Source organism: Paenibacillus sp. MMO-58, assembly GCF_037146255.1.
Classification (GTDB): domain Bacteria; phylum Bacillota; class Bacilli; order Paenibacillales; family Paenibacillaceae; genus Pristimantibacillus.
On sequence record NZ_JBBCVY010000011.1, the window covers coordinates 115,344 to 172,889 of the forward strand.

Consider the following 57,546-nt stretch of genomic DNA (forward strand, 5'->3'; position numbering starts at 1 on the left):
GCAGGCTCGGAAACGCTGCTGATATTCGCCAGCTCCCCAAGCTTTTGATCAAGCGGAAGGTCCTTGCCGTTGGTCTTCACGAGCACCTGTACCTTCGCCAGACTTCCTTTGGAGAAGTGGTCGCCGATTAAATCGAAGCCTTCGCGGGAAGGCATATCCTTCGGGAAGGAGGACAGCGTGTCGTACGTAAATTTGATTTGAGTCGAAAAAGCTGCCGTTATGCCAAGCACGATCAATGTGGAAATCGCGATTGTCTTCGGACGTTTCACAATAGCTTCGCCCAGCCGGATGCCAAAGCTTGTTTTGGTCTTCGGCGCGGGCAGCGGCTTGTTTTTGCGCGCGGCGCGGGCAGCCTGCATTTCCGGCGTACGCGGTACAAACGGGTAGAAGGAAACGCGGCCGAGAATGGCAAGCAATGCCGGTACAAGCGTCAGGCTTGCGACCATCATAATGAGGATGGACAAGCTGAACGGCACCGCGAACCGGTGAATCGCGCCGTATTCCGCCAGCAGCAGCGCGAGCAGCGACATCACTACGGTCAAGCCACTCATCGTAATGGCGCCGCCGGAATCGCCTAATGCTTTGAGCAGGGCTTGTTTTTTATTGGACTCCTCCGTCAGCACTCTGCGGAAGCGGGCAATGAGGAAGAGGCAGTAGTCCGTTCCTGCGCCGAAGAGCAGCACGGTCATGATCGATAAACCCTGCGAATCATAAGTGATCCAGCCTTCGTCTGCCATCCAGCCGAGAATCGGACCGGTCAAGCCGTAAGCGAAGCCAACCGCAACCAGCGGGATGAGCGCTAGAATAGGCGAGCGGTAAATGAATAAAAGAATAACGAGCACAAGCAGCGTTGTTGCGATCAACAGGGACACGTCCGCGTCCTTGAAAAGCGAGGTGGCGTCCACGCCGATACCGGCGGGTCCGGTAATCCGGCCGACAAGGCCTTCCTCGTTCAGGGCGGCGTCAAACGGCTTGGATGGAAAAATGCCATTCGCATCGGCCTGCAGCTGCTCCAGGCTGATCTTCAGATCGTCGGAGGAAGCGTTCTTGTCGAATACAACGGTCTGCAGGAAGGTCGTACCGTCTTCCGACACCATTGCTTTTAACGCTGGAAGCGGCATTTCGTGAAGCGGCGGCAGCTCCGTCTGCTGCGGCAGCGGTTCATCCGCCAGCTTCTTGGATAAAGCCTGGATCTGGCCAAGATCCTCGTCGGTGAGACCGGCGTCTCTGTGCCAGGCGATAATAGCCGGAATGCCGTTATGCTCGTTTAAGGCATCGGCCTGCACGGACGGGGCGCTGCTCACAAGATTGGATGCGGCATCGTCTTTATGATCGCTCGACGACGGCAGAAAGGCATTGGCAAGACCTACAATAACAATCCACAGCACCAAAGTGATCCATCGTCCCCGTTTGCCGCTCACGGCATCCGCTATACGTTTCAATCCGTTCATCATTTCTCATCTCCCTATCAATAAACATAAACCTTATATCTTATCTTCTCTTCCTTGATCGGAGGCAAGCCCATACAGCAAAATATCGACGGTTCGCGTGGCCCGTGCTTCCGCCGGTATGGGCACGCTTGCGCCTCCGCGCGGCTTGCGTTGAACCATGCTTAGCAGCGTAAAGGCTGAAGGAATGGGATCCAGTCCGAGCTGCTCCGCTCCTTTTAAATGGCCTTTCTGCTGTCCTTCCTCGAACAAGGAGGCAATGGGGATCAAATAGCATTCCTGCCACCATTGATTGATGAGCTGCCGGTTTTCCGGTCGGAGCTCCTGGCGGATGTCCCGTTCCATCTGGCTCAGATCATCGGGCATGTTGTTCAAAATATAAACGACGAGCTTGATGAGTCGCTCTCTTACCGAGCCTTCGCTTGCGACAAGCTCGTTCATCGCGATTTTCGTCTCTTCCGTAACGGCTCGAAGCACCTCGGTATAGAGCGCTTCTTTATCCGCGAAATAATGGTACATGGCGGGCTGCGTGAGGCCGCAGGCTTCCGCGATCTGGCGAGTCGTAACCGACCGGTAGCCATGCTCCATGAACAGGTCATGCGCGGTATGGATAATCATCGTGCGGGTTGCTTCGTCAAGGGGTTGTTTTTTTCGGCGTGCCATCGTTTAAATACTCCTTCTGTTTGAAATACGGTTTCCTCCTTTTATTTTATCACATGATAAATAAACTGATTCGAAAATTATTTTATCGCTTGATAAATTAATTGGCAAGATAAAAACAAGCCAGACGAACCTTTTTTGGTTCGTCTGGCTTGTTTTGTTCAAAACCCGTTCACAAATGATTAGAAATCGAAGTTGTCCGGGTCTGGTCCAACACGGCGGTCTTCGTTGAGAGCGTCGATTGCGGCCATATCGTCGGAGGACAGCTCGAAATCAAACACGTGGGCGTTCTCGATGATGCGGGATTCCTTGATCGACTTCGGAATCGTCACGACGCCGTTTTGCAAATCCCAGCGCAGAATGACTTGGGCTACCGACTTGCCGTGTTTGGCTGCGATGTCGCCCAGTACCGGGTGATCAAGCAACTGGCCTTGCATCAGCGGGGACCATGCTTCCAATTGAATGTTGTGCTCGCGGGTGAAGGCACGAAGCTCATTCTGGGCAAGCATCGGATGGTATTCGACTTGGTCAACCATCGGCATAATCTCGGCATCTTTCATTAAATCCTGCAGATGATGCACGTGGAAGTTGCTCACGCCAATCGCCTTCACGCGGCCTTGCTTGTAGAGCGTCTCTAGAGCGCGCCATGCATCTTTGTATTTGCCTTCAACCGGCCAGTGAATCAGGTACAGATCCAGATAGTCCAGGCCAAGCTTGTTCAGGCTTGTCTCGAAAGCCGCAAGCGTCGATTCGTAACCGAGATCGGCGTTCCATACCTTCGAAGTGATAAACAGATCTTCTCTTTCAATGCCATGCTCGGCCATCGATTCGCGGACAGCTTGGCCAACGCCGGTTTCATTATCGTAGATGGCCGCCGTATCGATGCTGCGGTAGCCGTTTTTAATCGCGTCTTTCACGGATTGAATCACGACGCTGCCGTCCTCTACTTTGAATACGCCAAGGCCAAGCCAAGGCATAGCTACGCCGTTTTGCAGAATGACTTTATCGTTTAAATGTTTTGCTGTTGTCATGTTGGGAATCCTCCTAAAATGAATTATCACCCAAATGGCCTTAAATAAAGGCCATTTGTGATGATTCATGCTTCGAAAGCATGGACCTAATGTTTGGTTACACTGATAAGTTCTTGCTTAAGCCGAAGCTTTCAGTTCTTTGCCTTTTGTATCCTTGTTTTCCAGGGAGCGGCTCCATGCCGTCAGAGCAACGGCGCCAAGCACCATAATCGCGCCAATCCAAGGGGTATGAATCAAACCAAGCTTGTCGGTAATAATGCCGCCGACGTAAGCGCCAATGGCGATACCGGCATTAAAGGCCGAAATGTTCAAGGCCGAGACGACATCAATGGATTTTGGCATATACCGTTCCCCGAGCAGAACGACATACATTTGAAGACCAGGGACGTTCATGAAGGCCAACAGGCCCATCAAGGTTATCGTCACTAATGCGGCGGCAGCGTAAGGCGCCGTGAACGTCAGTATCAGCAGGATAACCGCCTGCAGAATAAACATCACAAGCAGAGCCGACAAAGGCTTTTTGTTAGCCGCTTTGCCGCCGATGATATTGCCTACCGCAATCGCGACACCGTACAGAACCAGAATGCCCGCAATCGTACTCTCTTTAAACCCGGTGATATCGTGAAGCAGCGGGGACAGGTAGGTAAAGACGACAAACGTACCGCCGTACCCAAGCATCGTGATGGCAAAAGCGAGAAGCAGCCGGCCGTTCTTCAGTACTTTGAAAGGCTCGCTCAGCTTCGTCCGGTTACCCTTGCGCAGAGTATTCGGGATTAGCAGCAGGTTAGAAATAAGCGCAATGACGCCAATCACGGCAATGGCTATAAAGGCCGTGCGCCAGCCCATATGCTGTCCAAGCAGCGTGCCAAGCGGCACTCCGGTCACGGTAGCGATCGTAAGGCCCGAGAACATCATCGCAATCGCGCTTGCCCTGCGATCTTCGGGGACAAGGTCCGCGGCGATCGTTGAGCCGATCGACATAAACACGCCATGCGAGAAGGCCGAAATCACGCGGGCGATGAGCAGCATTGCGATACTGCCCGCGCTTGCCGCGAGACTGTTGCCGAGAATAAAGATGATCATAATCGCAAGCAGCAACGTTTTGCGCGGCACCCTGGAGGTCAGGGCGGTAAGCAGCGGCGCCCCTACGGTAACGCCAACCGCATATAAAGTAACGGATAAACCCGCTGTCGTAACGGATATGTCCAGATCTTCCGAGATTAAAGGCAGGAGTCCAACACTGATGAACTCCGTCGTTCCGATGGCAAAAGAGCTGATGGCAAGCGCGAGCAGCGCCAGCGCCGAGCGGCTCTGTTTGGTAACCATATCGTTGCACTCTCCGTTTCGTAAGGTTGTATTGTTCGGCCGGTAAGTGCTATTATGGAGGCAATCAGTCGATGTGACTAGTACGCACTATTTTGTAATATAGATACTAAAAAGTAATATAGGCACTAAAAAGTACCTATGGAACAGGAGGAGCAGCAATGGAAACAACAGTGGCACCGCCGAAGAAATACAACATCTCCGTGGAAGCAACGCTTGAAGTCATCGGGGGCAAGTGGAAATGCGTGATTTTGTGCCATCTGACGCATGGCAAGAAAAGAACAAGCGACTTCAAGCGGCTTATGCCTTCCATCACGCAAAAGATGCTGACCCAGCAGTTAAGGGAGCTGGAGGACGACGGAATCGTGAACCGGATTGTATACAATCAGGTGCCTCCGAAGGTGGAATACGAGCTCACGCCATACGGTGATAGTCTGCGCCCGATCCTTGATTCCTTATGCAATTGGGGAGAGCGGCATATTATTAAGGAATACGGCAGCAAAGCAGCGGTGCTTGAAGATAACGGTCTTAATAATTTAGACGATTAATGAACGAAAAGCCCTTCCGTCTAGCTTGACGGAGGGGCTTTTGGGTTGTTATCCGTTTGACGCCTGCGAGACGGATACCGTATAATTGGATCACTAATTTAGTAATTTAGTAAATATTAATGGTATAAATCACTTTTTTCATAAACGGAGGAGCTTCCCATGAAAATCCCTACAACGTTAAAGCATAAACCGGTGATCGTCTCTGAAAATTACGAGCAGGTGGATGGACGTTACGCCGAGCATACGGATGCCAAAGGACTGTCGCTTGGGCTTGCCCAATGGAACGACAGAGGAAAGGTGGAAATCTCGGCGAAGGTATGGCGTTACACCGGCGAGAAATGGTCGCGCCAATCCGAGGAGCTGCCGCTTCACCGCGTGCTGGATCTGGCGATCCTAATCACCCGGTCGATGCAGCATTTCCGCGAGGATTCTTACCGGTACGCTGATCTGTACGATCCGGAGAAACCGGTCATTGACCGCATTGGCCTGCAGGGAGATGCGATGACCGTCGAGGTATGCACCGACAACGAGAAAATCAATCAGGATATCAAGCTGTTCAGCCAGGCGCTGAGCGACGACGATGAGCTGAACGGGGAACGTCTGCGCACGTTATCCCGCATTTTGAAGGAGCTTGGCTATTAAGATTTGTGTTCGTCCTTCTGACAGCCGGCGTTAATCTTCCTCCCCGCAATGGTAGTCATGGGGCGGTATGCCGTTTCATAGAATAAGGCATACCTTAAAAGGAAGTGAAGCCATGAGGAGTTATCAGTGGATCAAGTGGCGTAGATTCCTCCTCAGGCTAGTAGTCCTCGTCATCATCGTATCGCTTATCTGGTCAGGAGGACCAACGGCTTGGAATGCTGCGCTTGTTGTTTCCAGCTATTTGTTTCAGCTGCTGTTCGCCATCTTGTTCATGATTATTCAGTTTGCCGCCTTGTTCTGGTTCCTGTCCAGGGGGCGGACTTACTGGGTATTGCCGGGGGAGACGGGCGCCGCTTGGGATGATTACCGGGGCAACCCGGAAATCGTGGAGAACGCCAAGCGGATCGTCAGCCTGCTGAAAGGTGTGAAGGACTTCAAGAAGATGGGCGGCGAGGCCATACGGGGTCTGCTGCTGTGCGGACCGCCGGGAACAGGCAAGTCCTATCTGGCCCAAGTCATTGCCAACGAAGCGCAAGTGCCGTTTGCGTATGCCTCCGCTCCAAGCTTCCAGAACATGTTTTTTGGCGTCGGCAATCTGAGGGTGATGCGAATCTACAAAAAAGCCCGGAAGCTGGCGCGCATGTACGGAGCCTGCATTATTTTCATCGACGAAGTAGATGCCATTGGCATGTCGAGACAAAGCGGCGGCGGCGGGGGCGGCATGTTCGGCATGGGCGGCGGCACCGGGCTTCTGAACGAGCTGCTCCTGCAGATGGATCCTCCGAACCTCGACAGCTCGAGGTTTAAGAAATTCCTGCGCCAGCTTGGTCTGCTGCGGAAGAAAGCGGAACGCCCGCCCGTGCTGACCATTGCCGCAACCAACCTGCCGGATGTGCTGGACCAGGCTTTGCTCCGCCCTGGGCGGTTCGACCGCCAGCTATGGGTAGACTCGCCGGATTATGACGGACGCGTTGACGTGTTCGGGTACTATCTACAGAAGATAAAAACCGACTCGACGCTTACGCCGGAGAAGGCCGCGATGGATACAATCGGATACAGCCCGGCCCAAATCAAGCATATCGTCAACGAAGCCGTCGTTATCGCGCATCAGCGGGGTGCGCAGGAAGCGGGATACGAGGACTTCCGCGCCGCGATGGAGACGTATGAATGGGGCCTGAAGCAGCCTCTACGTTCCATGAAGGACGACGAGAAGAGGAATGTGGCGTATCACGAAGCAGGGCACGCGGTTGCGCAATTCCTGCTCAAGCCGCATGAACGGGTATGGAAGGTGACCATTATCCGGCGCGGCGGATCGCTTGGCCTTGCGGCTACGAAGCCGACGCATGAGCGGTATAACCGGAGCGACAGCGAGATACTGGCTCATATCCAGGTCTGTCTCGCTGCCCGCGCCGTCGAGGAAGAATTCCTCGGCAAGAAGCTGAACGGCGTAACCTCCGACCTGCGCCAGGCAACGGAAAGCGCAGGCGCTTATCTGGGCATGGTCGGGATGGGCGACGAGCTTTACAGCTTCCTGGCCGCCGGATCCCGAATGGATGCCCTGAAGTCTCTGCGTCCTCAGATTAACGAACTTCTGAAGGATCAGATGCAGCAGGTCAAAAAGCTTGTCCGCGATCATGCCGACTTCGTGCATAAGATTGCGGAGGAGCTGCTCCTGCACGGTGATCTTACCGGCGAGGAAATCGAGAGGATCTATCAGGATCTCTATGGCAGGCCGCGTCCGGAGCCGTCCGAGGTGAAAGTGACCGTTACGCCTGCTGCACCGGCACCGGTCAAGGCGCCGGTGCAGCCTGAGGCGGAACCGATCGAGGAAGCGGCGGAGCCGGAAGATCATAAAGAAACGGAATCCGATCCCGATCGCGGGGAACCGGAATCCTGAAGTGAGAAGGCCTGGCCGTTATGGCTGGGTCTTTTATCGTTCCGGTGGTACAATAAAAAGCATAGCAAGAGAGGAGCGGTCATCTTAAAGCATGGCACAAGAGAAAAGCATGGAGAAAAAAGGCGTCTTTTTTGACGTAGACGATACGCTGTACGATCATTTATCCCCTTTCCGTCAGGCGGTTATCGCCATTGTTGGCGACCGGGAAGGCTTTCCTTACGAAGGGGCCTATCATCGGATGCGTTACTATAGCGATATGCTGTCGCTGGAGATGGGCGGGGCAGGAGCAATGGAGAACGGTTCGAGCACGGAGCTGATGCGCCGGCGGCGGTTCGAGCTGGCCCTTGCGGAGTTTGGCATCACGCTCAGCGAAGAACAGGCTTCGGCCATGCAGGCTGCTTATATTGGCTGCCAGTTCAACATTACGATGTTCGAAGGTGCCAAGGAGCTGATCGAACAGCTGGTTAAAGCCGGTTATGTCGTTGGTCTGCTGACGAATGGCGCCGAGAATCATCAGCTCCGGAAAATCCGGGCGATGGAGCTTGATCATCTCATTCCTCCGGAACGGCAGTTCGTCTCCGGCAGGATTGGCTGGGACAAGCCGGATATACGCGTATTTAATCATGTGAACGAAGCAACCGGGACTAGTCCGGAGAACAGCGTTTATATCGGCGATTCCTGGCGCAATGACGTCATTGGAGCACTCGAGGCGGGCTGGTCGGTGATCTGGTTCAACCATCGGGAGGCAAGCCCGGAATCGGGCGAGCATACGCCGAATCATACGGCAGTAAACTATGAGCAATTGGCCAAGCTGCTGTTATAGCAAAGAAGACCCGGGTTAGAATGCTGTGGTTTATGCCGCAATTACAGAAGAAGGAAGGAACCAATGATGAATCAACGTCGACCAAAGCTTGTCGTTATCGGCAGCTTGAATATGGATATCGTGGTGGAGACGAGCGCGTACCCGCAGGTAGGAGAGACGATAACCGGCCAGCGCGTCCGCTTTATTCCTGGCGGCAAAGGGGCTAATCAGGCAGTAGCCGGAGCGCGCCTTGGCGCCGATACGGTGATGATCGGCGCGGTAGGCGACGATGCCTTTGGCGAGGAACTGCTCGGCAGCCTTCAGAAGGACGGCGTGGATATTGCCGGCGTGAAGCGGGTAGAAGGAACGGCGTCCGGTATTGCCTCCATCTATGTCGCGGAAGGAGACAACAGCATTGTTGTGGTTCCGGGGGCTAACGGACTTGTTGAACCGGCGGATATCGACCGCTGCGAGGACAAGCTGAAGGAAGCGGATCTCGTGCTGCTGCAGCTCGAGATTCCGGTAGAGACCGTGCTGTATGCCGCCCGCAAAGCAAAGGCGCTCGGCAAGCTGATCGTGCTGAACCCTGCCCCTGCGCAGCAGCTGCCGGAGGAGCTGTTTGGGCTCGTGGACTATTTTACGCCGAACCGGACGGAGCTAAGCGGCTATACGGAGATGAGCGCGGACGTAGATTTCCTGGAGCCGGCTATACGCCGGATGATGGAGCTTGGAGCCGCTCATGTGGTAACGACGCTGGGCGCCAGCGGTTCGGCTTATTTGGATGAAGAAGGCAAGCTTGTGCGGATCAACGGTTATAAAATGCCGGTTGTCGATACGACGGGAGCCGGTGACTGCTACAACGCGGCACTGGCCGTGGCGCTTGCATCCGGACGGGATTTACGCCACGCGGTGGATTACGCCTCGATGGCTTCCGCGCTGGCGGTTACCAAGTTTGGAGCGCAAACCGGCATGCCTACGGAAGAAGAAGTAGCAAGGTTTGCGAAGGAACAAGGGAAGGATTTCGCCGGTTAGGGATATGGCGGGGGAATTGCGGAATAATACCTATGATGCCATCCAGGGAGGAGTAACTTCATAGGTATGAAACGATTCGTATTGGGTGTAACGGTCACGGCGCTTTTATGCGGTTTTTCAGCGCCAGTGGCAACCAAGGATAGAGCCTATTATGAAAAACGCGGCGAGATCATTTGGGAAGTACCGGGCGAGAACAAGAGAATCGCGTTAACGTTTGATGACGGGCCTTATCCGAAGACAACGGAACCGATCCTGGACCTGTTGAAGGAATATCATGCGAAGGCGACCTTTTTCGTTGTGGGCAATCGCGTCGAGAGCTTCCCGGAAACGATTAAGCGGGAAATTGCGGAAGGGCATGAGGTTGCGAACCATACGTTTAACCACTATTTCCTGCAGAAAAAGAACTACACGACGGTGCAGAACGAGATCATGAAGACAGAGCAGGCTTTAGAGAAGGTGACCGGCAAAAAGCCCTTATTGTTCCGCCCGCCGGGCGGCTTTTATAACGATCAGATGCTTGCAATCGCCAAGAAAAACGGCTACACCACCGTCTTATGGTCCTGGCATCAGGATACGAATGACTGGCGCAGCCCCGGCGTACAAAAGATTGTGAACAAGGTGCTGAACAATGCCCGCAACGGGGACATCATTCTGCTTCACGATTACGTGCCGCGTTCGGTTCAGACGGTAGAAGCGCTCAAGATCATCCTGCCGGAGCTTCAGCGGAGAGGCTACGAGATGGTGACGGTCTCCGATCTGATCAACAACCGCGACAGTGTATTAAATCCGTATTAAAGAAGCAGAAGGGAAAGGGGAGACGGATGTCGAACCTTTCCCTTTACCTATGTACGCGGCCCCTCATTTTTGAGGGGCTCGGATAAAGGTGTGCTCATTCTTCTCTGCTCTGCTTGAACCATTCTGCTAGTAGTGGAATAGTTTGAACGGGGAGCCATACAATATTGTAAGCGCTATCAACGTATTGGGAGGCCAATTTACACGAGAAGGTGGTATTGCGATGGGAACTCGTCTTTGGTGGGAGCAGGCAGTCAGACAACGTTTTCCGCATATTCGATATGTCACCATTCGCAGCTGTGGACATCATAAGGCGACGATCTATGCATGGGACGACCAGCTTCAGTTGTCCGAAGCGGATGCAGCCAAGCTGCACCGTTATGCGATGGAATGGATGTCACCGGATATTTGCGTATCGGTGAAGCCGTACAATGAAGCAGCTGCGGATCAGGTATCATGCGCAAAGCCTGACGAGGAGCTTGCGAAGACGGCGCTGCGCGGCAGACTGGACCAGTCGGCCGTGTTTGCGGTGCTGAACAATTTGTTTGCCGGTGTTGTTGTCTCCTTCAACCGGTACGATGTCCGTACCGGAACGGTCCATCTGGCCGCGTACAGCCATTCCCCCTTCACAGAGACGGCCAAGAGCAAAATCCGCCACTACGCCGAGGAACTGATGCCGATTGGTTCGACGGTGAACGTTACTTACTACGGCTAATGCATTGTAAATCAGAGGATCAGCGGTACTTCGGCTACGACGGAATGAGCAGGCTGCGAAGAGACCCCATGGCAGAGGCCTGCCGGGGCAGCAGATGCTTAAAATAAACGTCTAGTTCGGACCGCCCGCTGGTCCTTTTTTTGTCGCCGAACCCTTCCATATCCTGTATAATCATTAGTACAAGCTGGCGATGTGGAATCCAGGCAAAAGGGGATCTGAGTGCGGGATGAGACTGAAACGATGGCGAAGTACGAAATACGCGGCCACTGTGGCCTATCTGGTACTAATTGTTCTAGGCGTGACGGGAATGATCCCGAGCCGGTTATCGACAAGCCTGGTTGTTATTTTGCTGGGCGTTGTCCTGTTTATACAAAGCTACGAAGACGCGAGGCGGGGAAGAACGGCCAGCATGCTGTTCTCGGCTATCGGCGGCATTATTTGCATATCGGCGCTGACGCTGATCCTGATCCTGACGGAGTTCAGCTAGGCGATAGGGAATGTGGGTATGATGGACAAGCCTTAACGATGTATGGCATCGTTAGGGCTTTTTGTATTTGCGGGAAGCGGATGTGCAACGATGAGAGCGAGCGTCGGCCGACGGGGCGTATCAACCTGCCGCCATGGAGGCGTTAAGGTCCCTAAGGGACCTTAACCTCCTAACTAGTTGCTACTTTCACTGGCTTAAGGGTCCTAAGGGACCTTAACTACCTCGAAGCCGCCCAGTCTGCTCACTAATCCCGCTACTTTTGATGCGTTAAGGTCCATAGGAGACCTTAACTGCCTAACTACTTGCTACTTTCACCAGCTTAAGGTCCCTTATGGGCCTTAAGCTCGGCGCTGTTAGAGCTGGCATAAAAAAACGTAATCAAATCCCTCCGTGAGCGACATCCATCCCCTTTTAATAAAAATTAGGACTTTACTTGTATACAAGAATACAAGTAAAGTAGAGATTAGAGACAAACGTGGAAGGAGGAACGCAGATGAGCTTCATTTCTTCACTGCAGCCGCAGCAGCGCAAAACGCTAGGCGATCAGATCTATGAGACGATCCGAGAGAGTATCGTTTCGTTCAAACTGCCGCCGGGTACGATGATTTACGAGAATGAGCTGGCCGAGACGATGAAAGTGAGCCGGACCCCGATAAGGGAAGCCATCCGGCTGCTTGTCAGCGAACAGCTGCTGGAGGTGCTCCCGCAGCGGGGCACGAGAATCGCCCTTATCTCGGCGCGCAAGGTGAGCGAGGCCCGTTTTATCCGCGAGCAGCTTGAGCTTGGCGCGTTCCGTCTGGCAGCTGCCAAATGGGGCGAGCGTGACCGCTCTGCTGAAAGCGCTGCATTCGAAGCACTGTTGGAGCAGCAGCGTGCCGCAGCCGAAGCGAAAGACATTGCGCTGTTCATGCAGCTCGACGAGGCTTTTCACCGCTCGGTCCTGGAGATTGCCGGCAACGAAACGCTGATGCAGATGATTTATTACATGCGTGCGCATCTTAACCGCGCCCGTTACCTGGCTATTGACCAGTTCGGCCATATGAACCGCGTCATAGAAGAACACCGCCAGCTATTCGAGGCGATACGAGGCGGGGACGAGCAGCTTGCCGCGGCGCGGCTGGAGCAGCATATCCGCAAGCTGGACCAGGAGCTTCCGCAGCTGCGAGAAGCGAATCCGGATTATTTTACCACATAGACATAAACGCGGTTGCTCATCTTCGAGAGGCCTCGATAGAGGTTTTCTCATAGATCACATTCAAATTTCCTTGGGAGAGGACAACTATCATGAGAATGACTTTTCGTTGGTACGGGGAAGGCAATGATTCGGTAAGCCTGAAGCAGATCAAGCAAATTCCGGGGGTAGAGGGCCTCGTCTGGGCGCTGCATGACGTTCCGGCGGGCGAAGAATGGCCGATGGACAAAATCATGGAATACAAGCGTCTGGCCGACGAGCATGGCTTCCATCTGGAAGTGGTAGAAAGCGTAAACGTGCACGACGATATCAAGCTGGGCCTGCCTTCGCGCGACCGTTACATCGAGAACTACAAGCGAACGATCGAAAAGCTGGCAACGGTAGGCGTAAAAGTCATCTGCTATAACTTCATGCCGATCTTCGACTGGATGCGTACAGATCTGTTCAAAGAGATGGAAGACGGCTCAACCGCGCTGTTCTTCGACAAAGCCAAAATCCAAAGCATGAGCGCGGAAGAGCTGGTAGCCAACATCGCGGGCAATTCCTCTTACTCGATGCCGGGCTGGGAGCCGGAGCGCCTGAAACGTCTTGCTCCACTGTTCGAAGCATACAAGGACGTGACGGAAGAGAATCTATTTAATAACCTGAAATATTTCCTTGAGCAGATCATCCCGGTCTGCGAAAAGCATGACATCAAGATGGCCATCCATCCGGACGACCCTCCATACTCGGTATTCGGCCTGCCGCGGATCGTGACCAGCCGCGATAACCTGGCACGATTGCTGAAGCTGGTAGACAGCCCGTACAACGGACTGACGCTGTGCAGCGGCTCGCTTGGGGCTAACCCGGACAACGATATTCCGGCGATGGTAAGGGAATTCGCGGACCGGATTCCTTTTGCCCATATCCGCAACGTACGCGTGTACGAGAATGGCGATTTCATAGAGACTTCACACAAATCGAGCGACGGCACGGTAGATATTGCGGAGGTTGTCCGCGCGTACCACGAGAGCGGGTTTACGGGATATGCGCGTCCTGACCACGGCCGCCATATTTGGGATGAGGAATGCCGTCCGGGGTACGGTCTGTATGACCGCGCGCTTGGCATCATGTATCTGTGGGGCGTTTGGGACGGACTTGAGCGAATTCGAAAGGGGAATGCATAAAAATGGTACCGAATCATGAGAATTTAGCAGGCAAGGTTGCCGTTATTACCGGAGGAAGCGGCGTGCTGTGCGCAGAGATGGCGAGAGAGCTGGGACGTCAGGGCGTAAAGGTGGCGATTCTGAACCGCACGGCGGAAAAAGGTGAGGCCGTGGCGCGTGAAATCCGCGAAGCAGGCGGCGTGGCTATCGCGGTTGCGTGCAATGTGGTGGATGCGGAGAGCGTGAAGGAAGCTAGCGCGGTTGTGCTGGAGCAGCTTGGCAGCTGCGATATTTTGATCAACGGTGCCGGCGGCAACCATCCGGACGGCATCACGACGAAAGAGACCTTCCACCCGGACGATCTGGCGAACCCTGACGTGACGAGCTTTTTTGATCTGAAAAAAGAAGGCTTTAGCTTCGTGTTCGACCTGAACCTTCTCGGCACTCTTATTCCGACGCAAGTATTCGCGCAGCAAATGATCAACAAACCGGGGGCAACGGTCATTAATATGTCTTCGATGAGCGCTCCGAGTCCGATGACGAAGGTGCCTGTGTATAGCGCGGCCAAGGCTGCGATCAACAACTTCACGCAATGGCTGGCCGTTCATATGGCGGATGTCGGCATTCGCGTAAATGCGATTGCGCCGGGCTTTTTCCTGACCGAGCAGAACCGTAAGCTTCTTACGAACGAAGACGGCTCCTTGACCGAGCGTTCGAACAAAATCATTACCCACACGCCGATGCGCCGCTTCGGCAAACCGGAGGATCTGCTGGGGACTCTCGTATGGCTGGCGGATGACAGCGTATCCGGCTTCGTAACCGGTATTACCGTTCCGGTCGACGGCGGCTTTATGGCTTACTCCGGCGTATAGGACTAGGCGAGAAGAGAACCGCTGAGTTGAGCCTTCCGTAACTCGAAACTTGCAAACCTAATATGGTAGTATAAGGATGCAGTTTAGTTCGTGAAAATCGGAAGGAGTGGCGATTGTGAAATACCGGAGACTCGGAAGTACGGATCTTAACGTATCGGTCATTGGGATCGGAACGTGGCAGTTCGGAGGAGAATGGGGCCGCGAGTATACGCAAGACGAGGCGGATGCGATTCTCGACAAAGGGCATGAGCTTGGCATCAATCTGATTGATACCGCGGAATGCTACGGCGATCATCTGTCTGAATCGCTTATTGGCGATTATATCAGCCGCCGCAATCGCGAGGACTGGATTATCGCAACGAAATTCGGCCATCACTTCCATGAGCGGTTCACGCGTACGGATTCTTTTGATCCGGCAGGTGTAATCAAGCAGCTGGATGCATCTTTAAAGGCATTAAAAGTTGACTACATTGATCTTTATCAGTTCCATTCCGGACCTGACCAAGTATTTGATAACGATGACTTGTGGACGGCGCTGGACAAGCAGGTGCAGGCGGGCAAAATCCGTTTCCTTGGCACTTCGATCGGCAGCAACGCCAACATTCATCAAACGGAAGCTTCGACAAAAGTAGGCTCCCGTGCGATCCAAGTCGTGTACAACCGTCTGGACCGCGTGCCGGAGGAGCAGGTCTTCCCGTCCTGTCAGCGGCAGGACCTCGGCGTGCTTGCGCGCGTACCGCTAGCGAGCGGATACCTCAGCGGCAAGTACAAGCCGGGAGCCGTGTTCAGCAGCACGGATGTGCGCCATCGTCATGATGCGGAAAGCACATTGGAAAAACTGAAGGAAGTCGAGCGCATTCAGCGCGAGGAAGTGCCGCAGGGCGTGGACATGGCCAGTTGGGCGCTCGCATGGTGCCTCAAGCATCCGGCCGTAACGGCTGTAATTCCGGGCTGCAAGGATCCGGAGCAAGTGGCATCCAATGCGCTTGCCGCGCAGCTTGCGAGCGAGCCTCATCCGCAGGACGTGAAGCTTTCGAAGGAATAGGGATGCATGGAAAGGGCCGACCCATTCAAGGGGCTGGCTCTTTTCTATTTATTTTGGTGGACGGGAAGGCGGTTGGATGGTGCTTAGGGGAGCTGCGGGTTGTTGTATTGGTGAAGGACAAGGTGCAGGAAGAAACGCGGGCAGTCAACGATATGGTGGCAGCAATGGCTGGCCGCTTCACGCCGGTTATCTACGATGTGAATGCGGAAGAAGGAAAGAATGGCGGAGCGGGTGGGTGATACCAATCAAACGCCAATAGGACCTAACCCGGCCTCACTCGGATGCGGGGGACGCGGGAGTGGAGGGAGCTAGGCCCTGCGATGAGATGGCGTTTAGAAGAAAAAGAACGAGCGCAGGCCGCGTTTCTTGCGTTTGCCTTCGTTCTCGGCGGCGGCTTTGGCGCTTTCTCCGAAAGCAAGCAGCTCTTGCTGCGGCGTGCGAAGGGCTTCAATGGTTGCGGCAAGCTCGGTCAGCGATCTGCGGAGCTCCTCAAGCTCTTTGCGATGATGGAGCAGCTGGACGGTTACGACTTCATCGGCCTTCTGGGACAGGGCAGCTTCTATGGCATTTAGACGTTCGAGCATCGGATCGAGTTCGTCGGTTACGGAGAATGAAGAATGGACAGGGGCAGAAGGGACGATGACTTGCGAAGCTTCGGACGGTTGGGAAGCAGATTCCGCAGGCGATTGAGCTGCCGGGCTCATCCGATCACCGGTCGCCACCTCTACGGCTGCCGCAGCATGCTGGAGGCCGGTTGTAATTTCAGCCGACGCTTCGGCTCCTTGAGCTCCGGTTTCACCGCCTGCCGCGTATACGTTACCGGCACTATCCACCACCAGCGCGCCAACTCTGCTTCTGCCAATAGGAATAGCTCCGGCGCTCATGGAAGAGCTGCCGCCAACCGTATGAAGGTTGCCTGCATTGTCCACTACGCCGCCAGCTCGGCCTACACCTGCTGTTGCACCAACCAAGCCATCTGCCGCATGAACATTCCCCTTGGCATCAACTACCAGCTTAGCGGAATCATCTGACTTGCTTGCCGGGCGTTCCGCCACAACAGACGGAGCGGATTCGGCCGTTCCCATTACCTCAGCGGCAACCGCCGCCAATGTCTCTTCTTCCGCCAGCGACAGAAGCCGGATGTCGTACAGGGCTGTACCGGAATCCAACTGGCCTTTGATTTTCCGAAGCTTCTCCATCGCAGGGGTGTCAAAAATATAATGTCCAAACATATCTTTCCGGAAGGAAGCCGGGAAGGTCGACACCCAACGCCTGACGGTTGTTTCACTGACAGCCAGCTGAAGGGCCGCCTCTTTCGTTTTGAGCAACGTCATTTCATCACCTCATTCATTTGTCACTTACGAGACTTATTCGTCCTCGAAAACGATCTCCCTGCCCGCCTGACAAAGGTAGTCGTATATCGCTAAAAGAAGTGTTCATCCGATTCGATTCGCAAAAACCGGGACGTTCGACAGTATTCAGCAAAGCTTTATGATAGACAGCTTCAATTCTGAAAAACGAACATTAAATATGACTGACAATAAATAGTTCGTGAATAGAACGTATTTTCGCAAAAAAAAGGATTGACAGTGCCTAGGTTTGTCCAGTAACCTTATGAAGGTTAATTAAACAGCTAACATCACTATCATTCGTATATCCTCATCAATATGGCGTGAGGGTCTCTACAAGGAGCCAAAAATCCTAACTACGAATAAGGGATACGTGTACCATCTTCCCTTATTCGCGGCGTAGGATTTTTTTTGTTTCCAGATTTACTAATCCGGCGCATTCAAGGGGACAATAGGTAACACGCAATCCGGACATTATGGATAACCTGGAGGGAACAAGCAATGGATCGCCTGTTTAAACTGAAGGAGCGGGGCACAACGTTAACAACGGAGCTGCTCGCGGGAATTACGACCTTTCTTACGATGGTCTATATCGTAATCGTTAACCCCGGCGTATTAAGCGAAGCGGGAATGGACTTCCACGGCGTCTTTATCGCAACCGTCCTCGCAAGTATCGTGGCAACGCTCATTATGGGACTTTTCTCGAATTACCCGATTGCGCTGGCGCCCGGCATGGGGCTTAACGCTTATTTCGCGTTTTCTGTCGTAGGGGGAGAAGGCGTATCGTGGCAGACGGCGCTTGGCGCGGTTTTTGTCGCCGGGGTTATCTTCATCCTGCTGTCTCTGACTTCCTTCCGCTACATGCTGCTTGATGCCATCCCATCAAGTCTGAAGCATGCCATTACGGCGGGTATCGGCTTATTTATTACGTTTATCGGTCTGCAAAATGCAAAAATCGTCGTTGCTTCCCCAGCGACCCTGATCACGATGGGGGATCTGTCGCAGCCGATGACGCTGCTTACGATTGTAGGTCTAATTATCTCGCTTATTCTGATGGCTTATCGGGTAAAGGGCTTCCTATTCATCGGGATGATCATCACGGCTATTATCGCGGTTATTACAGGCCAGATGCATCTGCCGGAAAAATGGGCTGCGCTGCCTACCGGCCTCAGTGCGACCGCTTTCCAGCTGGATATTGGCGGCGTGTTCCAAAATGGTCTTTATGCCGTTATTTTCACTTTCCTGCTTATTACGCTGTTTGATACAACCGGCACGATGCTTGGCGTTGCGGAGCAAGCCGGTCTGCTCAAGGACAATAAGTTCCCGCGTTCGCGCGGCGCGCTGCTTGCCGATGCCATTGGTACAACTACCGGCGCATTGCTTGGCACAAGCCCAACCTCCGCGTATGTCGAGTCGAGCTCGGGGGTAGCCGTAGGCGGCAGAACCGGTCTGACGGCCATTACGGTAAGCGTGCTGCTGGCGCTGACGCTCTTTTTCTCCCCGACGGTATCGGTTCTCGCGGGTATTCCGGCCATTACGGCTCCGGCGCTTATTATCGTGGGCTTCCTGATGATTAACGTCCTGCGCAAAATCGAATGGAGCGACATTGAAGAAGCATTTCCGGCATTCCTGATCGTTGTTCTTATGCCGCTTACGTACAGCATCGCAACGGGGATTGGCATCGGCTTTATCGTGTATCCGATTCTGAAGCTGATCCGCGGCAAGGGCAAAGAGGTACATCCGATTTTCTACGTATTTGCGGTTCTGTTCTTTATTCAGATCGGTTTCTTCAGCCACTAGCCACCCGCCTAAAATGCCCGTGGCGCAGCCTAGGGAAGAGCACAAATCCCTGCCCTTACACGTACAATAACCCATGGCAAGATCATGGGAGGGGTAGGGAATGCTTCAAATTTCGGGCAATGACGCAGGGCAGATTAACCCGTTTGCGTTAACGCCGGTCGAGCGGGACGTGCTGCAAGGCAAGCAAAACAGTCCCGTTGTCTACCAGTATGATTCAATGGACTCGCTCCGGTTCGAGCTGCGCCTTCGGGACCGTACGGTGAATGCGGCCAGAATGCTGCAGGACAGCCGGGCGGACTTCGCGGTATTCCGTCATTCCAGATGTAATCCGCGTTATTGGACGCGGACGGAGAACGGCGGCTTCCAGATGAATCCGGATGTTCAGCCTTCGGATGCGATTAACGATATTTTTCAGAATGGCGAAAATTACGGGTTCGAATGCGCGACCGCGATTGTAATCGTGCTGTACAAAGCAGTGCTGGATACAATCGGGGAGCAAGCGTTCAACAGGCTTTTTAATCCGCTTTATCTGCGGGATTGGAACCATGACGGCGACTTATGGTTCATTACGACACATAACAAGAACGAATCGTACCCGGGCGACGTGATGTACTTCCGCAATCCGGATTTCGACCATGAGACGCCGGAATGGCAAGGGGAAAACGTCGTGAAGCTGTCGGATAATCTCTTCTTCGGCCATGGCATCGGCATCGAGTCGGGGGAACAGATCGTTAGTGCATTAAATAGAATGCGCGAGCCGTTCAGCACCGAATCGGCTTATCTCGACGATCTAGTCGTTCATCCGAACTTCCAGCATTTGAAGCAGATCGCGGCTCGAGGCAGCCGCTTTGCGGTAAGATTGTAGGAAGAGTCAAGCATAGATGCAATAAGACCCTCCAAGGGTCTTATTTTTCCGCAATAGAATTAATTAGGTTTTCTCATTTCGAACGCATGTTGCGGCGGAACAGCCGGGGCGCTTCGCCGGTAATCTTCTTGAACAGCCGCGAAAAATAAAACACATCGCCGTAGCCAAGCGCCGCGGCGATCTCCTTGACCGTCTGCTCGGTATTGAGCAGGCGGTTTTTGGCTTCGGCCATTTTTAGCCGATGGACGTATTCGTGCAGAGCGAAGCCGGTATACTCGCTGACCGTACGGCGCAGCGTCGATAACGCCCAATGATGGCGCTCGGCAAAAGCCGCCGCGTCGAAAGGTTCATGCAAAGTGCCGGACAAGGCCTCGAGCAGCTGGGCAAGTCGGGCCGTCTTGCCTTGAGCGGCAGGCGAGGACTGACAGCTTTGCACCCAGTCGTAGAGAAGGGACTCAAGCGTCAGCGCAGCCCGGTCGGCATCGGCCGGGGTGCCGCTGTCCATCAGAGCAAAGATGCGGTCAATCCGGTTCTGCGAAGAAGCGTCCTCGCCCGGATGCATGACCGTGTTCGGGAGGATCGGCCAATGTTCTAGCCACTCCCGGTACCGTGTGCCCTCGATGGTAAAGTAATACTCGTCCCAATAGCCGCCCGGGTCCGGACCGTAATCGTAATGAAAGCCGGGCTGGAACAAGAACAAGCTGCCGGCCGTCACCTGCTGCGCCTCTCCATGGTCGACGCGGTAAGTTCCCGAGCCTCCCGCAACATAAACGATCGCCCAATATTGAAAAACCGCCCCCTGCCGGAAATGCGTTCGACCGGGTAAATAACCTACGTTTCGAATAACGAGAGAACGAACGGACAGCTTGGCGGGGTCCACCGTTAAATCGATCATGCGAAGGGGCTGGGAACTGATCATATAATCCATGATTTGAGCCATGCTGTTCATTCCTCTCTTTTTATACTCATGATAAATTGAACATAGAGCAGGTTGCAACTGATTATAGGAAACATGGAGGAGATGCTGGCAATGACGAAATTAAAGGTTGGAGTTATTGGAGCAGGGTCGATATCGGGCTCGCATTTGCATGGTTATTCGGTTCATCCAGAGGTGGAGCTTGCAGCAATCGCTGATTTGAACGGGGAACGCGCGCGGGAGAAGGCCGAAGCTTACGGCATCCCTCATGTTTACGATAACTATAAAGATTTGCTGGCGAATCCGGAGATTGATGCGGTAAGCATCTGTACTTGGAATAACAGCCATGCCGAGATTGCGGTGGCCGCGCTGGATGCCGGCAAGCATGTGTTATGCGAAAAGCCGCTTGCCAAGACGGTTGAGCAGGCACTTGCCGTACAGGAGGCTGTAGAGCGTTCCGGCAAACAGCTGCTGGTAGGCTTCGTCCGCAGATATGCCGACCAGGCGCAGCTTGTGAAGCAGTATGCGGAGAGCGGACAGCTCGGAGACATTTATTATGCCAAAGCATCGGCAATCCGGCGGTTAGGCAACCCGGGCGGCTGGTTTGCGGATTCCGAACGCTCGGGCGGCGGTCCACTGATTGATGTCGGCGTACATATGATTGATTTGTGCTGGTATCTGATGGGCAAGCCAAAGCCGGTTTCGGTTAGCGGCAATACGTACCGGAAGCTGGGCAACCGATCGCATATTGAAGGCTTAAGCTTCTATAAAGCGGCGGATTACGACGCTTCGCTTAACGATGTCGAGGATATGGCCAATGCGCTCATCCGCTTCGAGAACGGGGCTTCGTTGTATGTCGATATCAGCTACACGCTGCATGCCGCGCAGAACGAAATGAGCAGCAAAATTTACGGAACCAAAGGCGGAGCCGAGATTGATCCGAAGCTGGTGATCGTAACCGAGCAGTTCAATAAAATCGTGAATATCGAGCCGCAGCTGGATCATCTGGCGTTCCAGTTCCAGGAAAGCTTTGACCTGGAGGTTGCTCACTTTGTTGATTGCTGCTTCGGTAAAGCCGAGCCGATCAGCCCGGTAGAGGACGGCGTGGAGCTGATGCGGATGCTTCAGGCGATTTATGAATCGGCGGCTCTTGGGGCAGAAGTGGTCTTGAATACGGAGGCTGCGGCTTCGACTGCCGCTGCTGCGAAGGAGGGTGTCTAATCCATGGCGGATCTGGCGAATACAAAGATTAGCAATCCGATTGGCGTTATAGTCGAGAGCTTTGGGATTGGTTTGAATGCGGGATTGAAAAAGGCGGTAGAGGTTGGGGCGGAAGGCGTACAGATTTACGCGGTAAGCGGCGAGACCGACCCTGCCAATCTGTCCGCATCGGCCAGGCGCGAGTTGAAGGACCGGATTGGGTCGCTTGGCCTTACGATATCGGCTTTGTGCGGCGATCTGGGGGGACATGGCTTCCAGGATGCAGAGGCTAATCCGGCCAAAATCGAAAAGTCCAAGCGGATTCTCGAGCTGGCGCTTGATCTGGGGACCAGCATCGTCACGACGCATATCGGCATCGTGCCGGAAGATACGAATTCGCCAATCTACGCTGCGATGCAGTCTTCCTGTGAAGAACTTAGCAGCTACGCAAGCAGCATGGGGGCTTATTTTGCGATTGAGACGGGTCCCGAGCCTGCTGCGCGATTGAAGTCTTTCCTTGATTCGCTTACGACAAACGGCGTATCGGTTAACTTCGACCCGGCCAATATGGTTATGGTGACTGGCGATGATCCGGTCCAGGGCGTCTATTTGCTGAAGGATTATATCGTGCATACGCATGCGAAGGACGGAATTAAGCTGGCGCCCGAGATTGATCCGCGCGTCGTGTACGGCTATCTGGGCTTTGCGGGAATGAGCCATGACATTATCGCCGATATGGCGAGCGACGGTGCTTTATTCCGCGAGGTTCCGCTTGGGGAAGGCAGCGTTCCGTTTGACCGTTATTTGAAGGCGCTGCAGGATATTGGGTACAACGGTTATTTGACGATTGAGCGGGAAGTCGGGCAACGTCCGGAGGAGGATATCCGCAAGGCGGTGGAATTCCTTCGCGCTTTCCGGTAAGGGATTTAACGGTAGTCTGCCCTTATGCAGGAGACGGAATGCTTCCAAATGACAGATTCCGGTGTAAACCGTTGCAAAATGTTAATATTTAGCCTGTATATGCTCCCGTATTGTCCGTTAATATAGTAAGTAATAGGCGAGAAGGGGGTAGTTGCAGATGAACGTTCCTGTTGGGGTTTGGATTTTTGCTGCCATCATCGTTGTGTTGCTCACCTGGATGACCCTTTGGGTCACTAAGAAAGCATATTCGAAAAAATGGGACGACTCCGACGTATAATCGGGTCGTAAGGGAATAGTTAAGAGCTGTCCGATTGTCGGGCAGCTCTTTTTCGTTATGGCTCGTACGCGGAAAGGTGCGCGGAAACGCGTGAAGGCTTGCGGAAAGTAGCTAAATGGTTGAGCTTAGCGATACGCGGTATCGTTAGGGAGTCGGAGTCTGCAACAAACTGCTAATGTGCATGTCAATTTACCTCGGAGTTGGCTGGAAGGTAATTAAGATGCAAAAGTACATGTTAATCGAGCAGCAAGCGTCTATTTTGAGCTATATTTGGTCTAATGACCTGCACTTTTGCAGTAGGGTGCTCCAAATGAAGCTTTGCACGCCGGATGACCTGTACGTTTACATTACATTCAGTTAGAGGCTGAGTGGCATTATCCTTACCCTCAGCTTATTCTTTAAAAAAGAAAAAAGGGAGTCCCCTTCACCATAACGGTTAAAAGGGACTCCCTTAAGTTTAACCCGGGAACTCGAGAAGAGCAGGGTCGATCGCAGGTACAAGGCCTTCGTCTGCTGCGCGGTTCAGCAGGGTTGAGATCGCGGCATAACCGCTGCTGCCCAGGTTGCCCGTGAAGTCGTTCACGTACAAGTTGATATGCTGCTGGGCGACGGAAGGATCCATTTCCTGCGCATGCTGCATGACGTAGTCCTTCGAAGCTTCAGGATGCTTCCATGCATACTCGACGGATTGCTCAATCCAGCTGGAAAGGGTACCGAGGTCGAGTGAGCGGCGGGCGATAATGGCGCCAAGCGGAATCGGCAGGCCGGTATCGGATTCCCACCAGCTGCCAAGGTCAACCAGCATGGAGAGGTCATAATTCTGGTAAGTGAAGCGGGCTTCGTGGATAACAAGACCAGCGTCGATTTTGCCATCGCGTACGGCAGGCATGATCTCGTGGAACGGCATCACGATAATCTCGCCTACGCCGCCGGGAACATTTTGCGCTGCCCATAGACGGAACAGCAGATAGGCAGTCGAGCGTTCGCTCGGAACGGCCACCCGTTTACCGCTGAGGTAAGAAGCGTCCTCGAGCTTGTCTTTTGTGAGAACAAGCGGGCCGCAGCCCCGGCCAAGAGCGCCGCCGCATGGCAGAAGCGCGTAGTCTTTTAATACCCACGGCAGAGCAGCGTAGGAAATCTTGAGCACATCGAGATCACTGTCGCCGCTTGCCGCCAAATTGTTCGTAATGTCGATATCGGCATACATCACTTCAAATTCCGGCGCACCGGGAACCAAACCATGCGTCAGGGCATGGAATACAAACGTGTCGTTCGGACACGGGGAAAAAGCGATTTTCATACAATAACCTCCCGTAATACGGAGCTTGCAGCCTCGAGGGACTGCAGAGCTTCCTTAATCCGCCAAGCGCTGCGGTCACGCGGGCCAACCGGGTTCGAAATCGCGCGCAGCTCGAGCACAGGCAGACCTGCGCGGCGGGCAGCAGCCGCAACGCCAAAGCCCTCCATCGCTTCCGCTGCAGCACCGGGAATCCGTTCGGCCAGCCCGGCAGCCGTCTCGGCAGAACCGGTAACCGTAGATAAGGTAAGGACGGGGCCGAGAGCGGTCTGCAGTCCAGCAGTCTGAAGCGCCGAAGTTAGTCGCTCGACGAGCTCCGAATCAACCTCGATATGAGCAGAACCGAACCCAAGCTTGTCCACGCTATGGAAACCTTCCGGCGTCTCGGCACCAAGATCGGCGGCAATGATTGCGCTTGAGACAACCAGCGTACCCACCTCGGCACGTTCCTTAAATCCTCCCGCGATGCCTGCGGAAATGACAAGACGGTAGGCACCTGGACCTGCCAAAGCCAGGACCGTTGCCGTGCTGACGGCGGCTTCCACCGGACCAACGCCGGCATCCATTACCTCGAAGCGGTCGTCGCCGTTAAGGCCGCGCAGGACGGCATCCCGTTCAACCGCAACGGCGGTCATGACGAGTATTTTTCCATTTTCGCTCATGCTGCAAACTCCTTTAATAGCTTAGTACTAAATTAATTATAGCGCTAAATAAAGGCGGCTGTCATTTTTTCCGGACCTCGAAAAACTCGCATTCCGCCCTTGTATAGTAGACGAGGTCGCTCACGCTGGATTGAATGACAACGATGCTGTCGTCAAAACGAATGACCGTGCCGCCGTTGTTCACGATAAAGTCGTCCTTGAATACGCGTACCGGATATTTTCGCTTTACGGCTTCTTCAAAGTCCGGATCAGTCGTCAATCTACGGTTGATAGCCATTTTTGCTTTCGCTCCTTTCGCAAAATAACGGATTCGTTAAAAACAGTGTAGGCTTATTTCGGGCTGTTGTCCATGCGGAGGGAAAGGCTTGGTTTATGCCGGATGAGAGGGTACAATATAAGGAACATTCTATAAAAGCAGGAGGATATTATTCATGACCTTACATAATGACAAATTAACCGTATTTATCGGCTCTTACGCGGAAGCGGAGAACAGCGGCGTGTACCGTTATGAATTTGATACGGTCGAAGGGACGCTGACCCTTAAGGAGCAGGCATCCGGATTAAAAAATCCAACCTTCCTTAACGTGGATACTGCGAAAAACAGACTGTATGCCATTGCCGAAGGCGCGGATGCGGAAGGGGCGAAGGTTGGCGATGCGGTTGCTTTTTCGATCGAAGGCAGCGGACTTGCGCAATTAAATCGTAAGCTTGCCATTACGGCGCCGTCCTGCCATATTCAGCGTGATGCGGACAGCGAATTTGTACTGCTGTGCAGCTACCATGGCGGCCGGATCAGCCTTGTGTCGCTTTCGGATAACGGGGAGATCGGCGAGATTCTCGATATTCAGCAGCATGAAGGAAGCGGTCCTCACCCGAACCAGAAAACGCCGCATCCGCACAGCACGAACTTCAGCCCGGACGGCAAATATATTTTTGTGCCGGATCTTGGGATCGACCGGATTGTTGCATACAAGCTGGATAAGGAAAACCGCAAGCTGGTTCGTCACGGCGAGACCGTGGTGCAGCCTGGCGCGGGTCCGCGCCATATGACTTTCCATCCGAACGGACAATTTGCTTTTGTGATCAACGAGCTGGATTCGACGATTAATTCCTTCCGTTACGATGCGGAAAAGGGTACGCTCGAGGCCGTGCAAACGGTGCCGACTCTTCCTGAAGGGTTCGCTGAAGCGAATGGCACTGCGGAAATCGCGATCTCCGGGGACGGTCGTTTCCTCTATGGCTCAAACCGCGGTCATGACAGTCTTGTCGTATTTGCGGTGGATGCGGAGAGCGGACAGCTGACGCTGATTGGACATGTGTCGACGGAAGGAAAACATCCGCGTCATTTTGCCTTGGTACCGGGCGGTCAATTCGCGATCACGGTGAACAAGGATACCAATAATGCAGCGGTATTCCGCATTAGCGAGTCGGGTATGCCGGTGTATACGGGCTATTCGATCGAAATTTCCCAGCCGGTATGCGTCATTCCGGTTCAGCTGTAGTACGAGATAGTTGCAGGAGAGAGTGTGTGGCAGATTCCAGAGCATGCGCGAGGGTGCGTTCAGATCCGTACATGCTGAAATAGCGAGAGTAAGAATGCCGGGGGAGAGTGCATGATGCAGATTCCAGAGCATTTGTGTCAGACGATCAGATCGGTTCACGGCGAAAAAGGCGAGCAGTGGCTGGCGGGCTTCGATAAGCTGCTGCTGGACTGCGAGGAACAATGGGGGATGACGGTAGAATTGCCGTCTCCTTTTGTTTTGTCGTATAACTTTGTGGCCCCGGCCGTGCTGCGGGACGGAACGCCTGCCGTGCTGAAGCTTGGCGTGCCAAGCCGGGAATTCCGCACGGAGCTGGCGGCTTTGCGATTATATGACGGCCGCGGCGCGGTGCGCGTGCTTGCCGCGGACGAGGAGCGGGGAGCGCTATTGATTGAGCGCGTCCGGCCGGGGGTGATGCTGTCGTCGTCGGGATTGAGCGACGACGATGCTGTGCTGGCGGCCGCCGAGGTGATGCGGCGGCTGGCGGTTCCCGCGCCGGACGGGGGAGAATTCCCGTCCGTAGCGGACTGGGCCGCGGGCCTCGCCCGGCTGCGAGAGCGGCATGGCGGCGGCACGGGGCCGCTGCCGGAGCGCGTGGTCAGCCGCGCGGAGGAGGTTTTTCGCCGCCTGCTCGGAGAGGGCGGCGGAGGGTTGTTCTTGCTCCATGGTGACTTGCACCATGGGAATATTTTATCTTCGGGTCATGGCGGGCCGGGATGGCTGGCCATTGACCCGAAGGGTGTGGTTGGGGAAGCGGAATACGGAACGATTCCGCTGCTCTTGAACCAGCTGCCGCCGAAGGGGCAGCGGGAAGTGATCCGGCGCCGCGTGGAGCTGTTATGCGGCGCCCTTGGTCTGGACCACGCCAGGTTACTGGCGTGGGGTTTCGCTCATGCGGTGCTGTCAACCGCATGGTGCGACGAAGACGGCGTCGGCGATATCCCCGCCGCCCTGGAGCGAGCAGCTTGGTTCGAGGAGCTGCTCGACGAACTTCGTCAAGGGCAATAAGAGGCAAAAACCGTGTAACCGTGGCGCGAACGCTCGATTGTCGGGCAGAAGTAGCCCAATAAGACGGAAAAACCGTCTTGCAGCAGGGAGAGCAAGCGAACACGAGAGTGAATTGGCCAAATAAGAGGAAAAAACCGTGTTAGAGTGGCGCGAACGCTCGATTGTCGGGAGGAAGTAGCCTAATAAGACGGAAAAACCGTCTTATCTCGGGGTAGTGCATTCAGGGCAAGGGTGAATGAGCTAAATAGCAGGCAAAAATGCTAAATCAAGCCGGACGCCCCGCACGCGGCAAACTAGTCAAATAGCAGGCAAATTCCCTGCTATAATGCCCGAAACACAGGGCGGCCAGCTTACCGTCCGCCTAACAATCAAGCCGACATCCGTCGGCTTTTTCCATAGCAAAGAAATTTTCCTGGATGGAGCCTATTGACATTTCCAATCTTATACAGTAATTTATTGATAAATAAATAAACGAGGTTGCCTATGACGCCAAGAGAAAAAGACTTCCACGCTGTAACGAATCGGAAAGAACAGATATTAGATGCAGCTGCCTCGCTATTTGCGAATAACGGGTATTACAAGACAACAACCGCTATGGTTGCTGCAGAGGTTGGGGTCACTCAGCCCTACGTGTTTCACTTCTTCAAATCGAAGGAAATATTATATCTCGCTGTCCTTGAAAGAGCGCAGAAGCGGTTGATCCATGCTTTCTCCCAGGTAGAAGCCCCTGCGGAAATGCTCCACCATCATATGGGGGAAGCTTTCAACGAGCTGATGGCCACCCACCGGGATGAGACGCTGCTCTGCATGCAGTCTTACACGACACCGGAGCCGAACGTCCGCGTGATCGTAAAACAGAGATTCGCCGAGGTGCATAAATTAATCACGGAACGGTTCGAGCGGGCGGGGATTCCGAATCCAAGACAGCAAGCCTCGACCTTTATCGCCTGCGGGATGGTTATTACTATGTCCGAGATTCTCGAGCTTCCCATACTTGGCGATTTGGGACATCTGGGCCACACCGAGTAACCTCCCAACCCAAGCCGTTCCGGCTGCCTGATAAAATCCGTTTGCTTCAGAGCGGATTTTTTTAAAGGCTTTTCATTTATTGATTAATAAATAATTAATAGGAGGAGGACCAAGCATGCATCTGATCCGCCATCCCATCTAAATCTATATTTTTTTATGCTTGTATTTATTAATCAATAAATAAAAAACCAAAAAAAGGAGAGATTTAAACATGGTTTCTACCGCTTCCCGTGCTCGGCTGCTTGTTGTTACCTGTATCGCCTTGTTTATGGCTATGCTCGACAATCTGGTTATCGGGGTGGCGCTGCCATCCATCCAAGAGGAATTTCACGCCAGCATGTCCGACCTGCAATGGTTCCTCAATGCGTATACATTAGCTTTTGCGGTGCTGCTTATTCCGTTCAGTGCAATTGGCGACCGTTTTGGCCGCAAAAAAATATTCCTGCTCGGCATCGTGTTGTTCACGCTTGGCTCGCTTGCTTCGGCCCTCAGTACCAGCTCTATCGAGCTGTCGCTGTCGAGGGCGCTGCAGGGAGTAGGCAGCGCGGCTATCATTCCGCTTAGCCTAACGCTTGTGAATGCGGCTTTCCCTCCCGAAAAACGCGCCGCGGCTATCGGCCTATGGTCCGGCATTTCCGGATTAGGACTATCGATAGGACCTTTGGTCGGCGGGATCATTATTAATGGCGCGCCTTGGGAAATGGTCTTCTGGATTAACGTGCCGGTTGGCGTTATTGCCGTTATCCTTGGCGCGTTGTGGCTGACGGAGTCGAAGGGTGAGCGCAAGCCTCTGGACCTGCCGGGGATTGTGCTTCTGGGAGTATCTTTGTTCGGCATCGTGTTTGGTTTAATGCGCGGCAACTCGGAAGGCTGGGATGCCTTTAGCGTATGGGGGGCTATTGCAGGCGGCGCGGTCCTGCTACTTGGTTTCTACTTCTGGGAGCGCAGCCGGAAGCAGCCGTTTGTTCAATTCGACTATTTCAAAAGCCGGACTTACAGCGCTTATCTATCGGCGGGCTTTTGGATGAATGCCGGGATTTTCGGAGCGATATTCCTGCTTACGTTATTCCTGCAGCAAGCCCAAGGCTATTCGGCTCTAGGAGCAGGCGTTAGAGAAATGGTCTGGACCGTCTGCACGATGATCTGCGCACCGCTTGCGGGCTTGCTCGTTGGCAAATACGGATCGAAAAAGATTCTGCTCTTTGGTCTGTTCCTTCAGACAGCGGCTATGATCTATTTTGCCCTTATGATTATCGGCAAGGGCGCGATCTTCCCGTTCGGCTATATCGTTCCGGCGATGATTGCGGCTGGTGCGGGTATGGGCTTTAGCTTTACGCCGCTGTCCCACGGTATTCTGACGTCCGTGCCCGAGCATGCGGCCGGAGAAGCCAGCGGTTTGAGCAATGCATCCCGTGAGCTGGGCGGCGTGTTTGGCGTAGCGATCAGCGGGCTGATCTTCGAAAGCGGCGGTGCCATCACATCACCGGAGGTATTTGGCGATCATCTCGTTCCGGCGCTGTTTGTTCTTGCGGCCATGCTTGCGATCGGCTTCCTGTCGGTTACGTTCCTGATTCGCCGGGGCAAGCCATCGACGGCTGCCGCAAGCGAAACCTCTGTTCCAACACCTCGAGTCGAAACAAGCAATTAACAATTCCTTCATCTATTATATAGAAGAAACAAGTCCAGTTCGGTCGTTCAATGATCCGGCTGGGCTTTTTTTGCATGTCAAAAAAGCCAACGTATTATAGGTTGTCCTTGTTGCAAACGGTTACAATTTGTCGCGAAGATCGGTCCTGCCGGACTACGGGACCGTGGTTAGGAACTCTTCGGCAGCAGAGTCCATAGTCCATCGTCCTACCGCTGGACTAGCTTGTTTTACAATTGGTTTATAGACAAAGACGGAAATGAAGCGGAAAAGAGGTTATTTTCTATGAAAACGGTCGGAATTAACGGTAGGTTATCTGTTTCAGATGGGAATGGCCTTCTTCCGACAACTCAAATAAAGCCCGAAACTGCTTTTTCAGGGGCCAATGGACTCTGAATTAGCGTCAAACCTAGGCCAACGGGCAGGAAATCGGGAGGGTTAGGGAATATGAGAATCCTCTTATTCTTTTTACCCTCCCGGGCAATATCCCGATTATTTGACAGCTGTATGGCGAAAGTCCCTTGCCTACGGTTTTGAATGCGACTGTCTGTAGCAATTCAACTATCCTTCCATCCCCGCGAAAGCCTGTTACTATGCGGCGCAACGCCATTTTCCGGGCCGTCCTGATTCTGTGCCTTAGGTTGTGTATGGAATACCTAGATAAACATCGTTTTTGCATGTGATAAACATAAAAATTACTGGAAATTTTTCTCTTTGAACGATTAATTCTTGATTAGAAATATGAAACATTAGGAAATTCAGCATGCCGTACATAGGAAAAAAATGATAACAGGCTCCTAATTGAAAATATTACCTTCTTCCCTCTATGTTCCCATAACCCTTATGACATAATCAAAGTCGAATGTTGATGGAAAGGGATGGAGGTTATTGTCGTTTTGAGCAGCCAACTGGATTTAAAGGAAATAGTGTGGCTCATTCGGAAAAAGCTTTGGCTGGTCATTCTCGTGACCGTACTTGGTGCGTCTGCGGCGGGAGCCTACAGCGCCTGGGTGATGAAGCCCGTCTATGAAGCCTATACGAAGCTGATCGTCAATTCGACAGCGGGTCAGGCGGGATCATTCAAGCTCGATCTGAATATGATCAACACGAATTTAAGCTTAATTAATACGTACAAGGAAATTATCAAGACCCCGGCCATTATGGACCTGGTGGTAAAGAAGCATCCTGAGCTTGGACTGACAACGCAGCAGTTGATGCATAATATCCGGTTCAGCTCGGTGAATGGTACGCAGGTGGTCACCATCTCTTATCTGGACACGGATTACAAAAGAGCGGCGCAAGTCGTTAATACCGTCTCCTATGTGTTCCAGCAGCAGATTCCGCTCATTATGAAGGTCGACAACGTGTATATCCTGCATACCGCTGACTCGAACGATCAGCCGGTGAAGGTGAAGCCGGAGACCAAGCTCAACATTGCTATCGGATTTGTCGCCGCATTCCTGCTGTCGATAACGCTGGTACTGGCTCTTAATTACTTTGACGATACGTTACGGACGGAAAGCGACGTGGAACGGTATCTTGGCCTTCCTACGCTGGCAGCCATACCGAATATTAAGCAAGGCGATCTGAAGCCGAAGGCGCAGGCCATTGGCAAAACCACGATAGGAAAGGAGGGGGAGAATAGCCATGTCTCGCAGTGATCTTAAGCTTCGCCCGGTCGTTGCCGATGCCAACCCGACCTCCCCGATCTCGGAGGCTTACCGTACCTTGCGTACGAACCTGCAATACGCTGAGACGGACCGCCCGCTGCAGCTTCTGATGGTCACTTCGGCGGGTCCGGAAGAGGGCAAGTCGACAACCATTTTGAATCTGGCCGTTACTTATGCGCAGATGGAGCGGCGAACCATTCTGGTGGATGCCGATCTTCGGAAGCCAACGTCCCATTATAACTTTGGACTCAGCAACCGCACGGGACTGTCGCATGTGTTATCCGGGCAGGCCGACCTCAGTGAAGTCATTAAGGAAACCCGCATTAAGGGACTGGATGTGCTGCCTTCCGGGCCGGTACCGCCGAATCCGTCGGAGCTCCTGGGATCATCCCGGATGGAAGAACTGCTTGGAAAGCTTCGCGAGCAGTACGATATGGTGCTGATCGATACGCCGCCGGTACTGGCCGTAGCGGATGCGCAAGTTGTCGCAAACAAATGCGACGGCGTACTGCTGGTCGTCAATGCGCGTACCGGCAAAAAGCAGCATGCCATCAAAGCGAAAAATGCTCTGCAGTTCGTACAGGCCAGAATCGTTGGCATCGCGCTTAACCAGACCGCTCATCGCGAAGCGGGACCTTATTACGAATATGTCGATCGGACGTGAGACGAGCCAGACTCTAAAGCAGAACCATATATAGATAAACGCAAAGGGAAAAGCTGATGCTTACGAAGTATGAATTACCATAAACGTAGCTGTATTACCGTTGGTAAAGTAATTCATTTAGCTGATGCTTACGAAGTATGAATTACCGCAAACGTAGCTGTGTTACCGCTGGTAAAGTAATTCATTTTAGGAGGAATTAATAATGCGGGCTCATTATCGGACAAAAGTTATTGTGGCGGGGGATCTGGCAGCCGTGCTTGCCAGCTTCGCCATCGCGTATGCGCTTGAACCTACGGCGCCTCAAGGCGGGGCCGTTGCCTGGCTGTCTTATGCAGCGTTAGCGGCAGTCGTTGGCTTCTGGCGGCTCCACCGGCTCCGTATTCACCGCCGGATCTGGCAGTACACCGGCATTTCGGACATGCTTTGCCTCTTGCAGGTGGCCCTGGTCTCGGCTATTGTTCCGTTTGCTGCCTGGTGGGTGATGCAGGGAGAAGCTCATCCGCTGCTTATGCTGCATCACGCGGCAGGCACTTTCCTGCTGCTTACCGCTCCTCGCCTTGCATGGCGTATCTTCTGTGATAAATACAGCGTGAGAAAACCGGCCGGCGGCCGCCGCGCGCTTATTATCGGAGCGGGAAGCTGCGGGACCTTAATCGCGAAGGAAATGATGCAGAACGACGGCGTAAGCGTAACGCCGGTAGGTTTTATCGATGACGACCCGTACAAGCACCGGATGGATATCCTGGGGCTGCAGGTTCTCGGCAACCGCAAGGAGATTGCTTGCGTGGTGGAATCGCATCATATCGACGAGATTATAATCGCGATGCCTTCGGTATCGAAGACTCAAATCTCCGAGCTTGTTAACCTTTGCAAAACAACAAAAGCGAAGCTGAAGATCGTTCCGGATCTTCAGGACATGATTGATAACCGCGGCGCGGCAGGCCGCATGCGCGATGTCAGCGTAGAGGACCTGCTTGGCCGTGACCCGATTCGTACCGATCTCGAGCACATCGCCGGATACGTACAGGAAAAAGTCGTTCTCGTAACGGGAGCGGGCGGTTCAATCGGCTCCGAGCTTTGCCGCCAGATCGCGCCTTTCAAACCAAGCAAGCTGCTGCTTCTTGGCCATGGCGAGAACAGTATCTACACGATTGAAATGGAAATGCGCAGCGCATTCCCGCAACTGGCTATCGAGACGGTTATCGCCGATGTACAGGACCGCACGCGGATCGACAGCGTGTTTGCCAAATTCAAGCCGCAGGTTGTTTTCCATGCCGCAGCGCATAAGCATGTGCCGCTGATGGAACGCAACCCGGCGGAAGCCATTAAGAACAACGTATTCGGAACAAAAAACGTCGCCGAATGCGCAGATGCGTACGGAGCGGAACGCTTCGTGCTGATCTCGACGGATAAAGCCGTTAACCCGACAAGCGTGATGGGTACAACCAAACGGATCGCCGAGATGTTTATTCAATCTCTCGACATGCACAGCAATACGAAGTTTGTGGCCGTACGGTTCGGCAACGTGCTTGGCAGCCGCGGCAGCGTTATTCCGCGCTTCAAGGACCAGATTGTCAAAGGTGGTCCGGTGACGGTTACCCACCCGGAGATGGTGCGGTATTTCATGACGATTCCGGAAGCCGTTCAACTTGTTATTCAAGCAGGCTCGTTCGCCAAGGGCGGCGAGGTATTTATCCTCGATATGGGCAAGCCGGTCAAAATTTACGATCTGGCCGTCGACCTGATCCGTTTGTCGGGCTACGAGCCGCATGTCGATATCGACATTACGTTCTCCGGCATGCGCGAGGGCGAGAAGCTGTATGAAGAGCTGCTGACGAATGAAGAAGGTCTTTCTTCCACGAAGCATAACCGGATCTTTATCGGCAGACCGGTACAGCTCAACCGCAAAGAGCTTGATTTCGAGATTCGCAAGATGGAAAAAGTACTTGGCCAGCATCCGGATGATATCCGGGCGGTTCTGCAGCATCTGGTACCAACCTACCGCAATGGCGGAGCAACGGCTGCCGGTTAACGCTGTTAACTAATGTTTATCTTTTGAGGAGTGTGCAGCATGAAACTCGGCGGTAAGGAGGGCGGCGCCTCAAGCGGAAGCTCGGGCGCCGGCTCCATTCGAACGCTAATTACTTCGCGGCTCAGCCGGGGAGGAGGCGCCAGCTTCCTGATCAACTCCGTTGGGATGGGACTGGCAATGCTGCTGCAGATTGCGCTTGCCCGGCTGCTCGGCGTAAAAGATTACGGAATATATGCTTTTGTAACTACGGTCGTAACGTTTATGGTGTTCCCGGCGAAGCTTGGCTTTGATACCGCAACGGTAAAGCTTGTCTCCGCCTATCGGGTGAAAGGCGACTGGCCTTTGATCAAAGGGCTGCTTCGCCGGAGCAATCAGATTGGCTTCACGCTATCCATTCTTGCCGCGCTTATCGGCATTGCCGTTGTTGTCTTGATGGACTGGGGCAGGGGCGGACAAGGCGGAAGCGAAGCCCACGCCAAGACGATTGCTTATATCGCCGGCTTTGCCGCGATTCCGCTTCTAACCCTCGCCACCCTGCGCCAAAGCGCGCTGCAGGCAATGAAGGATGCGTTATTCGCGCAAATGCCTGAAAAGATTATTCGCCCGGTGCTAACGATTGTTTTTGTTGCGGTGCTTGGCGCTGCCGGCGTGAAGCTTGGCGCCGCGATGGCGCTGCTCTGCTTCGCGATTGCAACGGCTGTCACTTACGTGATTGGCGCGATTGTGCTGAAGAAGAGAATCGGCTCGCAGACGGCTGCGGTCAAGCCTAATTACGAGACAAGAGGCTGGCTGCGATTATCATCGTCGTTAATGATCAATGCCGGCATGTATTTGATTCTTGGACAATTAAACGTGTTAATGATGGGCTTTATGCGGGGAGAGACCGAGTCGGGCCTGTTCTCGGCAGCGGTCCGGCTGGCCGTTCTGGTGTCGTTTATGCTGACCGCCGTGAATATGACGGCATCGCCGCTTGTATCCGAAAAGTATGCAAAAGGCGATATGGCCGGACTCCAGCGGGTATGCATCCGGACGGGACGGATCGGATTTGCTTTCGCGGCGGTTGTGTTTGCCTACTTCGTCGTGCTTGGCCATTGGACGCTTGGATTGTTTGGTCCGGAGTTCATGAAGGCTTACCCGTCCCTGCTGATTCTGGCCTTCGGCCAGCTGTTCAGCGCTTATTGCGGACAGAACGGCACCGTCGCTACGATGACCGGACGCCAGAACGCGCTGACCAAAGTGCTGATCGCTGCCGCGGCCCTTAATGCGGCGCTTAACGCGCTGCTGATTCCAACAATGGGTATGCTTGGCGGGGCTCTTGCCTCTACGCTGTCGATTATCGTCTGGAACTCGGCAGCCGTGCTGCTGGTTAGACGCAAACCGGGCGTTCAGACGCTGGCTTGGGCACCAAGCCTGTCATTCGCAAGAAAGAGGGGGAATTACTCGTGAAGAAAGTATTGTTGGCGGGGGTTCCGAAATCGCCGAATTTGGGCGATGGCCTCATCGCCTATACGTTAAACCGGATTATCTCTATGCGCGGCAAACATCAGGTTATTCATTTCGATCTGCTTGACGGCCGCTGCGATCAATCGATGCCGATCTACTCGGCGCGGGGCGGTCTGCATTATGCATTAGCAGGCCCTCCGGCATCGGCGGCCGCGCAATATGCTTCGGCACCGGCCGTGAAGCTGAACAGCGCCGGCTCGAGCAAGAAGATGACGCCGGACTCGCTCCGACGCCTAAAGGCTTATTGGATTCACCGCAGCAAGAACGAGAAGCTGAACCGCGAGCTGCAGCAGGCTGTCGAGGAGTCGGAAGCGGTATTTATCGGGGGCGGGCATCTGCTTATCGATACGTACTGGACATTCCCGCTGGCTGTTCGCCGCGTAGCGGATGAGGCGAAGCGCCAAGGCAAGCCGCTTCATATTTTGCTTGTTGGCGCACGCGGGCCTTGGAGCACCCAGGCCAGGCGCTGGCTGCTCGGAGCTTGCCGGTATGCCACGTCGATCGCGGTGCGGGATGAAGATTCGCGGCGGTTCCTGCTTGACCTTGATCCGAAGCTTGCGGTCAAGACGGTTACGTTAGCCGACCCGGCGTTGTTCACGCCGGAGGCCTTTGGCTTGACGGAGGCAGCGGCGGGGCAGGAGAAGTCGGGGAGACGAAAGGTTGGCCTTGGCGTAATGGACCCGCATGAGATGAACCGTCACTGCGAGCTCCGTTGGGAGCGCGAGGCTTGCGCCGATTGGTGGCTGCAGGCGGCGAAGGTCGCGATTGGAGCGGGCCATAACGTAAGCTTCTTCACCAACGGCGCGGCATCGGATAACGCGTTTGTCGAGGAGTTTGTGAAGCCGCGTCTGGCAGGGCTGAAGGGTGTCGAGTTCACTCCGTATCCGACAACGGTAGAACAGCTGGTCGGCACGATTGCCGCCTGCGATACCGTTATTGCGCAGCGGCTACATGCCTGCATTCCTTCGCTTGCGATGGGCAAGCCAACGTACGGTCTGATCTGGGACCGGAAGCTTGAGAATATTTTCGCCGATCTCGGCATGAAGAGCCAGCTGATCGACTTCCGCGAGAGCAGGCAGCAGCTTGCCGCGGCGGTGGACGGGAGGATGGCGGACTCAGGACCGGCCATTGACGCTAAGAAGCTGCAGCTCTATGAACATATCGGGAGAATACTGCCATGAGCCATACCAAAATCAAAGTGCTGCATGTCGTTGGACGCATGCATCCCGGAGGCATCGAAACGCTGCTGATGAATGTATACCGGAACATTGACCGGGACAAATACGAATTTCATTTTGCCGTGCAGTCGCCGGAGCCTTCCTTCTACGATGACGAGATCCGGGCGCTTGGAGGAACCATCTTTGTTCAGCCGCCGCCAAAGGACGGAATTCGTTCCTTCCGCAAGCAGCTGACGGCCAACATGAACAAATACGGTCCTTACGCCGCGGTACACAGTCATGTATTCGGCTTCAGCGGGTACGTGCTTAAGCTGGCGGACAAGCTTGGCGTACCGGTGCGGATCAGTCACAGTCACAACACGAGCGACAGCAAGTCGACGTCGCTGGTTCGCAATCTGTACCGCTCGTATATGCGCAGCCTGATCAGCCGCCACTCAACCAATATGCTGGGCTGCTCGCGGGCGGCATGCGAGTCTCTCTTCGGGAACGGCTGCTGGAAGGACGGACGCGTGGACGTGTTCCCGAACGCCATTACGCTGGCTCCTTACGAGTCGCTTGTACAGGTGAACCGCGAGGAGCTTCGCCGCCGCTTCGGCGCGGAAGAGGATGAGCTGCTGATTGGCCATATCGGCCGGTTCAGCAAGCAGAAGAATCACGCGCTGTTGCTGGACAGCTTCGCAAGCCTGGTGAAGCAGCGTCCGAAGTCCCGTCTTCTGCTCTGCGGCGACGGGCCGCTTCGGCCGGAGATGGAAGAGAAGGCGCGCGGGCTTGGAATAGCGGACAAAGTCAATTTCCTTGGCCTCCGCAAGGATGTGCCGGAGCTGCTGGGCGCACTTGACGCCTTTGTCTTGCCGTCGCTGTATGAGGGACTTGGCATCGTGCTCATTGAAGCGCAGGCTGCGGGCGTTCCGTGCCTGATCTCCGAGACGGTACCGCGGGAAGCGGATTTGCGAATCGGCTTGATCGAGCGTCTTGCGCTGAACGACCCGCCGGAGCGCTGGGCGGAAGCGATGGCCAGCATCGGCGAGCGAAGAGCCCGAGGCGGCGGGGAATGGCAGGAAAGAGCGGCAGCGCTGGGCGAGCGCGGCTACGATATCCGCGTAAGCGCGGAAAAGCTGGAGCGTCTCTATGCAGGCTGACCGTTTAGTCGATACGCGGAAAATCATGCTGGTCGGTTATTCCGTTCTGCTGATACTGACGGCGAAGTGGGCTTTTGCCGCGGATGAAAGGCTATCGCTTATTCTTTACAGCGGACTGCTGCTGCCGTTCTTCGTGCTCATGCGCTGGCCGAATGCGCCGGTGCTGCTGATGGCGAGCTTTACGGTTACGCTGGCGGGTAAAGCCATCTATGCGGCAACCGTCAATCCGCTGGCCGGGCCGGACGAGATCCACTACTACGAGCAGGTGACAACCTTCGAGAAGCTGTCGCAATTTATGCCGTATGCCATGGAGCAGATTCAGACCAGTTGGATGAATGTTTCCGCGTACCCGGTATTTGGCCTGCTGTATATGCCGTTCTTCAAATGGCTGGAGCTGGATGATCCGCTGGCGATTATTTTGTTCAACACGGTGCTGCTCATTCTGATCGTTAATAGCACGTACAAGCTGAACGCAAGCCGCTTCGGGTACGAGCTTCCGGATCCGGAGAACGCGAAGCAGCCTTTTGTTATCGTCTCGGTGATTGGATTAATGCTTAGTCCGTCGCTGATGTACATGTCCTCCTTGTTCGCAAAAGACATTACCTGCGTATGGCTGGGGCTGCTCGGGGCATTGCTATTGGTCCGCAAGAGATGGCTGCTGTTCATCATTGTCATCCTGTACGCGACGGGGCTTAGGGATTACGCGATTATTTATACGCTGAGCTTTTACTTCTTGTATACCCAAAAGGTCCGCACTGCGGTCTGCGTCATGATTGGGGCGACAGGTCTTCTGTTTATGATGATTGGTCCGCTGGGTATTATCAACGCCACGATGCTGTCGATCTTTCTGTTCCTCAGTCCGAATCCGATCAAATTCAGCAACTGGGAGCCGGAGCTGCTGCTTCGGACGCTGGAAGCGGTGTTTATGGGCATTATCCTTATGATCTCGGTCTATCAGGCGATCGTCTACAAGGAGACGAGAAAGTTTTACCTGATGGCAGCGGCGCTTATCTTCACCTACGCTTGCACGCTGGTACTGGTCGGTTATGTCACGATTACGGGCCGAGAACTGGACTATGGCGTCGGGACGATAGGGGACAACATGGTGCGCAAGAAGCTGCCGGTCCTGCCGATTCTTTATACGATTGCAGCCTACGCCATTATGTGGTGCCGCAAAATCTTTATTCTGAAACATCGGAAAATTCAGTCTTTAAAGGCTGAACAAGACCGCGAGTTGAAGCAGCAAGAAGCTGCTCGCGTGCCGGCTGGAGGTGCGGCTGCACCTGCTTGGCATGGAAGGCTTGCCGGCGGAAAGGGGGCGCAAGGACATGGCGGAACAAGAACAACGACGTAGGGCAGGTGAATGGACGGGAGATCGATTGGAACGGAGCGCGGTCCATAAGACGAAAAAAAGAGGCCGCGACCAGTTCGGCCGCTTCCGCGGCCTGCTGCGTATAGCGGAGGCCATGCTGAAGCCGGTGCCAAGGCCGCTGCTGCAGTGGATGTGGGTGCTAAGCGACTGGCTGCCGGATTTGCCGGGCGTCGCTATGCGGTACGTCCTGCTGAGAAGAATGGCGAAGCGCTGCGGCGACAACGTGTTGATCGGACGCTCGGTGGAGCTCCGTTATCCGGAGCGGCTGGTCATTGGCTCGAATGTAAGCATTCATAAGCAATGCTACATCGATGCTTACGGCGGGCTGATCATCGAGGACGAAGTATCCATCGCGCATCAATCGTCGGTTGTTTCGTTCCAGCATACCTGGAACGATCCGTCGCTTCCGATCCGCGACAACCCGGTCATGGGTTCGGCTATCCGGATCGGCCGCGATGTATGGGTCGGCTGCGGCGTGCGTATCCTGGCCGGCGTCGAGATTGGGGCCCGTTCGGTTATCGCCGCGGGCGCCGTAGTGAACAAGCCGGTTGCCGCCGGCATGTTGGCAGCGGGCGTTCCGGCACGCGCCGTGAAAAGCATCGGGGCGGGAACGTCTCCCGCGCCGGAAGGTGCGTAGGGAGAAGGCGCAAATGCCGGCGGAAAGCTGCAGTCATGGGGTATTTAAGGTCCTTAAGGGACCTTAAGCTGCGGAAGAAGCAGCTGGTTAGGGTCGTTAAGGTTCCTGAGGGACCTTAGGGCGTGGGAGAAAGCGCAAATGCCAGCGGAAAGCGGCAGTCATGGGGTATTTAAGGTCCTTAAGGGACCTTAAGCTGCGGAAGTAGCAGCTGGTTAGGGTCGTTAAGGTCCCTGAGGGACCTTATGGCGTGGGAGAAGGCGCAAAAATCGGCGGAAAGCGATAGTCGTGGAGTATTTAAGGTCCTTAAGGGACCTTAAGCTGCGAAAGTAGCAGCTGGTTAGGGTCATTAAGGTCCCTGAGGGACCTTAGGTTAATGTGGAACACGCCCGAGGCGGGAAAAACCGCCGCCGCTGGGCAATAGAAACAGAAGGAGGGAAAGACATGAAGGTGCTGTGGGCACATGACCATACGTTTTATTTTAACGAATCGGGGAAATTTTTCTCCGGCGGCAAGCTGCCTTATGCGGTGTGGGAACGGTATCTAGGCGTATTCGACCAGATTACGGTTGCAGCCCGGGGCAAGAAGGCATCCTCGGATGAAGATATGGCGGGCAAGACGCTGTCGAGCGGACCCAATGTGGATTTCCTTGTACTTCCGTCACTGAGTAATCCGGTCAATAAAATGACGAAGCGGGGCTACATCGAACAGCTTCTGCAGGAGGCGATCGGCAAGGCTGACGCCGTTATCGCGCGCGTGCCAAGCGAAATCGGCGCCGAAGCGATCCGGGTTGCGCGACAAATGGGCAAGCCTTACGCGGTTGAAGTCGTAGCCTGCGCTTGGGACGGACTATGGAATTACGGCAATCTGCAGGGCAAGCTGTACGCGCCGTTCTCGCTCAACCAGACACGGGCGATCGTGAAGGATGCGCCTTATGCGCTGTATGTAACCGAGCGGTTCCTGCAGCAGCGTTACCCGAATATCGGCGGCAAGACGGAATCCTGCTCCAATGTGGAAATTCCGGAGCCGGGCGACGAAGTGCTGACACGCCGATTGGAGCGCCTGCAGGCAATGAGCCCGGATTCGCCGATGACGATTGGGCTGATCGGCTCGCTGAACGGACGCACGAAAGGGATCGACATCGCCCTTCGCGCCATTGCCAAAGCGAAGGAGCAGCTGCCTTCAGCCAAGTTCCGCGTGCTTGGCGACGGGGACCCGGTACGCTGGCAGGCTATGGCCGAAAAGCTGGGCATCGGAAGCATGGTCTCTTTCGAAGGCGTGCTGCCAAGCGGCGGGGCTGTATTCGAATGGCTGGACGGCATCGATCTGTATCTGCAGCCAAGCTACCAGGAAGGACTGCCGCGGGCCACGATTGAAGCGATGAGCCGGGGATGCCCGGTGCTTGGATCTACGGCAGGCGGTATCCCGGAGTTGATCCACGAGAGCTGCCTGCATCGTCCGGGCCAAGTCGGCCAGTTGTCCGAGCAGATCAAACGAGCGACGTTTGACCGCAAATGGCTGAAGGAGCAGGCAGAGCAGAATTTCGGCAAGTCGAAGCAATTCACGAAGCAGCGGCTTGATGCGAAGCGACAGGCGTTCTGGCAGTCTTTTGGCGATATGGTGAGGCAAGGGGCTTTGAAGGATTCGGTAGCAGAAGCCGCGGCCGCTTCAGAACAAGTTCTTACAGACAAAACGGAGCAAAACGAGACCTATACAAGCAGTGAAACAACAAGCACAAGCACAAGCACAAGCACAAGCGAGAGCAGAGAAAGGGTGGGGGCTATATGACGATTTTGGTGACGGGAGCAGCCGGATTTATCGGCTTCCATTTGAGCGCGAGACTGCTGAAGGAAGGCAAGCGCGTCGTAGGGCTGGACAATTTCAACGATTACTACGATGTGCAGCTGAAGCGGGACCGCTGGTCGCAGCTGGTCGCTTCGCCGTCCTTCAAGGGAGCCGAGCAGGATTTGGCGGATTACGAAGGTCTGCTGGCATTGATCCGGGAGGAAGGCGTGACGACGATCGTCCACTTGGCAGCTCAGGCGGGTGTGCGTTACAGCCTCACGAATCCTTTTGCTTATCTGGAGACGAACCTGCAGGGCTTCGGCCATGTGCTGGAGGCTTCGCGCCAGGCGGGCATCAAGCATCTGGTCTACGCTTCCTCCAGTTCCGTGTACGGCGCCAACGTCAGCATGCCGTTCTCGGTCAGCGACAATGTGGACCATCCGGTCAGCCTGTATGCGGCAACGAAAAAATCCAACGAGCTGATGGCGCATGCCTACAGCCATTTATATAACCTGCCAACGACGGGACTCCGGTTCTTCACCGTATACGGTCCATGGGGCCGGCCGGATATGGCGTACTTCAGCTTTACGCAGAAAATTATGGCTGGACAGCCGATTCAGGTGTTTAACGAAGGCAAAATGCAGCGCGATTTTACGTATATCGACGACATTGTGGAGGGCATTTACCGTCTGCTCGAGCGCGCGCCGCAGCCGAACGCGGAGTGGGATCGCGTCGATCCAGATCCGGGCACAAGCTATGCGCCTTACAAGGTATACAACATCGGCAATAACAAGCCGGTTGAGCTTATGGCGTTCATCAACACGATCGAGGACAAGCTGGGGCGCAAAGCGGTTATGGAGTTCAAGCCGATGCAGCCGGGCGACGTCACGGCGACCTACGCGGACATCGACGGATTGATGGCCGATGTGGATTTCCGTCCGGAGACAACGATTGAGGAAGGCATCGGACGTTTTGCCGAGTGGTACAAATCGTACTACGGCGCCCAAGCAGATCTGCAGACGGCGGTAAAGGCGGCGGGACAATGAATCAAAAAATAGCCCATATCTGCACCTCCGGCATCAGCCACAAAATTATGGGCGACAAGCTTCGGCTGCTTCAGCAGCAGGAAGGCGTAGAGGTAACCTTTATCTCCTCTCCAGAGGGTGTAGATGCGGAGCTGATGAAGGAAAAAGCCTATCCGTTCGAATGGAAGCTGCTGCCGATGGCGCGGTCCATTCAACCGGTTGCCGACCTGCGGTCGATTCTTGCGATGTACAAGCTGTTCCGCCGGGAGCGGTATGACATTGTGCATACCCACACGGCCAAAGCCGGCCTGATCGGACGGATTGCGGCGAAGCTGGCGAGGGTTCCGGTCGTTATTCATACGAGCCACGGATTGCCGTTCTATGAAGGGCAGCCGAAGAAGACGTATTGGTTATACAAAATGCTAGAGAAGTTTGGCGCGTTATGCAGCGATGCGATAGCGTCGCAGAACGAGGAGGATGCCGGCGTGCTTCGCAAGCTGGCGCCTTGGCGGCCGGTGTTTGTGGAAGGCAACGGGGTAGACCTTAAGCATTTGGACGATCTGGCCCGTGCGGTAACGCCGGAGCAGACGGCGGCGCTTCGCAGGAAGCATGGAATTGACCGGGAGGAAAAGGTGCTGTTTATGGCGGCGCGTTTTGAACCGGTGAAGGATCACAGCCTGCTGCTTGATGCTTTATCGGAGCTCAAACGGGTTGGAGCCCTGAATTGGGTAACGGTACTAGCCGGACAAGGACCGCTCGAGACGGAGATTAAGCTTCAGGCGGAAATGAGCGGCCTCGAGGACGATGTACTTTTCGTCGGACAGCAGTCCTCGATTATTCCTTGGCTGGTCATGGCCGATGCCGTAACGCTGACCTCGGAAAAAGAAGGCATCCCGCGCTCCCTGATGGAGGCGATGGCGCTTAGCAAGCCGGTTGTTGCCACGAAAGTACTGGGCACGCGAGAGCTGGTAGCGCATGCCGAGACCGGATTACTCGTTAAGTACCGGGATTCGATGCAGCTGGGCGAAGCGCTTGCGGCGATGATGAACACGCCGGAGGCAAGGAAGTGGATGGGCGATGCGGGACGGCGGCGGATTGAAGCGGCGTTTACGGAAGCCCGGGTCGTCGAGCGTCTGATGCGTCTGTATCGCAGTACGAAGGCCCAAGTGGATCGGAGCCGCGGACTAGGAGCCAGGCTGAATGCCTTTGGCAAGCGGCTGTTCGATCTGGTAGCGAGCGTACCGGCTGCGCTGCTGCTGTCGCCGGTGATGCTGATCGTTGCCCTGCTGGTGAAGCTGAAGCTGGGCTCGCCGGTATTGTTCAAGCAGCAGCGTCCGGGCAGGTACGGCAATCCGTTCTATGTACTGAAGTTCCGCACGATGCGGGATGCGTACGACCGTTTCGGTCAGCCGCTGCCGGACGAAGCGCGGCTGACGTCCTTCGGCAAGCTGCTCCGTAAGCTGAGTCTGGACGAGCTTCCACAATTATTTAACGTGATTCGCGGGGATATGAGTCTGGTGGGGCCTCGGCCTCTATTGATGGAATATCTCCCGCTTTATACAGAAGAGCAAGCGCATCGTCACGATGTCCGTCCGGGCATTACGGGCTGGGCGCAGGTGAACGGAAGAAATGCCGTCTCCTGGGAGGACAAGTTCAAGCTTGATCTCGTGTACGTGGAGCGTCGGAGCATCTGGTTTGATTTTCGCATATTGGTACGGACTGTGGGAAAGGTGCTGAAGCGTGACGGAATTTCGAGCGCGGGTCAGGCCACCGTTCAAAAATTTACAGGAAGCAGAGAAATGGGGAATGCATCATGATTAGCGGTCATACGGAGCAATACCGGGTAATGGAGGAGCCTGCAAGACGCCCTCTCATCGTTGTGGGTATGGGTGGACATGGCCGGGTGCTGATGGATATCGCCCGCGTATCGAAGACTTACCGATTGGCGGCTGTCCTTGACGACCGCTTCTCCGGCGTCGAGCTGCGGGGCGGCCTGCCGTATGGTCCAATCGCGACGCTGAAGCATTTTCTCGCGGATGAGCCGGGCATGCACGTGGTGATCGGCATCGGCGACAACCGGACGAGACGGGCCATCGTTGAGATGCTTTCTCTGCCTGAGTCCTCTTACGCAGTGCTTGTGCATCCCGCGGCCGTTGTTGCAGAGGATGCACGTATCGGGCTTGGCGCCGTGGTGATGCCCGGCGCAGTCATTGGCCCGGGCGCCGTAGTTGGCGCGCACGCCATCATTAACTCCGGCGCGGTCGTCGAGCATGACGCGCTGGTCGGTCCGTTCGCGCATGTATCGCCGAACGCGACCATGGCCGGCGCCGCCTCCGCCGAGGAAGGCGCGCATATCGGCAGCGGCGCGGTGCTCATCCCGCGCATCCGCGTCGGCAGCTGGTCCGTGCTTGGCGCGGGCGGCGTCGCCGTCCGGGATATTCCCGGCGGAAAAACCGCCGTGGGCGTCCCGGCACGGATCGTGCCGCCACGCCTCAGCGTGGAAAAGGCGCTGTAAGGCAGCGCGAGTGAGGCATTGTAAGGCGGAAGCCCGCCTTGCGATGCTGGAACCAGGCTCGCCGCGGGCGAAAATGGGTTGCGTAGGGCTAAAAACAGCCTTAAAGTAACCGCCGCTATCGCAAAGGTCACGCGTGTAAGGCGGCCCCCCCTTACAAGGCCGGCTTCTGCAGTGGTTCCGCTGAAAGGTCAAAAACAGCCTTTCATGTATCGCTGCGGGGGAATTCGGTCGCCGAAAGGCTGGAAACCGCCTTTCACCACCATCAAGCGCGCAGCGCCGGGTCCTCGTAAGCTCCTTTTGGAGCTTACGGCCCTCGCTGCCGCGGCAAACCAGACCCTGTAAGCGCCAAAGGCCGCTTACAACAAGGCAAAACCCGCGCCGCAGCCTCGCTGCTGGCGGCGCGGCAAACCAAAACCAAGCGCGCGGCGTTGCCAACGCTCGCCGCGCGCACCACATAGCCCGCCCTGACAGAGGCGGGCAGCACAAGAGGAGCTGATCGCGACGTGAACAACAGTCGAATCTATTTATCCCCGCCGCATTTGGGAACGCGGGAGCGCGAATACGTAGAGCTAGCCTTCCGCACGAACTGGATCGCGCCGCTTGGTCCCAATGTCGACCAGTTCGAACGAGAGCTGGCCGAGAAGGTAGGAGCGAAGGGGGCAGTTGCGCTGTCCTCCGGCACCGCGGCCATCCATATGGCGCTTAAGCTGCTGGGAGTTGGACGCGGCGACCGCGTTTTCGTCTCCTCGCTTACGTTTATCGCAAGCGTGAATCCGGTGCTGTACGAAGGCGGCGTGCCGGTCTTCATCGACTGCGACGCCGAGACCTGGACGATGTCGCCGCAGGCGCTCGAACGCGCTTTCGAGGAAGCGCATCGCAACAGGCAGCTGCCAAGAGCGGTTATCGTTGTCCACCTGTACGGGCAAAACGCCGACATGGACGCTATCAATGAGATCTGCGCCAAATACCGCGTGCCGGTCATTGAAGACGCCGCCGAATCCCTAGGCACCACGTACAAAGGCCAATCCAGCGGTACCCATGGCAAATTCGGGATCTACTCCTTTAACGGCAACAAAATCATTACCACCTCCGGCGGTGGCATGCTGGTCTCCGACGATACCGCGGCGCTGTCGAAGGCGCGCTTCTGGGCGACGCAAGCTCGCGAGCCGCAGCCGCATTACGAGCATGCCGAGCTTGGCTACAACTACCGTTTGAGCAACGTGCTCGCGGGTATAGGCCGCGGACAACTGGAGCTGCTCGACGACCGGGTAGCTGCCAGGCGCGCGGTGTTCGACCGGTACAAGCGGGCTTTTGCCGACATCGAAGGCATCAACATGATGCCGGAAGCGGAATATGGCTACGCTACCCGCTGGCTGACGACGATGACGATCGATCCGATTATTACCGGCTGCACGCCGGCCGATCTGCTGGAACGGCTCACCGAAGCCAATATCGAAGCGCGCCCGGTATGGAAGCCGATGCACCGCCAGCCGCTTTTGCAATATTATCCTTACTTCCCGCATGAGCCGGGCAGCAGCGTATCCGACACGCTGTTCGAGCAAGGCATCTGCCTGCCGTCAGGCTCCAGTCTCACGTGGGAAGAGCAAGACCGCGTGATCACCTGCATCAAGCAAACCATTCAAATGAAATCGAGGAGGATGTCTCATGAAAGTGCGTAAAGCGATAATTCCAGCTGCCGGTCTCGGCACCCGATTCCTGCCTGCAACAAAAGCTCAGCCGAAGGAAATGCTGCCGATCGTGGACAAGCCGACTATCCAATACATTATTGAAGAAGCGATTGCTTCCGGCATCGAAGACATTCTGATCATCAGCGGCCGCGGCAAGCGGGCGATTGAGGACCATTTTGACAAGTCGTACGAGCTTGAGGACATGCTTGCCAAGAAAGGCAAGACGAAGGAGCTTGAGCAAATCCGCGGTATCTCCGATATGGCGAACATTCACTACACCCGTCAAAAAGAGCCTAAAGGCCTTGGCCACGCGATCTGGTGCGCACGCAGCTTTGTGGGCAACGAGCCGTTTGCCGTACTGCTTGGCGACGACATCGTACAGTCCGAGGACCCTTGCCTCAGCCAGCTGATCCGTGTCTATGACCGCTATCAGTCCTCGGTTGTTGGCGTGCAGCGCGTAGCCGACGAGGATGTATCCAAATACGGCATTATCGCGCCTCGCGGATCGTCGATCGAGCCGTCGGTCTTTTTCCTGGACGGTCTGGTGGAGAAGCCTTCGAAAAAAGCTGCTCCTTCCAACTACGCGATTATGGGCCGTTACGTGCTGTCGCCGGAGATTTTCGATATTCTCGAGCATCAATCCCCGGGCGCGGGCGACGAAATTCAGCTGACCGATGCGATCAAGAAGCTGAACGACCAGCGCAACGTGCTTGCTTACAACTTTGAAGGCGTCCGTTACGACGTAGGCGACAAGTTTGGTTTTATCAAAGCGCAACTCGACTTCGCGCTGCAGCGTGACGATCTGCAGAAGGATGTGCTGGGCTACCTGCAGCAAGTGTACGAGAAGCATTTTATTACGAAGGCGGCGAACTAACATGCGGAAAATTACAGTAATCGGTACGGGTTATGTCGGTCTTGTTTCGGGTACTTGCTTTGCCGAGGTAGGCAACCGGGTTATCTGCTGCGACGTCGATCAGCGCAAAATCGATCTGCTCAATAGCGGCGTCATTCCGATCTATGAGCCGGGTCTCGAAGAAATGGCGCTTCGCAACAAGAGCGAAGGCCGCCTACTCTTCACAACCGAAGTAGGCGAAGCGATCGAAGCTTCGGACATCGTCTATATCGCGGTTGGCACGCCGATGTCGGAAACGGGCGAAGCGGATATGCGTTACGTGATGTCGGCGGCGAAGAAAATCGGCGAGCATCTGAACGGCCACAAAATCATCGTGAACAAAAGCACCGTGCCCGTTGGCACAGGCGAGCTCGTGCGCGAGGTTGTTCAGGCGAATAAGAAATACCCTTGGACAAGCTTTGACGTCGTGTCCAATCCGGAGTTCCTCCGTGAAGGTACGGCGCTGTCGGACTGCATGAACATGGACCGCGCCATTATCGGCTCGGACAACGCGGAGGCGGCGGAGCAGATCGCGCAGCTGCATGCGCCTTTTAACACGCGGATCTTCAAGACGGATCTGGAAAGCGCGGAGATGATCAAATACGCGGCGAACACGTTCCTCGCAACGAAAATTTCGTTCATCAACGCCATCGCCAACATCTGCGAAAAAGTCGGCGCCGACGTGGAAGACGTAGCCAAAGGCATGGGCATGGACAGCCGGATTGGCGAAAAGTTCCTCCAGGCCGGCATCGGCTACGGCGGCTCCTGCTTCCCGAAAGACACTTATGCCTTAGCGCATATCGCGGACAAGTCGGGGTATGATTTCGAACTGCTGAAATCGGTTATCAAAACAAACCATCGCCAGCGCTTTGTCGTCATGGACAAGCTTCGCGAGACGCTTGGCGGACTTGCGGGCAAGCAGATTGCCGTGCTGGGCCTGGCATTCAAGCCTAACACGGACGACATGCGCGAAGCGCCGTCCTTAAGCATTATTCCGGAGCTGCTGAAGCAAGGCGCGGTTGTTCGCGCGTTTGATCCGATTGCAGCCGAAGCGGCTAAGAAACAGCTGCCTGCGGAGGTCGCTTATCTGGAGTCGGCGGAGCTTGCGGCAGCAGGCTGCGACGCCTGTGTGATTTTGACCGAATGGAATGAAGTGCTGACGATGGATCTGGCACAAGTCCGAGACCGGATGAAGCAGCCAATCATGATTGACGGACGCAACAGCTTTGATCCGAAGGTCATGGAGCAGCACGGTTTTGTCTACTACTCGGTAGGACGTCGTCCGGTGAATCGCCTTGAGGCGGAACGCAAATCCGTGAATTTGTAGGAGGCAAGCGACTGCAAATCCTGATCTCGAAAGGGGGTGAGCACTTGAAAGAAGGTCCGCTTCGGCCGGGCGGATGTGAAGTGCGGATTTACCTTATAAAACGAAATTGCAGGAAATGCAGGAGGAGGAAGGTATGAAAAAGAAATTCCGGGCGCTGATAACGCTGGCTGCTACGGCATTGCTTGTGCCGGCGCTTATCGTTAACGCGTCGAGCGCAGCAGCCGCATCCAAAACAACAACAGCTGCCGTTACAACGGGATCGTCATTGTCGAGCTTTTTCTCGCAATCGACGTTCCAGCCGCTTGCCAATACGTTCATTCAGAAGGTGATTCAGAATTTTGCGCAGGAAGTGCAAAAGGCTGTAGAGAGCATTCAGAACGGCAAAGACAATAATGGCAAAGGCAACAACGGCAACAACGGTAACGGCAATGGCAACAACGGCAACAACGGTAACGGCAATGGCAACAACGGCAACAACGGTAATGGCAATGGCAACAACGGCAACAACGGTAATGGCAACGGCAACCACGGCAACAACGGTAATGGCAATGGCAATGGCAATAATGGCAACAACGGCAACCACGGCAACAACGGTAATGGCAATAATGGCAACAACGGCAACAACGGCAACAACGGCAACAACGGCAACAACGGCAACAACGGCAACAACGGCAACAACGGCAACAACGGCAACAACGGCAACAACGGCAACAACGGCAATAACGAGAAACAAATCCAACAGGTGTACAATGACACTTCCGCGAAGCTGTTCCAGCTGCGCAACCAGTGCCAAGCCGGCCTGACGGATATTGCTGTGGAGTTCACGACGTTAACGTCGACGCATGAAAAAACGGAACTGTACAAAACAGGTACGGCTGCATTCAACAGCTGCACAAGTCAGTACAAAGTGATCATGGATAATGCCGCAGCGCAAATCGTTGCTCTTGGCGGCGAGCCTTCGATCCTTGAACCGATGCAAGATCGTTATCAACAAGAGATCGTCGCAGGCCGTGCACAGCTTAATGCAATCGTAGGCAAATAATTTTTTGCTGAACTAGAAGAACCGCGTAATGGAGATACTCTCTGTTGCGCGGTTTTTCTCTGTTCTATTTTCGGATTATAATAGGTACGGAAACGGAGGTTATCATCATGATTATCAGAGAGCTTCAGGAGAAAGACAACGCAGCAATTGAACGCGTAATCAGAGAATGTCTGATCGAATTCGGAGGCAATCGGGAAGGGCTGGCATGGGCTGACGAGAGCCTGAGCCGTCTGTCCGACTATTATAATCGCGAAGGCCGGGCCTATTGGGTTATCGAGCAGGATGGAGAGGTTGTTGGCGGCTGCGGAATTGCGCCGTTTGCTGACTCGGAGGAAGTATGCGAGCTGCAGAAAATGTATCTTTTCCCGGCGGTACGCGGTACAGGCATGGCGGTAAAGCTGCTCGATACGGCGTTAGCTTTTGCCCGGCTTCATTATAAACAGTGCTATCTCGAAACGCTGCAAAATATGCATGCCGCTAACCGCTTCTACGCCAAGCATGGCTTCGAGTCGCAGTCTGCGCCGCTTGCCGGATCGGAGCATTTTGCATGCGACGCCTGGTATATTAAAGGTTTGGAATAATCCGCGTACCCGGAAACTTGAACCATTTTCCCTATATAATTAGAAACTTCTGGATGTTACGATTCGTTAGTAAGATCAGGAGGTGGGATTAATGGGCAGGTTCTTATCGATATGTATTTGTTCGCTTTTCATTCTCTTGCTGAGCGCTTGCACCCAGGCTGAAGAGGTTCAGCATGTTGAAGCTTTCGGAATTGAGGTCATGGAACAGAATGCGGAAGGGATGTATGAACCAGCGGGATTTAAGAAAGTGAATTCGATCATTACGTCAAAGCAAGACAAGAATTATACGAAGGTAGAGCTGAAGTCCGTTGAAGACTTCTATGATACGGGAGGCAAATACATAAAAACAGTCATTACCCATGAACAGGGCTATAAGTCGAACGTACTTGATACGAAGGATGGATTTCATCGAACGGAAGAGCTTCATGAGCCGTCAACGATTCTGATCCCCGACGAAGATGCCGAGAACTTCCGGGGAGACCAGCTGTCCAGTGAAGAACTCGAGCAACTAAAGAAACATGTACAGTCCTTTATGAAGCTGGTTGATTAAGCAGGCGAATTCGTCTGCTTATTTTATTTTTGCTAAAACCGTTTGCTCCTCCCGGGAGTCTAATAAATAGATATGCAAAATGGCAGGGGAGGAAGCGTGTGGGAAACGAATTACTGGTAGCCGCAGCGAAACGTGGCGACGATGCTGCCTTTTATAGTCTCATAACGCAGCACAAAGAAAAAATGTACCGGATTGCTTATTCGTATTTGAAAAACGAAACCGATGCCCTTGAGGCCGTGCAGGAAGCGACCTGCCGCGCCTATATGCAGATTCACAAGCTGAAGGAGCCGGAGTTTTTCGGCAGCTGGCTGATCCGGATTCTGATGAATTATTGCGCGGACGAAGCGAAGCGGAAGGCACGAAGAGCGGACGGACAGCAAGCAGCTGCCGCTGCGCTTGATCCGCACGCAACAAGCGGCGAGTCGGCCCTGCTGGAGCGGGTTATGCTCGAGTCGGCGGTGGAGCAGCTGGATGCGAACTATCAGAAAGTGATTCAGCTGAAGTATTATCATGACCTTACCATTACGGAGATTGCAAGAACGCTGCAGAAGCCGGAAGGCACGATAAAAACCTGGCTGCATAAAGCGCTAGGCGGGTTGCGGCAACGGTTGGGGAAGGAGGGGGAGCCGAATGGATGAGTATCGGGATGAACAAGCACGCGAGCTTCCTGAGCTGGAAGCGATGAAGGAGTATATGGAGGACATTCCTATTCCGTCCGAAATTGACGCGAAAATATGGAGCGGCATAAGGGCCGGCCGGCAACGCAGAAGACGCAGAGTGTTTTCCAGAGTGGCTGCTTATACCGCTTGTCTCTTGCTTGTCGTATCGGTTGCTTCCGTCCGCTTCTCTCCTGAAGTAGCCGCTTATGTGGGGGAGATACCTGGGCTCAAGCCGCTAGTCGAGCTCATTCATTATGATAAAGGCCTTGAACTAGCGATTAATAATGACTTTATGCAGCCCATAGGTTTATCGAATGTGCAGGATGGCATAAAGATGACGATTGACGGTATTATCGCCGACGAATCGAGGATCATTGTGTTCTATACGCTAGAGAATGTGGATGGGCAGAAGAGTGTTGTTAATCTTCAAAAAGTAGCATTGCCGAATAATAAGGACATCTCCATCTCGCATGGATTCTCTGCAGTTAATGATGACTGGAAGAACATACAGGGAACGATAGACTTTTATCCTAATGATGCGGGAGAATTCCCGGATACACTGAATTTGAAGCTTGGAATCAATAAGGTTACCGAGACAGCTACAAAGAATACGGAGTGGAATTTCAGCATCCCTGTAGATAAAGCAAAATTTGAGGGGATGAAGGAAACTTATGAAATCAATCAGACCGTTAGGGTTGAGGGGCAACAGATTACTTTTGGGAAAATGACCGTGCATCCGACTAGAATTGAACTTGAAGTAGCTTACGATGCGGCTAATACGAAGAAGCTGTTTTACTTCGATGATCTTAGGCTTGAGGATGAGAAAGGAGAAACCTTCGGCACCATTTCAAATGGCGTAACCGGCTCGAATATAAGCGAGAACAGTCAAATACTCTACTTCCAGAGCAATTACTTCCGTAAGCCCGAGCATCTCTATCTCGGGCGAGCAGTATTCGGGCACTGGATAAAGATAAGCTGGAGGTGAAGGTGGACCTCAATCGCAAACAACTGCTTGCCGGGCCGGACAGCTTGCTTACTATAAAAGATGTTGGCGCGAGTGATGAACAAGGGCAAGATTGGATTGTTTTCGGACTGAAAAATGAGGATCCGCTGGATCAGGCCAGAGCGTATAGCTTATTTAAGATGTCGTACAAAGATGCCTCCGGCCAATTCTTCGATTCGGATAGAACGGGATCATCCGGCGATGAGTACCGATTCTACATTCCGAAGGAAAACTACCAAAGCCCGCTTACGCTCTTCATTCAAGATTACCCGACCCGGATTCATGGGGACATTGATCTTAAAATCAAATAGACCAAGTAAGGGCTGCCGTTCATAGGCAGTCCTTACTTGTTCGAAAAGATCCGCTTTTTCTTCTACTGAAGCTGAGTAGGAACTTCACTCTTATGGGGCTCACGGACTTCAGAGAATATATTGCGGCTGTCGGAAGTTACGGTGTGGGATGCATTGGCTAGCGGGAAATAGGATTTCAATAGCGTTTCGAGGTCTCTTATCGTTACCGGCTTTGCATGAGGAAAGAGTTCATAACCAAGCTCGCCATTAACTTCGATTGTCGCGGATTTTACATCTTGGAAAGCGGAGACTCCGATCATGCGCAGTCGTTTCTCCAGATCATCTACGGATATGCGCAGCTTCCTCAGATTTTCTATCTTCATTTCACCATTCTCGATAACGGGAATGGCAACTCCCTTTAACAGGCGTTCGGCAGTATTCGATTTGGTTGTCAGCCATTCAACCCCTACAAGAACGGCAATAAACACTGCGGCTGCCACAATCGTCTTTAAAGCTCCTTTGCCGCTTACCTCCGAGCCCATAATTGCACCTACGGTTAGCAATATTCCCAGCTGGGGCATGGTCATTTGAGAAATCGATTTTCGTCCGGCCAGACGAAGAAGAAGGATACTGACGGCAGCAAATAAAAGGGCCAGACCTAAAATGTATAACATGCGAGTCCTCCTGATAGTCAGTTAATCCTGTATAAGTAAGTATCTGCATTGGGGCTTTTAAGTATCAGGAAAGAAATGACAAATAAGGCTGACGTAAAAACGGCAGCCTTACTCCTTACTCCGATAGCAAAAAGTCGAGTACAGCGTTCTCAAACGCATCAGGATACTCTACGTTGGGGAGGTGGATGGCAGGCAGCATAAGAAGCCTTGCACCTGGCACCGTTTCGGCGAGTAATTCGCCGTGGCTTGGGAGCGTTACCGTATCATGCTGGCCCGCGATGACTAAAGTCGGGCTGCCGATAAGAGCAGCGGTCCGGCGCAGATCCATGTCGCGGATTGCAGCCCAGCTGCCTCCGATACCTTCTGCGCGTGTAGTGAGGACCATCTGGTGAAAAGCTGCGACAATCTCGCTCTCCGACTCGATCATAGGCGAAGGAAACCAATTGTTGATAAACATATCCGCGAAGCCATTCAAGTTCTCCGCTTGCAGGACGGATGTTATCAAGCCATTCCATTGCTCTGCGGGTCCCAGGTAGGACGAGGTATTGCTCAAGATCAGCCGGCTGATTCGTTCGTGAGCGTGAATGCCAAGCCATTGCCCGACGACACCGCCAAGTGACAGTCCTAGAAAATGGACGCGGCCGATCTGAAGCGAGTCGAGCAGCTCGATGACATCCCTGCCCATTCGGTCCATGGAATAAGGTCCGGCTGGAGTATCCGAGTCGCCGTGACCGCGGTAGTCATAGCGCAGCACGCGGAAGTGCTCCTTAAACCGGGCGATCTGTCCGTCCCACATCTTCATGGAAGTCGCAATGGAGTTAGCGAGCATCAGTACCGGCTTGCCGGCTGTTCCATCCATTCGATAAGCAATCCGAACACTATCTCCCGTAGTGAAAAAGCTTAATCCATTCGTTCTATTTGTTTCATTAAAGATCATTGTCATCGTCTTCCATCTCCCTAATTGGTTGTTAGTGACAGTTTATTGGAATGGGCTTACAATTTACATGAGAGGATTAAGGCGTTTGACGCCCGAAAACTTAATTATTACGTTAATAGCTGTCCCAAACCTTTAAATAAGAGGTGATCTCATCCATGGACCAAATTGATCATAAAATACTGTCGATCCTTCATGATAACGCCAGGATTACGATTTCGGAGATGAGCCGCATCATCGCTATGTCGCAGCCGGCCGTCACCGAGAGACTTCGAAAGCTCGAGGAGCAGGGGGTCATTACGGGCTACCGGGCAGAACTGTCTTTATCCAAGCTTGGTAAGTATACAACGGCGTTTGTATTGTTTAAGTCGAATAACTGCAAAGAATTCGAGGCTTTTAGCGAGGCTGCGCCCGAGATTGTGGATTTCTACCGAACGAGCGGGGAGTACAATTATTTATTGAAGGTCGTGACGGAAACAAGCGAGACTTTGGAGAGCTTCCTTGAGAAATGCCATACCTTCGGATTTTCTTCAACTCTGGTCGTACTCTCCACCCGATTCGAGGATAAACTTTTTCCCGCATTTCTCCCTAACCAAGCATAAATCCCGAACAAACCGCGTACTTAGTGAAGCAAGACTTCATAAGTATCGCGTTTTTTTTGTTCTTTGATAAACGTTTTGTTTTTGCGCAAAGATGCCATACTGAACGAATAGCGGGTAGGGATACAGGTTTTTAAGGAGTGATAGCAGATGAAGCTGTATGACTGCGCCATAATCGGAGGCGGACCGGCTGGTCTTAATGCGGCGCTTGTACTGGGAAGGGCAAGGCGGCACGTTGTGCTGTTTGATGATAACAAGCCGCGAAATGCGGTGACCCGTGAATCGCATGGATTTATTACAAGGGATGGCGTGAAGCCCGATGAGTTCCGGCGGGCCGCGCATCTAGATATAAGCAAATATCCTTCCGTTCAAGTGGTTCGGAACAAGGCCGTGGATATGGTGAAGCGGGGGCACGCCCTGTTTCTCGTGCAGGCAAGTACCGGTCAGGTGTATCAGGCACGGACGATTATTCTGGCGCTTGGACTCAAGGAGAAGCTTCCGGACATAACGGGTGTCGCCGATTATTACGGATCGTCCTTGTTCAGTTGTCCTTACTGCGACGGATGGGAGCTAAGAGACCAGCCTCTAGCCGTGATATCAGAGAATGAGTCCCATCGCTTCTCGATGGCTTCCACAGTGTACAACTGGAGCAAAGATCTGATTGTGTGCACCAATGGGGTCGGAACGTTTGAGCCGAAGCAACGTGCGAAGCTACTGAGCCGGGGTGTGCGGATCTTCGAGCAGCCAATCGCTTCTCTGAGGGGAAAAAGCGGCCGTCTGCAAAAAATCGTCTTTGCCGACGGGACGGAAGTGGCGCGTACGGGAGGTTTTGTAACCTCTGATTGGTATCTCCCGATCCGTATTGCCGAGAAATTAGGCTGCAGATTAAATGAAAGCGGCGGTCTGGCGATAGATGATTACGGAAAAACAACGGTAGAGCATGTCTACTCGGCCGGCGATGCAGCGACAATCTCGCCCGCCCAGCTTATTGTTGCGGCTGCCGGAGGGAGCAAAGCGGCGATGAGCGTGAATACCGCGTTGACCCATATGGACTTTTAAGCGCAATGTTATTTAAAATTCTAAGGATTTATAAGTTGTATTTTATAATATGGCTTAGAATTCTCCGGAATGAAACGCGCCCTCCTGCCAAGGATCGTGAAGCCGTTTCACCTTGATGTTATAAAAACTCACATATAGCATTGCGCAGAACCGTTCTTACCTGCTAAAATCTTGATGAATTGCTAGCTGATTGATAGATTGCACGCGCAGCTCAATTTGTGCTAGGCCAATGTTGAGAGAGGTGGAATGGACCATGGGGAAGCGATTATCGGTACTTCTGGCAGCAGGAATTCTCATCATGACGATGGCAGCATGCGGGGCTAACAAGGAAAACGGCAGCAATACGGCAAGCAGCGGCGATAAGCCAAGCGGCAGTGCCAGCGGGAAGGTGTACAAGTTCGCGACCGACGCGGCTTATGCGCCAATGGAATTTATGGATAAGGATAAGATTACGGGCTTTGACGTTGATTTTCTGAAGGCGGTTATGGACGAAGCGGGACTGAAGTATACCATCACGAATACCGGCTGGGACGCCATGCTGACGGAGGTGCAATCCGGCAAAAGCTACGATGCGGGGATATCGAGCGTAT

The 57,546-nt window shown here is 54.1% G+C and carries 56 protein-coding genes, 1 pseudogene and 1 riboswitch (2 of these 58 running past the window's edge); of the genes and pseudogenes, 46 read left to right on the top strand and 11 right to left on the bottom strand.

All coding sequences use genetic code 11. From position 1 onward, the window contains the following. The 4 genes from WFJ73_RS26485 to WFJ73_RS26500 form a co-directional block, all read right to left on the bottom strand. Window positions 1-1,451, bottom strand: the 5' portion of a protein-coding gene (locus tag WFJ73_RS26485; protein WP_336776053.1) for an MMPL family transporter. It extends 754 nt beyond the left edge of the window; the window shows 1,451 of its 2,205 coding nt (coding positions 1-1,451); its start codon is at window positions 1,449-1,451; the stop codon falls past the left edge of the window. Between the two features lie 33 nt (window positions 1,452-1,484). Further along, window positions 1,485-2,111: a TetR/AcrR family transcriptional regulator gene (locus tag WFJ73_RS26490; protein WP_336775948.1), complete on the bottom strand. Its 627-nt coding sequence runs from the start codon at window positions 2,109-2,111 to the stop codon at window positions 1,485-1,487. 179 nt (window positions 2,112-2,290) lie between these two features. Continuing rightward, complete coding sequence (locus WFJ73_RS26495; protein WP_336775949.1) at window positions 2,291-3,139, bottom strand: aldo/keto reductase; 849 nt, start codon at window positions 3,137-3,139, stop codon at window positions 2,291-2,293. Window positions 3,140-3,256: 117 nt separating this feature from the next. Then, the gene (locus WFJ73_RS26500) at window positions 3,257-4,465 is read right to left on the bottom strand and encodes an MFS transporter (protein WP_336775950.1); all 1,209 of its coding nucleotides are present in this window, start codon (window positions 4,463-4,465) and stop codon (window positions 3,257-3,259) included. Window positions 4,466-4,623: 158 nt separating this feature from the next. On the opposite strand from WFJ73_RS26500, the gene WFJ73_RS26505 reads away from it, so the two are divergent. The 13 genes from WFJ73_RS26505 to WFJ73_RS26565 all read left to right on the top strand — a co-directional run bounded on the left by WFJ73_RS26505 (window position 4,624) and on the right by WFJ73_RS26565 (window position 15,870). Next, the gene (locus tag WFJ73_RS26505) at window positions 4,624-5,010 is read left to right on the top strand and encodes a winged helix-turn-helix transcriptional regulator (protein WP_336775951.1); all 387 of its coding nucleotides are present in this window, start codon (window positions 4,624-4,626) and stop codon (window positions 5,008-5,010) included. A gap of 159 nt (window positions 5,011-5,169) precedes the next feature. Next, on the top strand, window positions 5,170-5,652 hold the full coding sequence (locus WFJ73_RS26510; protein WP_336775952.1) for a DUF6530 family protein: 483 nt from the start codon (window positions 5,170-5,172) through the stop codon (window positions 5,650-5,652). 112 nt (window positions 5,653-5,764) lie between these two features. Then, a complete protein-coding gene (locus WFJ73_RS26515; RefSeq protein WP_336775953.1) occupies window positions 5,765-7,549 on the top strand; it encodes an AAA family ATPase in 1,785 nt (594 codons plus the stop codon). Window positions 7,550-7,640: 91 nt separating this feature from the next. Continuing rightward, on the top strand, window positions 7,641-8,372 hold the full coding sequence (locus tag WFJ73_RS26520) for an HAD family hydrolase (protein ID WP_336775954.1): 732 nt from the start codon (window positions 7,641-7,643) through the stop codon (window positions 8,370-8,372). Window positions 8,373-8,435: 63 nt separating this feature from the next. Continuing rightward, window positions 8,436-9,383, top strand: coding sequence for a ribokinase (gene rbsK, locus WFJ73_RS26525; RefSeq protein WP_336775955.1), 948 nt, complete (start codon window positions 8,436-8,438; stop codon window positions 9,381-9,383). A 66-nt stretch (window positions 9,384-9,449) separates the two neighbouring features. After that, a complete protein-coding gene (locus WFJ73_RS26530; RefSeq protein ID WP_336775956.1) occupies window positions 9,450-10,178 on the top strand; it encodes a polysaccharide deacetylase family protein in 729 nt (242 codons plus the stop codon). A 220-nt stretch (window positions 10,179-10,398) separates the two neighbouring features. Beyond that, window positions 10,399-10,890 carry a hypothetical protein gene (locus WFJ73_RS26535; protein ID WP_248758260.1) on the top strand — a complete coding sequence of 164 codons (492 nt, stop codon included), beginning with the start codon at window positions 10,399-10,401 and terminating at the stop codon, window positions 10,888-10,890. 226 nt (window positions 10,891-11,116) lie between these two features. Further along, on the top strand, window positions 11,117-11,377 hold the full coding sequence (locus WFJ73_RS26540; RefSeq protein WP_012772333.1) for a hypothetical protein: 261 nt from the start codon (window positions 11,117-11,119) through the stop codon (window positions 11,375-11,377). A gap of 493 nt (window positions 11,378-11,870) precedes the next feature. Next, window positions 11,871-12,572, top strand: a complete 702-nt coding sequence (locus WFJ73_RS26545; protein WP_336775957.1) for a GntR family transcriptional regulator — start codon at window positions 11,871-11,873, stop codon at window positions 12,570-12,572. Window positions 12,573-12,661: 89 nt separating this feature from the next. Beyond that, window positions 12,662-13,735 (top strand): mannonate dehydratase, encoded by a 1,074-nt coding sequence (uxuA, locus tag WFJ73_RS26550; protein ID WP_336775958.1) that lies wholly within the window; start codon window positions 12,662-12,664, stop codon window positions 13,733-13,735. 2 nt (window positions 13,736-13,737) lie between these two features. Next, window positions 13,738-14,586, top strand: coding sequence for an SDR family oxidoreductase (locus tag WFJ73_RS26555; protein ID WP_336775959.1), 849 nt, complete (start codon window positions 13,738-13,740; stop codon window positions 14,584-14,586). Window positions 14,587-14,701: 115 nt separating this feature from the next. Then, complete coding sequence (locus WFJ73_RS26560) at window positions 14,702-15,631, top strand: aldo/keto reductase (protein WP_336775960.1); 930 nt, start codon at window positions 14,702-14,704, stop codon at window positions 15,629-15,631. A gap of 2 nt (window positions 15,632-15,633) precedes the next feature. Next, window positions 15,634-15,870 (top strand): hypothetical protein, encoded by a 237-nt coding sequence (locus WFJ73_RS26565; RefSeq protein WP_336775961.1) that lies wholly within the window; start codon window positions 15,634-15,636, stop codon window positions 15,868-15,870. Between the two features lie 93 nt (window positions 15,871-15,963). Here the strand turns inward: WFJ73_RS26565 and WFJ73_RS26570 are convergent, their stop codons facing one another. Next, window positions 15,964-16,965, bottom strand: coding sequence for a MerR family transcriptional regulator (locus tag WFJ73_RS26570; RefSeq protein ID WP_336775962.1), 1,002 nt, complete (start codon window positions 16,963-16,965; stop codon window positions 15,964-15,966). A 295-nt stretch (window positions 16,966-17,260) separates the two neighbouring features. After that, window positions 17,261-17,359, top strand: a riboswitch (purine riboswitch). 122 nt (window positions 17,360-17,481) lie between these two features. On the opposite strand from WFJ73_RS26570, the gene WFJ73_RS26575 reads away from it, so the two are divergent. Together WFJ73_RS26575 and WFJ73_RS26580 are read left to right on the top strand one after the other, a co-directional pair. After that, entirely contained in the window at window positions 17,482-18,780 is a 1,299-nt protein-coding gene (locus WFJ73_RS26575; RefSeq protein ID WP_248758254.1) for an NCS2 family permease, read from the top strand. A 100-nt stretch (window positions 18,781-18,880) separates the two neighbouring features. Beyond that, on the top strand, window positions 18,881-19,645 hold the full coding sequence (locus WFJ73_RS26580; RefSeq protein ID WP_336775963.1) for a protein-glutamine gamma-glutamyltransferase: 765 nt from the start codon (window positions 18,881-18,883) through the stop codon (window positions 19,643-19,645). A gap of 73 nt (window positions 19,646-19,718) precedes the next feature. On the opposite strand, the gene WFJ73_RS26585 is transcribed toward WFJ73_RS26580, so the two are convergent. Next, window positions 19,719-20,585, bottom strand: a complete 867-nt coding sequence (locus WFJ73_RS26585; protein WP_336775964.1) for an AraC family transcriptional regulator — start codon at window positions 20,583-20,585, stop codon at window positions 19,719-19,721. A gap of 90 nt (window positions 20,586-20,675) precedes the next feature. Here WFJ73_RS26585 and WFJ73_RS26590 point away from each other — a divergent pair, with 90 nt between their 5' ends. Continuing rightward, a complete protein-coding gene (locus tag WFJ73_RS26590) occupies window positions 20,676-21,782 on the top strand; it encodes a Gfo/Idh/MocA family protein (protein ID WP_336775965.1) in 1,107 nt (368 codons plus the stop codon). Window positions 21,783-21,785: 3 nt separating this feature from the next. Next, window positions 21,786-22,682: a sugar phosphate isomerase/epimerase family protein gene (locus tag WFJ73_RS26595; RefSeq protein ID WP_336775966.1), complete on the top strand. Its 897-nt coding sequence runs from the start codon at window positions 21,786-21,788 to the stop codon at window positions 22,680-22,682. Between the two features lie 734 nt (window positions 22,683-23,416). Here WFJ73_RS26595 and WFJ73_RS26600 read toward each other — a convergent pair. The 3 genes from WFJ73_RS26600 to WFJ73_RS26610 all read right to left on the bottom strand — a co-directional run bounded on the left by WFJ73_RS26600 (window position 23,417) and on the right by WFJ73_RS26610 (window position 25,195). After that, the gene (locus WFJ73_RS26600; RefSeq protein ID WP_336775967.1) at window positions 23,417-24,259 is read right to left on the bottom strand and encodes a 1,4-dihydroxy-6-naphthoate synthase; all 843 of its coding nucleotides are present in this window, start codon (window positions 24,257-24,259) and stop codon (window positions 23,417-23,419) included. Beyond that, window positions 24,256-24,918 (bottom strand): futalosine hydrolase, encoded by a 663-nt coding sequence (locus WFJ73_RS26605; protein WP_336775968.1) that lies wholly within the window; start codon window positions 24,916-24,918, stop codon window positions 24,256-24,258. The genes WFJ73_RS26600 and WFJ73_RS26605 overlap by 4 nt, the downstream gene beginning before the upstream one ends. 61 nt (window positions 24,919-24,979) lie before the next feature. Beyond that, entirely contained in the window at window positions 24,980-25,195 is a 216-nt protein-coding gene (locus WFJ73_RS26610; protein WP_132311417.1) for a hypothetical protein, read from the bottom strand. 154 nt (window positions 25,196-25,349) lie between these two features. Between WFJ73_RS26610 and WFJ73_RS26615 the strand changes: the two genes are divergently transcribed. From WFJ73_RS26615 to WFJ73_RS26740, 26 genes and pseudogenes are all read left to right on the top strand, one after another. Further along, on the top strand, window positions 25,350-26,420 hold the full coding sequence (locus WFJ73_RS26615; protein ID WP_336775969.1) for a lactonase family protein: 1,071 nt from the start codon (window positions 25,350-25,352) through the stop codon (window positions 26,418-26,420). 111 nt (window positions 26,421-26,531) lie between these two features. Continuing rightward, a complete protein-coding gene (locus WFJ73_RS26620) occupies window positions 26,532-27,467 on the top strand; it encodes an aminoglycoside phosphotransferase family protein (protein ID WP_336775970.1) in 936 nt (311 codons plus the stop codon). Between the two features lie 483 nt (window positions 27,468-27,950). After that, window positions 27,951-28,496, top strand: coding sequence for a TetR/AcrR family transcriptional regulator (locus tag WFJ73_RS26625; RefSeq protein ID WP_336775971.1), 546 nt, complete (start codon window positions 27,951-27,953; stop codon window positions 28,494-28,496). Window positions 28,497-28,707: 211 nt separating this feature from the next. Then, a complete protein-coding gene (locus tag WFJ73_RS26630; protein ID WP_336775972.1) occupies window positions 28,708-30,144 on the top strand; it encodes an MFS transporter in 1,437 nt (478 codons plus the stop codon). Window positions 30,145-31,037: 893 nt separating this feature from the next. Continuing rightward, on the top strand, window positions 31,038-31,802 hold the full coding sequence (locus WFJ73_RS26635; RefSeq protein WP_336775973.1) for a YveK family protein: 765 nt from the start codon (window positions 31,038-31,040) through the stop codon (window positions 31,800-31,802). Next, on the top strand, window positions 31,789-32,475 hold the full coding sequence (locus WFJ73_RS26640) for a CpsD/CapB family tyrosine-protein kinase (RefSeq protein WP_336775974.1): 687 nt from the start codon (window positions 31,789-31,791) through the stop codon (window positions 32,473-32,475). Before WFJ73_RS26635 ends, WFJ73_RS26640 begins: the two co-directional genes overlap by 14 nt. A 202-nt stretch (window positions 32,476-32,677) precedes the next feature. After that, entirely contained in the window at window positions 32,678-34,507 is a 1,830-nt protein-coding gene (locus WFJ73_RS26645) for a polysaccharide biosynthesis protein (RefSeq protein WP_336775975.1), read from the top strand. Between the two features lie 39 nt (window positions 34,508-34,546). Then, entirely contained in the window at window positions 34,547-35,953 is a 1,407-nt protein-coding gene (locus WFJ73_RS26650; protein WP_336775976.1) for an oligosaccharide flippase family protein, read from the top strand. Continuing rightward, window positions 35,950-37,191, top strand: coding sequence for a polysaccharide pyruvyl transferase family protein (locus WFJ73_RS26655; protein ID WP_336775977.1), 1,242 nt, complete (start codon window positions 35,950-35,952; stop codon window positions 37,189-37,191). Before WFJ73_RS26650 ends, WFJ73_RS26655 begins: the two co-directional genes overlap by 4 nt. Then, window positions 37,188-38,327, top strand: a complete 1,140-nt coding sequence (locus WFJ73_RS26660; RefSeq protein WP_336775978.1) for a glycosyltransferase family 1 protein — start codon at window positions 37,188-37,190, stop codon at window positions 38,325-38,327. Before WFJ73_RS26655 ends, WFJ73_RS26660 begins: the two co-directional genes overlap by 4 nt. After that, on the top strand, window positions 38,317-39,681 hold the full coding sequence (locus WFJ73_RS26665) for a hypothetical protein (protein ID WP_336775979.1): 1,365 nt from the start codon (window positions 38,317-38,319) through the stop codon (window positions 39,679-39,681). Before WFJ73_RS26660 ends, WFJ73_RS26665 begins: the two co-directional genes overlap by 11 nt. Further along, window positions 39,656-40,336 carry an acyltransferase gene (locus tag WFJ73_RS26670; RefSeq protein WP_336775980.1) on the top strand — a complete coding sequence of 227 codons (681 nt, stop codon included), beginning with the start codon at window positions 39,656-39,658 and terminating at the stop codon, window positions 40,334-40,336. The genes WFJ73_RS26665 and WFJ73_RS26670 overlap by 26 nt, the downstream gene beginning before the upstream one ends. A 441-nt stretch (window positions 40,337-40,777) precedes the next feature. After that, window positions 40,778-42,121 carry a glycosyltransferase family 4 protein gene (locus WFJ73_RS26675; protein WP_336775981.1) on the top strand — a complete coding sequence of 448 codons (1,344 nt, stop codon included), beginning with the start codon at window positions 40,778-40,780 and terminating at the stop codon, window positions 42,119-42,121. Continuing rightward, window positions 42,118-43,164 (top strand): NAD-dependent epimerase, encoded by a 1,047-nt coding sequence (locus WFJ73_RS26680; protein WP_336775982.1) that lies wholly within the window; start codon window positions 42,118-42,120, stop codon window positions 43,162-43,164. Before WFJ73_RS26675 ends, WFJ73_RS26680 begins: the two co-directional genes overlap by 4 nt. Window positions 43,165-43,211: 47 nt before the next feature. Further along, window positions 43,212-44,225, top strand: a pseudogene (locus WFJ73_RS26685) (glycosyltransferase family 4 protein); the annotation flags it as partial. 54 nt (window positions 44,226-44,279) lie between these two features. Next, window positions 44,280-44,960: a sugar transferase gene (locus WFJ73_RS26690; RefSeq protein WP_442955994.1), complete on the top strand. Its 681-nt coding sequence runs from the start codon at window positions 44,280-44,282 to the stop codon at window positions 44,958-44,960. A 29-nt stretch (window positions 44,961-44,989) separates the two neighbouring features. After that, a complete protein-coding gene (locus WFJ73_RS26695; protein ID WP_336776054.1) occupies window positions 44,990-45,658 on the top strand; it encodes an acetyltransferase in 669 nt (222 codons plus the stop codon). A gap of 503 nt (window positions 45,659-46,161) precedes the next feature. Beyond that, window positions 46,162-47,337, top strand: a complete 1,176-nt coding sequence (locus tag WFJ73_RS26700) for a DegT/DnrJ/EryC1/StrS family aminotransferase (protein WP_336775983.1) — start codon at window positions 46,162-46,164, stop codon at window positions 47,335-47,337. After that, window positions 47,324-48,220, top strand: a complete 897-nt coding sequence (galU, locus tag WFJ73_RS26705; RefSeq protein WP_336775984.1) for a UTP--glucose-1-phosphate uridylyltransferase GalU — start codon at window positions 47,324-47,326, stop codon at window positions 48,218-48,220. The genes WFJ73_RS26700 and galU overlap by 14 nt, the downstream gene beginning before the upstream one ends. A gap of 1 nt (window position 48,221) precedes the next feature. Beyond that, window positions 48,222-49,565 (top strand): UDP-glucose 6-dehydrogenase TuaD, encoded by a 1,344-nt coding sequence (tuaD, locus tag WFJ73_RS26710; protein ID WP_336775985.1) that lies wholly within the window; start codon window positions 48,222-48,224, stop codon window positions 49,563-49,565. 133 nt (window positions 49,566-49,698) lie between these two features. Then, on the top strand, window positions 49,699-50,607 hold the full coding sequence (locus WFJ73_RS26715; RefSeq protein ID WP_336775986.1) for a hypothetical protein: 909 nt from the start codon (window positions 49,699-49,701) through the stop codon (window positions 50,605-50,607). A 107-nt stretch (window positions 50,608-50,714) separates the two neighbouring features. Then, window positions 50,715-51,188: a GNAT family N-acetyltransferase gene (locus WFJ73_RS26720; protein WP_336775987.1), complete on the top strand. Its 474-nt coding sequence runs from the start codon at window positions 50,715-50,717 to the stop codon at window positions 51,186-51,188. 91 nt (window positions 51,189-51,279) lie between these two features. Then, entirely contained in the window at window positions 51,280-51,738 is a 459-nt protein-coding gene (locus WFJ73_RS26725; RefSeq protein ID WP_336775988.1) for a hypothetical protein, read from the top strand. Between the two features lie 98 nt (window positions 51,739-51,836). Then, on the top strand, window positions 51,837-52,376 hold the full coding sequence (locus WFJ73_RS26730; protein WP_336775989.1) for a sigma-70 family RNA polymerase sigma factor: 540 nt from the start codon (window positions 51,837-51,839) through the stop codon (window positions 52,374-52,376). Further along, entirely contained in the window at window positions 52,369-53,382 is a 1,014-nt protein-coding gene (locus tag WFJ73_RS26735; RefSeq protein WP_336775990.1) for a DUF4179 domain-containing protein, read from the top strand. Before WFJ73_RS26730 ends, WFJ73_RS26735 begins: the two co-directional genes overlap by 8 nt. Window positions 53,383-53,384: 2 nt before the next feature. Further along, entirely contained in the window at window positions 53,385-53,711 is a 327-nt protein-coding gene (locus tag WFJ73_RS26740; protein ID WP_336775991.1) for a hypothetical protein, read from the top strand. Window positions 53,712-53,773: 62 nt separating this feature from the next. Here WFJ73_RS26740 and WFJ73_RS26745 read toward each other — a convergent pair whose 3' ends face one another. Together WFJ73_RS26745 and WFJ73_RS26750 are read right to left on the bottom strand one after the other, a co-directional pair. Beyond that, window positions 53,774-54,364: a DUF421 domain-containing protein gene (locus tag WFJ73_RS26745; protein ID WP_336775992.1), complete on the bottom strand. Its 591-nt coding sequence runs from the start codon at window positions 54,362-54,364 to the stop codon at window positions 53,774-53,776. Window positions 54,365-54,479: 115 nt separating this feature from the next. After that, window positions 54,480-55,307, bottom strand: a complete 828-nt coding sequence (locus tag WFJ73_RS26750) for an alpha/beta fold hydrolase (protein WP_336775993.1) — start codon at window positions 55,305-55,307, stop codon at window positions 54,480-54,482. 149 nt (window positions 55,308-55,456) lie between these two features. On the opposite strand from WFJ73_RS26750, the gene WFJ73_RS26755 reads away from it, so the two are divergent. The 3 genes from WFJ73_RS26755 to WFJ73_RS26765 form a co-directional block, all read left to right on the top strand. Next, window positions 55,457-55,900, top strand: coding sequence for an Lrp/AsnC family transcriptional regulator (locus WFJ73_RS26755; protein ID WP_336775994.1), 444 nt, complete (start codon window positions 55,457-55,459; stop codon window positions 55,898-55,900). 147 nt (window positions 55,901-56,047) lie between these two features. Further along, a complete protein-coding gene (locus tag WFJ73_RS26760; protein ID WP_336775995.1) occupies window positions 56,048-56,956 on the top strand; it encodes an NAD(P)/FAD-dependent oxidoreductase in 909 nt (302 codons plus the stop codon). A 253-nt stretch (window positions 56,957-57,209) separates the two neighbouring features. Beyond that, window positions 57,210-57,546, top strand: the beginning of a protein-coding gene (locus WFJ73_RS26765) for a basic amino acid ABC transporter substrate-binding protein (RefSeq protein ID WP_336775996.1). 503 nt of this gene lie beyond the right edge of the window; 337 of the gene's 840 nt are visible here — the first part of the coding sequence; it begins with the start codon at window positions 57,210-57,212; the stop codon falls past the right edge of the window.

Bases quoted from the DNA above. Each gene is read 5' to 3' on its own strand.
- rbsK (WP_336775955.1), top strand. From the start codon at position 8,436: ATGATGAATCAACGTCGACCAAAGCTTGTCGTTATCGGCAGCTTGAAT.
- WFJ73_RS26615 (WP_336775969.1), top strand. From the start codon at position 25,350: ATGACCTTACATAATGACAAATTAACCGTATTTATCGGCTCTTACGCG.
- WFJ73_RS26590 (WP_336775965.1), top strand. From the start codon at position 20,676: ATGACGAAATTAAAGGTTGGAGTTATTGGAGCAGGGTCGATATCGGGC.
- WFJ73_RS26490 (WP_336775948.1), bottom strand. From the start codon at position 2,111: ATGGCACGCCGAAAAAAACAACCCCTTGACGAAGCAACCCGCACGATG.
- WFJ73_RS26545 (WP_336775957.1), top strand. From the start codon at position 11,871: ATGAGCTTCATTTCTTCACTGCAGCCGCAGCAGCGCAAAACGCTAGGC.
- WFJ73_RS26660 (WP_336775978.1), top strand. From the start codon at position 37,188: ATGAGCCATACCAAAATCAAAGTGCTGCATGTCGTTGGACGCATGCAT.
- WFJ73_RS26750 (WP_336775993.1), bottom strand. From the start codon at position 55,307: ATGACAATGATCTTTAATGAAACAAATAGAACGAATGGATTAAGCTTT.
- WFJ73_RS26725 (WP_336775988.1), top strand. From the start codon at position 51,280: ATGGGCAGGTTCTTATCGATATGTATTTGTTCGCTTTTCATTCTCTTG.
- WFJ73_RS26665 (WP_336775979.1), top strand. From the start codon at position 38,317: ATGCAGGCTGACCGTTTAGTCGATACGCGGAAAATCATGCTGGTCGGT.
- WFJ73_RS26645 (WP_336775975.1), top strand. From the start codon at position 32,678: ATGCGGGCTCATTATCGGACAAAAGTTATTGTGGCGGGGGATCTGGCA.
- WFJ73_RS26575 (WP_248758254.1), top strand. From the start codon at position 17,482: ATGGATCGCCTGTTTAAACTGAAGGAGCGGGGCACAACGTTAACAACG.
- WFJ73_RS26535 (WP_248758260.1), top strand. From the start codon at position 10,399: ATGGGAACTCGTCTTTGGTGGGAGCAGGCAGTCAGACAACGTTTTCCG.
- WFJ73_RS26495 (WP_336775949.1), bottom strand. From the start codon at position 3,139: ATGACAACAGCAAAACATTTAAACGATAAAGTCATTCTGCAAAACGGC.
- WFJ73_RS26625 (WP_336775971.1), top strand. From the start codon at position 27,951: ATGACGCCAAGAGAAAAAGACTTCCACGCTGTAACGAATCGGAAAGAA.
- WFJ73_RS26570 (WP_336775962.1), bottom strand. From the start codon at position 16,965: ATGACGTTGCTCAAAACGAAAGAGGCGGCCCTTCAGCTGGCTGTCAGT.
- WFJ73_RS26760 (WP_336775995.1), top strand. From the start codon at position 56,048: ATGAAGCTGTATGACTGCGCCATAATCGGAGGCGGACCGGCTGGTCTT.
- WFJ73_RS26585 (WP_336775964.1), bottom strand. From the start codon at position 20,585: ATGGCTCAAATCATGGATTATATGATCAGTTCCCAGCCCCTTCGCATG.
- WFJ73_RS26500 (WP_336775950.1), bottom strand. From the start codon at position 4,465: ATGGTTACCAAACAGAGCCGCTCGGCGCTGGCGCTGCTCGCGCTTGCC.
- WFJ73_RS26520 (WP_336775954.1), top strand. From the start codon at position 7,641: ATGGCACAAGAGAAAAGCATGGAGAAAAAAGGCGTCTTTTTTGACGTA.
- WFJ73_RS26540 (WP_012772333.1), top strand. From the start codon at position 11,117: ATGAGACTGAAACGATGGCGAAGTACGAAATACGCGGCCACTGTGGCC.
- WFJ73_RS26650 (WP_336775976.1), top strand. From the start codon at position 34,547: ATGAAACTCGGCGGTAAGGAGGGCGGCGCCTCAAGCGGAAGCTCGGGC.
- WFJ73_RS26580 (WP_336775963.1), top strand. From the start codon at position 18,881: ATGCTTCAAATTTCGGGCAATGACGCAGGGCAGATTAACCCGTTTGCG.
- WFJ73_RS26620 (WP_336775970.1), top strand. From the start codon at position 26,532: ATGATGCAGATTCCAGAGCATTTGTGTCAGACGATCAGATCGGTTCAC.
- WFJ73_RS26600 (WP_336775967.1), bottom strand. From the start codon at position 24,259: ATGAAAATCGCTTTTTCCCCGTGTCCGAACGACACGTTTGTATTCCAT.
- WFJ73_RS26530 (WP_336775956.1), top strand. From the start codon at position 9,450: ATGAAACGATTCGTATTGGGTGTAACGGTCACGGCGCTTTTATGCGGT.
- WFJ73_RS26680 (WP_336775982.1), top strand. From the start codon at position 42,118: ATGACGATTTTGGTGACGGGAGCAGCCGGATTTATCGGCTTCCATTTG.
- WFJ73_RS26595 (WP_336775966.1), top strand. From the start codon at position 21,786: ATGGCGGATCTGGCGAATACAAAGATTAGCAATCCGATTGGCGTTATA.
- WFJ73_RS26720 (WP_336775987.1), top strand. From the start codon at position 50,715: ATGATTATCAGAGAGCTTCAGGAGAAAGACAACGCAGCAATTGAACGC.
- WFJ73_RS26745 (WP_336775992.1), bottom strand. From the start codon at position 54,364: ATGTTATACATTTTAGGTCTGGCCCTTTTATTTGCTGCCGTCAGTATC.
- WFJ73_RS26505 (WP_336775951.1), top strand. From the start codon at position 4,624: ATGGAAACAACAGTGGCACCGCCGAAGAAATACAACATCTCCGTGGAA.
- tuaD (WP_336775985.1), top strand. From the start codon at position 48,222: ATGCGGAAAATTACAGTAATCGGTACGGGTTATGTCGGTCTTGTTTCG.
- WFJ73_RS26640 (WP_336775974.1), top strand. From the start codon at position 31,789: ATGTCTCGCAGTGATCTTAAGCTTCGCCCGGTCGTTGCCGATGCCAAC.
- WFJ73_RS26715 (WP_336775986.1), top strand. From the start codon at position 49,699: ATGAAAAAGAAATTCCGGGCGCTGATAACGCTGGCTGCTACGGCATTG.
- WFJ73_RS26695 (WP_336776054.1), top strand. From the start codon at position 44,990: ATGGAGGAGCCTGCAAGACGCCCTCTCATCGTTGTGGGTATGGGTGGA.
- WFJ73_RS26510 (WP_336775952.1), top strand. From the start codon at position 5,170: ATGAAAATCCCTACAACGTTAAAGCATAAACCGGTGATCGTCTCTGAA.
- galU (WP_336775984.1), top strand. From the start codon at position 47,324: ATGAAAGTGCGTAAAGCGATAATTCCAGCTGCCGGTCTCGGCACCCGA.
- uxuA (WP_336775958.1), top strand. From the start codon at position 12,662: ATGAGAATGACTTTTCGTTGGTACGGGGAAGGCAATGATTCGGTAAGC.
- WFJ73_RS26735 (WP_336775990.1), top strand. From the start codon at position 52,369: ATGGATGAGTATCGGGATGAACAAGCACGCGAGCTTCCTGAGCTGGAA.
- WFJ73_RS26670 (WP_336775980.1), top strand. From the start codon at position 39,656: ATGGCGGAACAAGAACAACGACGTAGGGCAGGTGAATGGACGGGAGAT.
- WFJ73_RS26690 (WP_442955994.1), top strand. From the start codon at position 44,280: ATGCGTCTGTATCGCAGTACGAAGGCCCAAGTGGATCGGAGCCGCGGA.
- WFJ73_RS26565 (WP_336775961.1), top strand. From the start codon at position 15,634: ATGCATGGAAAGGGCCGACCCATTCAAGGGGCTGGCTCTTTTCTATTT.
- WFJ73_RS26515 (WP_336775953.1), top strand. From the start codon at position 5,765: ATGAGGAGTTATCAGTGGATCAAGTGGCGTAGATTCCTCCTCAGGCTA.
- WFJ73_RS26755 (WP_336775994.1), top strand. From the start codon at position 55,457: ATGGACCAAATTGATCATAAAATACTGTCGATCCTTCATGATAACGCC.
- WFJ73_RS26605 (WP_336775968.1), bottom strand. From the start codon at position 24,918: ATGAGCGAAAATGGAAAAATACTCGTCATGACCGCCGTTGCGGTTGAA.
- WFJ73_RS26610 (WP_132311417.1), bottom strand. From the start codon at position 25,195: ATGGCTATCAACCGTAGATTGACGACTGATCCGGACTTTGAAGAAGCC.
- WFJ73_RS26555 (WP_336775959.1), top strand. From the start codon at position 13,738: ATGGTACCGAATCATGAGAATTTAGCAGGCAAGGTTGCCGTTATTACC.
- WFJ73_RS26675 (WP_336775981.1), top strand. From the start codon at position 40,778: ATGAAGGTGCTGTGGGCACATGACCATACGTTTTATTTTAACGAATCG.
- WFJ73_RS26630 (WP_336775972.1), top strand. From the start codon at position 28,708: ATGGTTTCTACCGCTTCCCGTGCTCGGCTGCTTGTTGTTACCTGTATC.